General features: G+C 41.9%; 47 protein-coding genes and 16 pseudogenes (1 of these 63 only partly in view). 45 read left to right on the top strand and 18 right to left on the bottom strand.

Going from position 1 to position 57,671, the window contains the following annotated elements; genetic code table 11:
- Window positions 1–186: 186 nt before the first annotated feature.
- Window positions 187–609: an MmcQ/YjbR family DNA-binding protein gene (locus HFU86_RS19655; RefSeq protein WP_132497281.1), complete on the bottom strand. Its 423-nt coding sequence runs from the start codon at window positions 607–609 to the stop codon at window positions 187–189.
- A 343-nt stretch (window positions 610–952) separates the two neighbouring features.
- Between HFU86_RS19655 and HFU86_RS19650 the strand changes: the two genes are divergently transcribed.
- Together HFU86_RS19650 and HFU86_RS19645 are read left to right on the top strand one after the other, a co-directional pair.
- Complete coding sequence (locus tag HFU86_RS19650; protein WP_336431785.1) at window positions 953–1,210, top strand: toxin; 258 nt, start codon at window positions 953–955, stop codon at window positions 1,208–1,210.
- Window positions 1,203–1,514 (top strand): helix-turn-helix domain-containing protein, encoded by a 312-nt coding sequence (locus tag HFU86_RS19645; protein ID WP_132497282.1) that lies wholly within the window; start codon window positions 1,203–1,205, stop codon window positions 1,512–1,514. Before HFU86_RS19650 ends, HFU86_RS19645 begins: the two co-directional genes overlap by 8 nt.
- Before the next feature lie 547 nt (window positions 1,515–2,061).
- Here HFU86_RS19645 and HFU86_RS20270 read toward each other — a convergent pair.
- Window positions 2,062–2,262 carry a hypothetical protein gene (locus tag HFU86_RS20270; protein WP_132497283.1) on the bottom strand — a complete coding sequence of 67 codons (201 nt, stop codon included), beginning with the start codon at window positions 2,260–2,262 and terminating at the stop codon, window positions 2,062–2,064.
- Between the two features lie 14 nt (window positions 2,263–2,276).
- Here HFU86_RS20270 and HFU86_RS19635 point away from each other — a divergent pair, with 14 nt between their 5' ends.
- A complete protein-coding gene (locus HFU86_RS19635) occupies window positions 2,277–2,594 on the top strand; it encodes a type IV toxin-antitoxin system AbiEi family antitoxin domain-containing protein (RefSeq protein ID WP_255426032.1) in 318 nt (105 codons plus the stop codon).
- A pseudogene (locus HFU86_RS19630) lies at window positions 2,587–2,691 on the top strand (nucleotidyl transferase AbiEii/AbiGii toxin family protein); the annotation flags it as partial. The gene HFU86_RS19635 and the pseudogene HFU86_RS19630, both read left to right, overlap by 8 nt.
- Window positions 2,692–2,919: 228 nt before the next feature.
- On the opposite strand, the gene relB reads toward HFU86_RS19630, so the two are convergent.
- Window positions 2,920–3,111, bottom strand: coding sequence for a type II toxin-antitoxin system RelB family antitoxin (gene relB / locus HFU86_RS20265; protein ID WP_132497284.1), 192 nt, complete (start codon window positions 3,109–3,111; stop codon window positions 2,920–2,922).
- A gap of 793 nt (window positions 3,112–3,904) precedes the next feature.
- On the opposite strand from relB, the gene HFU86_RS19620 reads away from it, so the two are divergent.
- From HFU86_RS19620 to HFU86_RS19595, 6 genes are all read left to right on the top strand, one after another.
- On the top strand, window positions 3,905–4,627 hold the full coding sequence (locus HFU86_RS19620; RefSeq protein WP_165906969.1) for a tyrosine-type recombinase/integrase: 723 nt from the start codon (window positions 3,905–3,907) through the stop codon (window positions 4,625–4,627).
- A 757-nt stretch (window positions 4,628–5,384) separates the two neighbouring features.
- Window positions 5,385–6,602 carry an AAA family ATPase gene (locus tag HFU86_RS19615; protein ID WP_132497286.1) on the top strand — a complete coding sequence of 406 codons (1,218 nt, stop codon included), beginning with the start codon at window positions 5,385–5,387 and terminating at the stop codon, window positions 6,600–6,602.
- Entirely contained in the window at window positions 6,592–7,569 is a 978-nt protein-coding gene (locus HFU86_RS19610; RefSeq protein WP_132497287.1) for a ParB family protein, read from the top strand. Before HFU86_RS19615 ends, HFU86_RS19610 begins: the two co-directional genes overlap by 11 nt.
- A gap of 254 nt (window positions 7,570–7,823) precedes the next feature.
- Window positions 7,824–8,762 carry a RepA family replication protein gene (locus HFU86_RS19605; protein WP_132497288.1) on the top strand — a complete coding sequence of 313 codons (939 nt, stop codon included), beginning with the start codon at window positions 7,824–7,826 and terminating at the stop codon, window positions 8,760–8,762.
- Window positions 8,763–9,503: 741 nt separating this feature from the next.
- A complete protein-coding gene (locus tag HFU86_RS19600; RefSeq protein ID WP_255426030.1) occupies window positions 9,504–10,034 on the top strand; it encodes a ProQ/FINO family protein in 531 nt (176 codons plus the stop codon).
- Window positions 10,031–10,648, top strand: a complete 618-nt coding sequence (locus tag HFU86_RS19595) for a DUF2913 family protein (protein WP_132497290.1) — start codon at window positions 10,031–10,033, stop codon at window positions 10,646–10,648. The genes HFU86_RS19600 and HFU86_RS19595 overlap by 4 nt, the downstream gene beginning before the upstream one ends.
- A gap of 220 nt (window positions 10,649–10,868) precedes the next feature.
- Here HFU86_RS19595 and HFU86_RS19590 read toward each other — a convergent pair whose 3' ends face one another.
- Entirely contained in the window at window positions 10,869–11,066 is a 198-nt protein-coding gene (locus HFU86_RS19590; RefSeq protein WP_132497291.1) for a hypothetical protein, read from the bottom strand.
- Window positions 11,067–11,220: 154 nt separating this feature from the next.
- A complete protein-coding gene (locus HFU86_RS19585) occupies window positions 11,221–11,379 on the bottom strand; it encodes a hypothetical protein (RefSeq protein ID WP_165906970.1) in 159 nt (52 codons plus the stop codon).
- 498 nt (window positions 11,380–11,877) lie between these two features.
- Between HFU86_RS19585 and cybC the strand changes: the two genes are divergently transcribed.
- From cybC to HFU86_RS19565, 3 genes and pseudogenes are all read left to right on the top strand, one after another.
- Entirely contained in the window at window positions 11,878–12,279 is a 402-nt protein-coding gene (cybC, locus tag HFU86_RS19580) for a cytochrome b562 (protein WP_336431784.1), read from the top strand.
- Between the two features lie 716 nt (window positions 12,280–12,995).
- Window positions 12,996–14,032, top strand: a pseudogene (locus HFU86_RS19575) (inverse autotransporter beta domain-containing protein).
- Window positions 13,968–16,205, top strand: a complete 2,238-nt coding sequence (locus tag HFU86_RS19565) for an Ig-like domain-containing protein (protein ID WP_187129942.1) — start codon at window positions 13,968–13,970, stop codon at window positions 16,203–16,205. The pseudogene HFU86_RS19575 and the gene HFU86_RS19565 overlap by 65 nt, the downstream one beginning before the upstream one ends.
- 61 nt (window positions 16,206–16,266) lie before the next feature.
- Here the strand turns inward: HFU86_RS19565 and HFU86_RS19560 are convergent.
- Window positions 16,267–16,959: pseudogene (locus tag HFU86_RS19560) on the bottom strand (IS6 family transposase).
- A gap of 65 nt (window positions 16,960–17,024) precedes the next feature.
- On the opposite strand from HFU86_RS19560, the pseudogene HFU86_RS19555 reads away from it, so the two are divergent.
- The 5 genes and pseudogenes from HFU86_RS19555 to HFU86_RS19535 all read left to right on the top strand — a co-directional run.
- Window positions 17,025–17,219: pseudogene (locus tag HFU86_RS19555) on the top strand (IS91 family transposase); the annotation flags it as partial.
- A 210-nt stretch (window positions 17,220–17,429) separates the two neighbouring features.
- Window positions 17,430–18,443, top strand: a complete 1,014-nt coding sequence (locus HFU86_RS19550) for an IS110 family transposase (protein WP_132497296.1) — start codon at window positions 17,430–17,432, stop codon at window positions 18,441–18,443.
- Between the two features lie 550 nt (window positions 18,444–18,993).
- Window positions 18,994–19,590 (top strand): hypothetical protein, encoded by a 597-nt coding sequence (locus HFU86_RS19545; RefSeq protein ID WP_132497297.1) that lies wholly within the window; start codon window positions 18,994–18,996, stop codon window positions 19,588–19,590.
- Entirely contained in the window at window positions 19,568–20,656 is a 1,089-nt protein-coding gene (locus HFU86_RS19540) for a glycosyltransferase (protein WP_132497298.1), read from the top strand. Before HFU86_RS19545 ends, HFU86_RS19540 begins: the two co-directional genes overlap by 23 nt.
- The gene (locus HFU86_RS19535; protein ID WP_132497299.1) at window positions 20,643–21,818 is read left to right on the top strand and encodes a radical SAM protein; all 1,176 of its coding nucleotides are present in this window, start codon (window positions 20,643–20,645) and stop codon (window positions 21,816–21,818) included. The genes HFU86_RS19540 and HFU86_RS19535 overlap by 14 nt, the downstream gene beginning before the upstream one ends.
- Before the next feature lie 95 nt (window positions 21,819–21,913).
- Here HFU86_RS19535 and HFU86_RS19530 read toward each other — a convergent pair.
- Window positions 21,914–22,140: pseudogene (locus HFU86_RS19530) on the bottom strand (DDE-type integrase/transposase/recombinase); the annotation flags it as partial.
- Between the two features lie 5 nt (window positions 22,141–22,145).
- Between HFU86_RS19530 and HFU86_RS20360 the strand changes: the two are divergent.
- Both HFU86_RS20360 and HFU86_RS19525 read left to right on the top strand, forming a co-directional pair.
- Window positions 22,146–22,241: pseudogene (locus HFU86_RS20360) on the top strand (recombinase family protein); the annotation flags it as partial.
- A gap of 78 nt (window positions 22,242–22,319) precedes the next feature.
- Window positions 22,320–23,504, top strand: a complete 1,185-nt coding sequence (locus HFU86_RS19525; RefSeq protein ID WP_187129941.1) for an IS91 family transposase — start codon at window positions 22,320–22,322, stop codon at window positions 23,502–23,504.
- Between the two features lie 156 nt (window positions 23,505–23,660).
- Here the strand turns inward: HFU86_RS19525 and parM are convergent.
- Window positions 23,661–23,933, bottom strand: a pseudogene (parM, locus tag HFU86_RS19520) (plasmid segregation protein ParM domain-containing protein); the annotation flags it as partial.
- A gap of 256 nt (window positions 23,934–24,189) precedes the next feature.
- On the opposite strand from parM, the gene HFU86_RS19515 reads away from it, so the two are divergent.
- The 3 genes from HFU86_RS19515 to HFU86_RS19505 all read left to right on the top strand — a co-directional run bounded on the left by HFU86_RS19515 (window position 24,190) and on the right by HFU86_RS19505 (window position 25,874).
- Complete coding sequence (locus tag HFU86_RS19515; protein WP_132497353.1) at window positions 24,190–24,846, top strand: AAA family ATPase; 657 nt, start codon at window positions 24,190–24,192, stop codon at window positions 24,844–24,846.
- A gap of 49 nt (window positions 24,847–24,895) precedes the next feature.
- Complete coding sequence (locus HFU86_RS19510) at window positions 24,896–25,186, top strand: CopG family transcriptional regulator (RefSeq protein WP_207910795.1); 291 nt, start codon at window positions 24,896–24,898, stop codon at window positions 25,184–25,186.
- Window positions 25,187–25,382: 196 nt separating this feature from the next.
- Window positions 25,383–25,874, top strand: a complete 492-nt coding sequence (locus tag HFU86_RS19505) for a hypothetical protein (RefSeq protein ID WP_187129940.1) — start codon at window positions 25,383–25,385, stop codon at window positions 25,872–25,874.
- Window positions 25,875–26,554: 680 nt separating this feature from the next.
- On the opposite strand, the gene HFU86_RS19500 is transcribed toward HFU86_RS19505, so the two are convergent.
- Entirely contained in the window at window positions 26,555–26,836 is a 282-nt protein-coding gene (locus tag HFU86_RS19500; RefSeq protein WP_132497352.1) for a type II toxin-antitoxin system RelE family toxin, read from the bottom strand.
- Window positions 26,826–27,077, bottom strand: a complete 252-nt coding sequence (locus HFU86_RS19495) for a type II toxin-antitoxin system Phd/YefM family antitoxin (RefSeq protein ID WP_132497351.1) — start codon at window positions 27,075–27,077, stop codon at window positions 26,826–26,828. Before HFU86_RS19495 ends, HFU86_RS19500 begins: the two co-directional genes overlap by 11 nt.
- A 294-nt stretch (window positions 27,078–27,371) precedes the next feature.
- On the opposite strand from HFU86_RS19495, the gene HFU86_RS19490 reads away from it, so the two are divergent.
- The gene (locus tag HFU86_RS19490) at window positions 27,372–28,001 is read left to right on the top strand and encodes a recombinase family protein (protein WP_165906981.1); all 630 of its coding nucleotides are present in this window, start codon (window positions 27,372–27,374) and stop codon (window positions 27,999–28,001) included.
- A gap of 210 nt (window positions 28,002–28,211) precedes the next feature.
- Complete coding sequence (locus tag HFU86_RS19485) at window positions 28,212–29,414, top strand: IS256 family transposase (RefSeq protein WP_187129896.1); 1,203 nt, start codon at window positions 28,212–28,214, stop codon at window positions 29,412–29,414.
- Window positions 29,415–29,477: 63 nt separating this feature from the next.
- Here HFU86_RS19485 and HFU86_RS19480 read toward each other — a convergent pair.
- Both HFU86_RS19480 and HFU86_RS19475 read right to left on the bottom strand, forming a co-directional pair.
- Window positions 29,478–31,030, bottom strand: a pseudogene (locus HFU86_RS19480) (Tn3 family transposase); the annotation flags it as partial.
- Between the two features lie 175 nt (window positions 31,031–31,205).
- A pseudogene (locus HFU86_RS19475) lies at window positions 31,206–32,406 on the bottom strand (IS91 family transposase).
- A gap of 87 nt (window positions 32,407–32,493) precedes the next feature.
- Here HFU86_RS19475 and HFU86_RS19470 point away from each other — a divergent pair.
- The 11 genes and pseudogenes from HFU86_RS19470 to HFU86_RS19420 all read left to right on the top strand — a co-directional run.
- Window positions 32,494–32,930: pseudogene (locus HFU86_RS19470) on the top strand (Tn3 family transposase); the annotation flags it as partial.
- An 803-nt stretch (window positions 32,931–33,733) separates the two neighbouring features.
- Window positions 33,734–34,027, top strand: coding sequence for a helix-turn-helix domain-containing protein (locus HFU86_RS19465; RefSeq protein WP_132497325.1), 294 nt, complete (start codon window positions 33,734–33,736; stop codon window positions 34,025–34,027).
- A 212-nt stretch (window positions 34,028–34,239) separates the two neighbouring features.
- Entirely contained in the window at window positions 34,240–34,986 is a 747-nt protein-coding gene (locus tag HFU86_RS19460) for a hypothetical protein (RefSeq protein WP_132497324.1), read from the top strand.
- A gap of 17 nt (window positions 34,987–35,003) precedes the next feature.
- Window positions 35,004–35,504 (top strand): CS1 type fimbrial major subunit, encoded by a 501-nt coding sequence (locus HFU86_RS19455; protein ID WP_132497323.1) that lies wholly within the window; start codon window positions 35,004–35,006, stop codon window positions 35,502–35,504.
- Window positions 35,505–35,603: 99 nt separating this feature from the next.
- A complete protein-coding gene (locus HFU86_RS19450) occupies window positions 35,604–38,099 on the top strand; it encodes a CS1-pili formation C-terminal domain-containing protein (protein WP_243699027.1) in 2,496 nt (831 codons plus the stop codon).
- A gap of 108 nt (window positions 38,100–38,207) precedes the next feature.
- The gene (locus HFU86_RS19445) at window positions 38,208–39,353 is read left to right on the top strand and encodes a reverse transcriptase domain-containing protein (RefSeq protein WP_243699026.1); all 1,146 of its coding nucleotides are present in this window, start codon (window positions 38,208–38,210) and stop codon (window positions 39,351–39,353) included.
- 142 nt (window positions 39,354–39,495) lie between these two features.
- Window positions 39,496–40,521: a hypothetical protein gene (locus tag HFU86_RS20260; RefSeq protein ID WP_187129939.1), complete on the top strand. Its 1,026-nt coding sequence runs from the start codon at window positions 39,496–39,498 to the stop codon at window positions 40,519–40,521.
- A gap of 142 nt (window positions 40,522–40,663) precedes the next feature.
- Window positions 40,664–41,100: pseudogene (locus tag HFU86_RS20355) on the top strand (helix-turn-helix domain-containing protein); the annotation flags it as partial.
- Window positions 41,101–41,252: 152 nt separating this feature from the next.
- Window positions 41,253–41,456, top strand: a pseudogene (locus tag HFU86_RS19430) (recombinase family protein); the annotation flags it as partial.
- Window positions 41,457–41,459: 3 nt separating this feature from the next.
- Window positions 41,460–41,741, top strand: a pseudogene (locus HFU86_RS19425) (Tn3 family transposase); the annotation flags it as partial.
- Window positions 41,742–41,914: 173 nt separating this feature from the next.
- Window positions 41,915–42,862, top strand: a complete 948-nt coding sequence (locus tag HFU86_RS19420; RefSeq protein ID WP_132497321.1) for an Rpn family recombination-promoting nuclease/putative transposase — start codon at window positions 41,915–41,917, stop codon at window positions 42,860–42,862.
- Between the two features lie 2 nt (window positions 42,863–42,864).
- Here HFU86_RS19420 and HFU86_RS19415 read toward each other — a convergent pair whose 3' ends face one another.
- The gene (locus tag HFU86_RS19415) at window positions 42,865–43,047 is read right to left on the bottom strand and encodes a helix-turn-helix domain-containing protein (protein ID WP_132497320.1); all 183 of its coding nucleotides are present in this window, start codon (window positions 43,045–43,047) and stop codon (window positions 42,865–42,867) included.
- 128 nt (window positions 43,048–43,175) lie between these two features.
- On the opposite strand from HFU86_RS19415, the gene HFU86_RS19410 reads away from it, so the two are divergent.
- Both HFU86_RS19410 and HFU86_RS19405 read left to right on the top strand, forming a co-directional pair.
- A complete protein-coding gene (locus HFU86_RS19410) occupies window positions 43,176–44,714 on the top strand; it encodes a hypothetical protein (RefSeq protein WP_187129938.1) in 1,539 nt (512 codons plus the stop codon).
- 58 nt (window positions 44,715–44,772) lie between these two features.
- Window positions 44,773–45,981, top strand: coding sequence for an IS256 family transposase (locus tag HFU86_RS19405; protein WP_187129937.1), 1,209 nt, complete (start codon window positions 44,773–44,775; stop codon window positions 45,979–45,981).
- Window positions 45,982–46,406: 425 nt separating this feature from the next.
- On the opposite strand, the gene HFU86_RS19400 is transcribed toward HFU86_RS19405, so the two are convergent.
- Window positions 46,407–46,688 carry a hypothetical protein gene (locus tag HFU86_RS19400; RefSeq protein WP_187129936.1) on the bottom strand — a complete coding sequence of 94 codons (282 nt, stop codon included), beginning with the start codon at window positions 46,686–46,688 and terminating at the stop codon, window positions 46,407–46,409.
- 154 nt (window positions 46,689–46,842) lie between these two features.
- Between HFU86_RS19400 and HFU86_RS19395 the strand changes: the two genes are divergently transcribed.
- The 7 genes and pseudogenes from HFU86_RS19395 (at window position 46,843) to HFU86_RS19365 (ending at window position 54,958) form a co-directional block, all read left to right on the top strand.
- Window positions 46,843–47,580: an IS6 family transposase gene (locus HFU86_RS19395; RefSeq protein ID WP_187129935.1), complete on the top strand. Its 738-nt coding sequence runs from the start codon at window positions 46,843–46,845 to the stop codon at window positions 47,578–47,580.
- Window positions 47,581–47,712: 132 nt separating this feature from the next.
- Window positions 47,713–48,667, top strand: a pseudogene (locus tag HFU86_RS20350) (IS91 family transposase); the annotation flags it as partial.
- 584 nt (window positions 48,668–49,251) lie between these two features.
- Window positions 49,252–49,545, top strand: a complete 294-nt coding sequence (locus tag HFU86_RS19385) for a helix-turn-helix domain-containing protein (protein WP_187129934.1) — start codon at window positions 49,252–49,254, stop codon at window positions 49,543–49,545.
- A gap of 378 nt (window positions 49,546–49,923) precedes the next feature.
- Window positions 49,924–50,619 (top strand): fimbrial biogenesis chaperone, encoded by a 696-nt coding sequence (locus HFU86_RS19380; protein ID WP_187129933.1) that lies wholly within the window; start codon window positions 49,924–49,926, stop codon window positions 50,617–50,619.
- Window positions 50,620–50,648: 29 nt separating this feature from the next.
- On the top strand, window positions 50,649–53,222 hold the full coding sequence (locus tag HFU86_RS19375; RefSeq protein WP_187129932.1) for a fimbria/pilus outer membrane usher protein: 2,574 nt from the start codon (window positions 50,649–50,651) through the stop codon (window positions 53,220–53,222).
- A gap of 181 nt (window positions 53,223–53,403) precedes the next feature.
- On the top strand, window positions 53,404–53,892 hold the full coding sequence (locus tag HFU86_RS19370) for a hypothetical protein (RefSeq protein ID WP_187129931.1): 489 nt from the start codon (window positions 53,404–53,406) through the stop codon (window positions 53,890–53,892).
- A 331-nt stretch (window positions 53,893–54,223) separates the two neighbouring features.
- On the top strand, window positions 54,224–54,958 hold the full coding sequence (locus HFU86_RS19365) for a hypothetical protein (protein WP_187129930.1): 735 nt from the start codon (window positions 54,224–54,226) through the stop codon (window positions 54,956–54,958).
- Between the two features lie 103 nt (window positions 54,959–55,061).
- Here the strand turns inward: HFU86_RS19365 and HFU86_RS19360 are convergent.
- The 4 genes and pseudogenes from HFU86_RS19360 to HFU86_RS19340 form a co-directional block, all read right to left on the bottom strand.
- A pseudogene (locus tag HFU86_RS19360) lies at window positions 55,062–55,798 on the bottom strand (IS6 family transposase).
- A 507-nt stretch (window positions 55,799–56,305) separates the two neighbouring features.
- Window positions 56,306–56,620, bottom strand: a pseudogene (locus HFU86_RS19350) (ISKra4 family transposase); the annotation flags it as partial.
- Between the two features lie 50 nt (window positions 56,621–56,670).
- On the bottom strand, window positions 56,671–57,264 hold the full coding sequence (locus HFU86_RS19345) for a recombinase family protein (RefSeq protein ID WP_233618463.1): 594 nt from the start codon (window positions 57,262–57,264) through the stop codon (window positions 56,671–56,673).
- 80 nt (window positions 57,265–57,344) lie between these two features.
- On the bottom strand, window positions 57,345–57,671 hold the 3' portion of the coding sequence (locus HFU86_RS19340; protein WP_187129929.1) for a plasmid pRiA4b ORF-3 family protein. It continues 255 nt past the right edge of the window; the window shows 327 of its 582 coding nt (coding positions 256–582); the start codon falls outside the window, past its right edge; the stop codon is at window positions 57,345–57,347.

Genomic DNA, 57,671 nt, shown 5'->3' with positions numbered 1-57,671 from the left:
TGTAATTTTCATTATAAAAATCATGTCATATTATTGTTTGGTTATTGTTTAGATGTTGTTTAGTTACCTCATGTTATTAATTTAATCTCTACTTTGTAAGAGAAGATAAAGTGGCATTTTGATGTTAGGAAAGCAGATGAATGCACCTATATTTTACGTGATGTATTAGAAGTGATTAGCTCTAATCTATTGATAGGAATGGAGCATACCTGTCTTTGAGCTGTTTGTTATGTGAGTGTAATTGATGTGACAAAGAATGCCTAGTTCAACCTGTTTCCTTTTGCTTAAACTACTTACAATAATCTTATATGATTCAGACAGATAATAACGGACCTCCTCGTCAAGGTGACCTTTGGTGTCTATTTGCTGAATCCATTTCATCCCTCGATTTGCAAAGTCTGGAGCTGGTTTATAGCCCGAACAACTACTCAGAAAATCAAAGTTTAAGTCTGAAACTTTAAAAGTGAATGCTGTTTCTTCCTCTGGGCTCCAACCACCAATAGCAAACACTGTGTTACCAATTTTCCACACATCGGAGTTTCCCCATTGGACAACATGACTTGTGGCAGGAAAAGAACCGCAAAACATATTGAATTCATCGTAATTCATATGGTTATCCTTAAAGTAGTGCCAAATTTCATTCGCTACTCTATTCAAAAGTCTTCTATTATGATTTCAATGATAATGTATAGTTTAAATGGCTAATATAATGCAAATGATACGTAAACCGAATGCGTAGATATACTTACCCTTACCATATAGTTATACCCTAAAGGTATAGCCAAATTAGTATGAAGTTCAACACAAATATTGACCCCCCCATTTTGGGCATACAATGATCGTAACTGCGAATCTAGGTACAAGTATGAAAGCGTTGTTTGTATAGTTACCCGCTTTTGAGCGATATAGAGAAAGTTATCTAACAGATGATGAGTTTCGAAGCTTTCAACTTATGCTATTAAAAAATCCATTATGTGGTGATGTTATTCAACACACTGGTGGTTTATGGAAAGTTCGATTTTCTGACTCTAAAAGAAATAAAGGAAAACGTGGTGGCACTCGGATAATTTATTATTGGTATTTAGAAAAATCGCAATTTTTGTTATTTACTATTTACGGCAAAAACGTTGCAGATGATCTAACAACAAGCCAGCGTGAGCAATTAAGTAAGATGTTAGATATGATTAAAAAAAGGAGTAATGATGATTAAACGTGATATTTTTTCTGAGCTCCAAGAAGGAATGGAAGCGTGGAGTGAGTTTAATGAAGGAAAGAAAACGTTAAAGACTCATCGTATCAACGTGAAACCTTTGTCTATGACACCTACCGAAGTAAAAGCGATACGCGAGAAATTAAAATTATCTCAAGCAGTCTTCGCTCAGTATTTACATACAGGGGTTACGACATTGCAGAATTGGGAGCAAGGGCTTGCAAAACCTAATAAACAAGCAGTCTTGTTGCTCAAAATGGTAGAAAAAAGGCCTGATACTTTAAATGAATTAGCTGGATTCTAATGATTAAAAGGAAGAAGGATTGTGGCAATCGCTTTTCCTTTTTTGTTATATTCAGTTCGACACAGAGGAAAAAATTGTTTTTGAGAGTCAAGCAATGATTAAATACAGATTAAAAGTATTTCTTTTTACTCGTTGGACAACTCGATTATCTGATATTCTTTGAATTTGCGGCACTAATTATTCAGTGGTTAACTATTGACCAATACACTATTTTCTTTCCATATCATTCACTTGTTCTAACTATCCACCTCCGATTAGGAAGTTATCCACTGATTTTGTGGATACGCCTTTTTTGGGTTTCGGGGTAACGGCTTAATTCTGGCATTGAGCCAGGATTAAGCCGGACGCCGGATTGACTCCATTTACACACAGTTGGCGCAGGTTCCCCCCGTACACTCCCGTTCTCGCGCCTTTTTAGGGCGCGTTCACAGGTTCGCCAAATGTGGAAAATAGGGACAACCGGCTTTTAAGTTCAATGGCTGCACCTTTTTACGTTGACGCGTGATGCAAAGGGCTGGGGGCAGCTCCCTGCGGGATCGCCCCTGGTTCACTGCTTAGCTTCGCTAAGCGTTAATGGCGACTTGCCGTTCGATTCTCTCGCTGCAAGTCGGGTGCTGCCATTTTCATCCCCTGTGTCGTTAATCGTTCGTTGTGCCCCACTGCTTGGCCTAAAACATAGTCTCGTCTCGTCATACAGCAAGCGTAAAGTGCACTCCACCAAAATTCTTGCCGCTGCGCTTTCCAACAATTTTGTCTCCGCCCTTGCTTCCTTCCTCGTCTCGGCTCTGTACGGCCTTTGCAGCGGAGGAACTCAACGAAAGAAATCAAGGACTCGTAAACCTTAGCCCTAAAAAAGTACAATCCTTACTTGAGCGAAGTCATTCCATTCAAACCAACCGAATATTATTGTTTCTTAGTCATTACTGTGGGCATCAGTGGGTACAACACCTTAATGAAACAAATATCGAATTAGGTTCAGGAAAGCGCCAGGTTGTAGAGAAAGGTCGGTTTGATGAGCATTATCAAATCACCGTACCTGAATCACTGAATACAAAACAGGAAGAACAAAAAAATGGATAGAGACAGTCCTTACTATAAGCAAGTTTTACTGCTTATAAAAATGCTACCCGTCATAGCAACAGAGCCAACATTTCGGTCATCTTCAATGGTCGCGATTAAACGATAATCGTCTATGCGATAACGGATAAAATCAGCTTATCCCCTTTCAAAATTTTACCAATTAATCGAGGTTTAATACTATTATCTATATTTTTTCAATATAACTTTGTATGATTTTCTGATGGCATCGATCTATTTTCTTTAGTTCTTTCTGAAATCGTTTTGTATACTGGACTCGATAATGAGGCATAATTACCTCAAAGTGAATCAAAGATAGCTTTATGGCTCAACGTCTATCATTTAGATATTCCTCGTAAGCTTCTTCTGCTAGCTTTAAATTAATTTTATCTTCAATTTTTTCAATAATCGCACTTTTGCAAAGTTCACTAAAGGTCAAACCTTTGGCATTGGCATACGATTCAAACAAAGAGAGTTCTTCATTATTTAGCCTGATTGCTTTTGTTAAGTTTTTTCTCATTATTTCCCCCTTAAATCGTTATACATTGTATAACCTTCATCGTTATTTTTTCAATTTATATTAATTGACATCCTCCCCGACCCGAAGGATGGCGATCCCTACTACGTTCAGGTCGGAACTGTCGACTTCCCCCAAAATAAGACAGCTATTTCTCAGCAGGACTGGTAAATGAAAATATTGCCGCTGTCTATCTCGTTTTTAACTCATTGATTGCTATTTTTACTTTGGTACTCCCTCCTCGCGAGTGATATCAATTTTTATTTTATGTTTTCTTCAGTTATGTACAGCTGTTCACAATTTGACATCTTTTTTTTAAAAATGGTCCAATATGAATAAAACCTAGTATAAGGCATTTTAAGGAGTTTTTGTCATGACTTATCCAATTACATTAGAAATGCTTAGAAATCCTCTCTTAATTAATCCTGCGCAGCCTGTTTTTTAATCAACTATTCTTTTTTTAATTATTGCGCTTTACCGTCATTCTCCGCAAAACCCATTTTTGAGGGTGATTTTCATTATATTGTGGTATTTTGCAATTCCCTATCTATATTTAGTTTTATTTACAAAATGTTGATAGTTTTGATGAGCGCTAAATTGCGCTTTTTAGTATTTTTTACCATAATAACTAAACTCCCGATCACCGAAACGTAGAAGCATTTCACCGGTTGAGGTAAGAATATGGGCAGAGAGACATGAACCCAACAAGAGTAATATACAAATATAACTATCAATAAAAGTGATTATAAATTACATGATTATCACTTTATGAATGATGTTTATGGCGGATCTTAAAATGAATTTTTTTCCTACCCTCAATGAAACCGGTAAGACTGTTGTTCGTCGTCAATCTCAAGCGCTGTTACAAAATGGTCATTTAGAGCGTGCTCGTCAGTTACGTAATTTGGCTATTGCCGCGGAATTAGATTGCCCAAAATATTTGCTGGCACCCGAAGTGAACCAACTTTTAGAGTTTATTCCCGATCTGCATCAACATACGCTCATTGATACTTTATGGAATACCGGCGCCCGAATTCATGAAGCACTTACATTGACGAAAGGCGATTTTTATCTTGATGAAGAGACTCCATTTGTGGTGTTACGGACCCTCAAACAACGAGATACTCAAAATAACGTAAGTCAAATGAAAGTGAAAACACGACCTAAACGTGTTGTGGCACTTTTTGATCCACAGTATGTACAATTGATGAAAAGTTACTTTGCAACCATGCGATTGAAAAATCAGAGTCAAATTTGGCCCATTCAAAGTGATAATACAGTTCGTAATTGGTTGCGCTCTGCCATTGAACAGGCAGAAAGAAATGGGATCACATATGTCGTTGATCCCATCACTTGTAAAACTTTTCGACACAGTTTTGCGATGCACCTGATTTTTAATGGAGTTCCTCTTAAGGTTATTCAGGCTTATTTAGGGCATAAAAAATCAAGTTCTACTGATGTTTATACAAAAATATTTACTCTGGATGCCATGTTGCATTTTGATATTTCATTTCGTTAGTGATGAACTGATCTACGTGCGTATTTTACTTCTAATAGCTCGGGTATTTCTGAATAAACATTATGATATTGAAAAATATTTTGCGTACAAAAAGGGGGTCATTGAGGAAAAAGAACATACATCTCTGTTGTAGAGAAATATCTTTATACGCCTTAGGTGGATATTAACGGGGAGGTATAAGAATAACTAAAGAGCACGGAGTGCTATCTGGAAAACAGCTATATTTCTCTTCTCAAATTTAGATGGATAAATTACAGCAATTTCCGTGAGTTCATTTGAAAAATGTTTCGATTATCTAGCAATTCATGAGAAAGGTGTTTTTTAACAAACTAAATAATTTTATTCAAGATATCGATATGTTGATATTTCTATATGAAAATAAAATATTACACGTATGCCTATTTAAGATGGTGATTTCACTATGAAATAAATCAGATCTTAAAATAAAATATCATATATATCATAATGTTATGCTATTTTTTTGTTTGGATAATATTAATTTAAATTTGTTTTTATTATTCAAAATAATATAATTTTATTTGATATGTGTTTTATTTTTTATTTAAAAATTAAAATTTAATATTGGTGATTTCATCGTGAAATTGCAATTGAAAAAATGATAAATATCTTTATTTATCAGCAATATATGATTTATTTTTTCTGGGGGGTAAAAAAAAAACCTCAAGGTGTTTACATCTTTGTCTATATGTAAGATTATTAGCTTTAGAACATAAAGCTACATGTGGGGAAAGATGACGTGGTTAATCCTAATAATCAATTTGATAAAATTGCCGATCGCGCTGTTCGATTGCTACAGTCATTAACGAACCAAATCCAAACGCAGAAAGAAGAGTTGAATGAAACTGCTTACTACCAGGTTTATTCTAAAGCCGCCGTTTCTAAGTTGCCAAAACTCACCCGCGCAAGTGTTGATTACGCAGTGAATGAAATGGAAAGCCAAGGCTATCAATTTGAAAAACGACAAGCCGGTTCTTCACAGAAATATGCGATGACAATACAAAATATTGTAGATATTTATCATCATCGAGGTGTACCTAAATATAGAGATCGTTATTCTGAAGCATTTACTTTTTTTATTGGTAACTTGAAAGGGGGGGTTTCCAAAACAGTGAGTACTGTATCGCTGGCGCATGCATTACGCACTCATCCTCACTTAATTGCCGAAGATCTCCGCATTTTAGTAATAGATCTCGATCCCCAGTCCTCCGCAACTATGTTTTTAGACCATAAACAATCAATTGGTTCTATTGAGACAACTGCGGCACAAGCAATGCTTCAGAATGTGACACGAGAAGAATTGCTTAATGAGTTTGTATTATCGTCTGTCGTTCAAGGTGTCGATGTAATTCCTGCTTCTATTGAAGATGCTTTTATTGCATCTCAATGGGAAATTTTATGTGCAGAACATCTATCTGGGCAAAATATTTTTACGGTGCTAAGAGAAAATATTATCCAGAAGGTTAAAAAAGACTACGACTTTATTTTTGTCGATAGTGGACCTCATTTGGATGCATTTCTCTCCAATGCAATAGCCGCAGCGGATATATTAATGACGCCAGTACCGCCTGCTCAAGTGGATTTCCATTCAACATTGAAGTACTTAACTCGCTTACCTGAACTGATTGGTTTAATTGAGTCAACAGGCGAAAAAGTTAACTTGATCAGTAATATTGGATTCATGTCTAAGCTAGTGAATAAGACGGACCACAAATTATGTCATAGTTTGGCAAAAGAAATTTTTGGTGGGGATATGCTCGATGTAGCATTACCACGTCTTGATGGTTTCGAACGATGCGGCGAGTCTTTTGATACGGTAATTTCTGCCAATCCTGCTACATATATCGGTAGTGTAGAAGCATTAAAAAATGCTAAAAATGCGGCAGAAGATTTTGCTAAAGCCGTGTTTGACCGTGTGGAGTTTATTCGCATGAATCGAGGTTATTATGCAAGTTAAGAGAAAAACGATTGGGCGAACATTGAGCGCTGCTCCTCTGCCTCAAATTTCAAATGAGCAAGAAAAGCATTCACAACGCTTTGTGTTGAAATCAGGTAAATCAGCTCTCTTTTATTTAGAACATATTCCAGCCGAAGAACTTGCGGATAAGACTTTTGTACGGTTTTCGGTCAATGGCCGTGACCAAAATGCATTAACACCAGAATCATTAGTCGACATTACACGTACAATTAAATTACAACAATTTTTCCCTGCTATCGGTTTTCGACAAAATGGAAAAATTGAAATTTTAGATGGCTCTCGTCGTCGAGCTGCTGCGCTGTTATGCAACGTTGGACTAACTATCCTTGTCACGGATCTGGAAATTAGCAGTGATGATGCAAGGCAACTTGCGAGTGATATCCAAACAGCGAAAGAGCATAATTTAAGAGAAATTGGTCTGCGTCTACTTCAGCTGCGTGATAAAGGAATGTCGCAAAAAGAAATTGCGTTATACGAAAACTTATCTGCGGCGAAAGTGACTCGAGCTATCCAAGCTGCTTCGGTGCCTGAATATTTAGTCTCATTGTTTCCTGTCCAAGCGGAATTATCATATTCTGATTACAAGTTTTTATTGAAAATAGAATCACTGATTATTACTAAAGATTTGCAGCGAGAAAAAATAGTTCAAGATACTAATGAACGAATTGATGCATTAATTGATAAACGCCAGATTACATCAGATGAGTTAAAAAAAGTGATCTTGGATGTACTTAAAGATATTACTGAAAACTTTGCCTCAAATAAAAAACAGAATGGAACTATCATTAGTCCACTATGGGCTTTTGATGACAAGAATACCTATGCAAGGAAACGCATTAAAGATCGTGGATTTAGCTATGAATTTAATCGCGTCCCAAAACAGTTACAAGATGAGCTAGATAAAGTAATCACTTCGCTGATGAATGATTTTTTTGGAAAAGAATAGGAATAGCTATTTAGAAAAATTCAAATGACAAAATAGTAGCTCGCTGAAATGAAGCTTCAGATGTGGCGTTTGATGCATGACGTACCTCTGAAAAACAAAACCCCCGAAATCCTCTACATTCTTGGCGGGACGTAAAGATTATCAGGGGTATTCATATGAATTCTGTTAGGAAGAATGTTGAGTTCCTAACTGGGAGTATAGAATTATGCGTAAAAAAATTCAACTCCTTCTGTGCAACATAAGGACGGGGGGAAATGGATAGTTCTATAGAACTGACAATAACACCTTGTTCTATTGGTAAAATCCATCGACATTATGTGCCAAAATATTTAGGCCAATTGCCGAAATTGGTGCCTGTGCGCCGATTCGCCGCGGCATTAAAACGTCATGATTGGAACCTAAACCCCCATATTTACCAACTGCGCTATAGCCGAAAGCAGCGTATTTCTGTGCGTTCAGAGCGCAGAGAGACGTTTGATGCGTTAGCGATGGCGATGATTGCGTACGCGGATTACAATCCTGAAAGCGATGCCCTCTTTGAAGTGATGTGCTCGGTGGAAAAACTGGCCGAGCTTTGTGGTCAGTTGTATCGTTATGACAGTGGACGTAAGAGTTACGACCCGATTTTGCACGCGCTACGCGACTGGGAACAGGCCAACCTGATTATCATTGACCGTGATTTTGATATTGAGGCTAAACAATACAAAGCGATGCGCATCTGGATCCGCCCGGAGTTTTTTCATGGGCTAGGCTTTTCGAAGCAGGAGTTACGAGACGTTGTGACGCGGTTTAGTCGTTGGATGGAAAAGCGGGGCTTGAAAGAAAGCTATCAAAAGCGCTACGCGCAACATGTCATGCGACTGGCGAAAGCAAATGTGGCGTCATTGGACGATAAACATAAACTGCGTAACCTACTGAACAAGCTCAAAACGTTAGTCATTGGTGAAGATGAATCCCTCAAACAAGAGAAAAAACATTTAGCTAACGCGTTGAAAGAAAAGAAAGCCTTAGCCCAAAGTACGCGGGCGCCGGAAAGTCCTGAACATGCCGCATGGCGCCGCTTTGAAGCCTGGAAGGTAACACAGCCTTTAGCCATAGTCATGACCTTTGAGCGTGAGATGAAAGCCTTGTACCCGAGTGTTCAAGGGCAGGCGCTTTATCTGCATTACCTGAAACACTTACCCGACGCCTAATTCCCTTGGTTAAATTTACCGCCTTGACTGGCGGTGGTTTCGTTCGCCCTAAATCTGGATAGTGTATTTTTTGAACAGTAAAATCGTTATCTCAATCTCTCCATTCATCTCGATGATGACTGCGGGAACATTTTCGCTGGATATTTATCCCATTAACTTCGAATGCGTTTATTCTCTGCAATTAACTTCGAATAGTATTCGTGTTTTATAGTTAAATTCGTTTTTAGGTTCTGAACTAAACGTCCTTTTAAATAAAAGGAGTTGCGGCTCTGCTTTTTCAAGCCGCACACTCTAAAGAGATAAACCCAATAAAGCCTTCGCTTACAAGCCATAAATAGCTGTCGCTCAGATTATGGTGTCAACATTGTGCCATTTCCCCCGTAAAGCTGGCCTCTGGCCACCTTAACGCGCAGCTACAGCCGTTCATCGAGGCTTCGCCTCTCGCCCGTCTCACTGCGTTTTTCAAAGGGGCAAACACACTCAATAGCCGTTTTCATTTCGTTAGGCTTAACCAGGGAGGGGGGGTGATTGGGGTATTAAAGGCATCCTAACCGCTGACGCGGGTCCCGACGGCCCTTAGAATCATTCGCTCTCTGTCACACGGTTTGCCGTCTACAGCCCTTCGGGCGAGTGATTTCGGTGAAATTTCATGATAATCTACCTATAATGCATTGAGAATGAGTATGATTTTGGTGTGAGGTTGAAATGGAACGCAAAACACTGACGTTAAAACGTCCGGCAATGGACAACATCGCGGAAAATACCGAACCGGTGATTCAGCGTCATCGTAAAAAAGTGGTGGTCAATATACAGCGTAAGCCCAATAAACCGGCCAAAACAACGCCAACTCAACCTTCTAAAAAGGTGACCCCCCTGCCGGCGAAAAAACAAAAACAGGTTGTCATCCCGTTAGAGAAAAAAGTCATCCCGCCGACACCCCCTAAACAACATATTCCGTTAGAAGACGCTATTGCCACGTTATCGGAATATTGGCCTCAGCTTTTTCCTAATGGACAACTTCGACCGATGGCCGTTGGCACGCGTGAAGCCTTGTTTTCGGATAAAAAAAACCGTGAATTGCCAATTTCGTATAAAACGATGAAACGCAGTCTTGCGGCCATTAGCCACAGTGTAAAGTATCGCACCACGATTATGCCTGGTGCTGTACGATATGATAAAGACGGTCAACCGAACGGGGCTGTCACGGAATCGGATGTCGCCGATACGTTGAAACGCATTCAAAAACTGGCTAAACAATCGCGAACAGCATGACAAATACCTCACAAAAAATCGTTTCTGTTGAAGAAAAAAATTATTGGTTGGGTAAATTCGCGTTCGCGGCTTTAGTGGCGCTCAAACTGGCGCAATGGGATGGAAAAGCCGCCCTAAACGCCCAATCGGAAAATCTTTTTCTGCTTCGTTGGTTGCAAACCGCCCTCAAACAAAAACGCTTTCATCGCTGTGTAGTCCATGATTTTGAGTGGCTGATTAACCTGGGGCAACAACGTCTCATGACCTCAAAACTGAAATCCCGTTTAGAGTACCTGTGGCGCTCTTGCTGTTGTGATATTGCCAGCCAAAGTGATTTATTTCGCTTAACTTATGCGACCGAGCTGCTCAAAGATTTAGGGTGGGATAGCGTGGTACTTAGCGAAGATCGCTGGCATAAATTTATCGCGACAAAACCAGTGGTGACGGCAATCCCCACCTTCTATGTGACGCAATCGGCCTTAACGGAAGGGTTTAGTGATGAGGGCAAGCAGATAGCTAGCGTTAATTCCTGGGTGCTTGGGAAACAGGAACAATTTAGTGAAGTCATGAAACAACACCATCTTATCGGTCAATTTGATGACTCGTTACCGCAATACACTTTATCAGGGGTGTGAGCCCATATCATCGAAACTTCCAAAATTTTATCGTAGCCCTTTAATATCAAGGGTTACAGATGATATGCAATTTAAGAGGGTTGACGCTCAACGGGACGGTTTCATTCGTTAAGGATTTTTCGTCCGATTGAGCATCAGAAACTTTATATAAGAGTGAGCCAAAAACTCTGTCCTACCATTTTATTTGCAACAGTGCCTGTGAATGCCCTCTTTCGTTCTATTACTCAATATAAATGAACCATTTTTCGCCAATTAATATACATTCCTTTTTTGCCGATTTGGGACCGACATTCGGTTTTGTTTTTTCACAGTTAAGCCTTCCGGCTTCGCCACTTCCTTGTAAAGGTCCCATGAGTGCACCGGCGGATGATACTAGAGGAAAAAGCCCTGCTATAAGGACGAAGAGATATTTTTTCATGTTTTCACCTCAAATTGTAAATTCAACAAAGAAGACGGGATAGCCGACTATTTTATTCAAGTAAAAAGAGTGCAAAAATGTGAATTAAATGTAAAGTAATATGTCATTAATTTGTTATGTTGTTTGGAGTTAGTTGCACTGCACATAAGCACGCCTACGGTGTGAGCATCGCGGCAAAGCTGCTCGATTTGAGGTTTCGCGCCCATTTCATCGAAAAGTCCAAGATTAGTTGAGCCATTTTCTCCCAGAGTTGATCACTGATCTGCCATTTGTTGCCCGCCATGGTGCGCCCTGAGAGATTATCATTATCCATTATCTGACAACGCCTTTTGAGATAGGTTCTAAGCCTAAGTACTGTTAAACCAGAAATAAATCATGGTTCAATCTTTATTATATAGGAGCCAATTTTCGATATATAAAGAAGCTTGCCGCGTTAAAAGAGGAGCTATTGCTTTTAAGGGAGAATACAAATGTTTAATTTGTAAGTTTAATACTGATTTAAGATTGATTTAAGATTGATTTAAGTTAATTATACTATAGTTGAAAGAAGATTTTAGCTTTTCTTCTATTTTTCCTTGATGTAAACGATGAGTTGCCTTCTCTTAATGAGAGAAGGCATTTTTTTATAGAAAATAATAAACACCTCAATAAAATTTGGGGGCTTATTCACGAAGCATCAAGATACCATCGCAGCAATTAACCCTGCGGTTGAAGCATGTAATATTCCAGCTGTTCGCACCATAACGGGTAGCAAAATTATCTTCAGCAAAATTTTGCAACAGTACCTTTTATTTCAATTTATTTAATTATATTGAGGTCAGCTTATGCAAAAAAATCATTGCCCTTTCTGTTTGTCCTGGGATTAACGCTCTGCACGCCGTCGGTGATGGCGGAGACATTATCGCATGACATGAAAACACTCAACGGTACCTTACGCACTTTTGAGCAATCGAATGACCCAACCCAGCTCAAGGATGCACTGAACATCATGCGTGCTGCGGCTCAAAAAGCACAGGGGAAAACCCCTCGAAAACTGCGTGATTCCCCTCAACAATCCCCAGAAATGCAGCAGTATCGCCATACTTATGACAAGTTAATTCAGCAAATTGACGAAGCGTTGGCGCTTGTCGAGCAAGGCCAAATTGATGATGCCAAAAAGGTGGTAAATGCTCTCAAAATAACGAGAGATATTGCTCACAAGACCTACCGCTAATTGTCGGTAAAATTAGGGATCCCGGCGTAGAATTCCATACAATAAAAGCATTATAAAAGTGACGGAATGTCACTTTTATAATGAAATAATTAGCATGACTGAATCTGAAATCCGATTTTGTCGGCGAGGAATGTATTGAAATTAAGAGCGTGCCACTGAACCGTGTTATCCGCCATGCTATCAAGAAGTACAAAGGGCTCCCGACAAACAACTCAGTGAGAAAAGGTATTGACACCGAACCGTGTACCAGATCGCTTATATTCTTTGGGTCATATTTAATATAAATTAGCGACTGTGTCCTTGTCCTCAACTTTATTCTGAATTAACGAATAATAACCTCCAAATAAATGAATTAATATATTATTCTCGTTTTAGTAATATTTAATATAAATTGGCAACTGTATAATGGTAAAAAGCACACAAAAAAACTATGGTTTATACGTCAGTATTTCCTTTATATATCTGTTTTTTTAGCTTAAATTTATCAAGGCACATTCTGCGTGCATTTTAAAAAGCCCCCTTTTAGACGGCACTGTTGAAGAGCGCATCGATAATGTAATTATGTTGCTATTATTAAATTAACGTGACGCTGAACACCCTCGGTTTATCGGGATCAAACATCGCTTAAACGGACTATCCTAATCCAGTCGCTAATTTTATACCAAACCGAGTTCTATTTTCATCGTCTATTTTTATCGTTTCCCCGGAGCCATTGCATGTTGTCCCTGCTAACACCGCCCAAGCATTACTCGAAAAACACTCAAATAACGGCATATATTTTGCTGTTTTTACAAATATCCCTCCCCCTATCCACCTCGTTTTCGGCGAGCGCCTATGGGAGCGAAAATACAGAAAACAGCATGCGTGCAAATGGTAGGATTAATACAACAAGTGGCCATAAGACTCCGATTCAAGATGACGTGTTATCATTACCACTGTCAGCCTCTTCCCCTTCATTTGCTGAACAAAAAAAGGCAGTCGCCGCTTTGCCGGCAGCTGAGTCACCCGATGAACCGCTTTGGCTACATGATGACAAGGGGAGTGTCACGCGGCATGAGGAGAGCTTGAGTGCACTACCTACATTGGGGGAGCAGGACAACACCACGGATAACCAGAGCTCGAAGTCGCAGGTATTCTCTCAAGGCGTATTGCCGACGATGGATGTCCTTGAGCATGATAAAGAGAATAATAAACGTTCTGCGGAGTGGGTCGCGATGGGAGCCTCTCAGACAGGGCAGTTATTATCCGCGGAAGATACTTCTGCCGCGGCTCTAGGGTATGCCCGTAGCCTCGGTGAAAACGTGCTTAATCAACAAGTGAATGACTGGCTCAATATGGTGAGCCATGCTCGCATTCAATTCAGTAGCGATAAAGCCAGTGATGTGGATGTGTTGGTACCATTAGTTGATACCCCAGAGAGTCTGCTGTTTTCTCAGATTGGACTGCGTGCCAATAAAGAGCGCACGACGACAAACCTTGGTTTAGGTTATCGCCAGCATCAGGACGGCTGGATGTGGGGGGGAACAGCTTCTATGATTATGATATCACGGGAGGCAACACCCGTGTGGGACTAGGGTCTGAGCTGGGATTGGATTATTTGAAATTTTCCGGAAATGGGTATTTTCGCTTAACCAACTGGCGTCAATCTCGACTTCAGACTGTGCGAGATTATAATGAACGTCCCGCGAATGGATTTGATATCCGAGCTGAAGCCTATTTACCCAATCACCCCCCAGTTAGGCTCATTTGCTAAATATGAGAAGTACTTCGGTGACGGCATCAGCTTAACTAATCGAACCTCACTCAGCACGCTGAAAAACACCCCCTCCACGTCAACTCTCGGGCTGAGTTACACCCCATTCCCCCTGCTTTCGGTCAAAGGGCAAACATCCCGCGGTGACTCCCACGACAGTCTTATGGGGCTCGAGCTGACCTACCGCTTTGGTGTGCCATTATCCCAGCAACTGGATACAAACAAGGTTAACCTGATGCGTACCCAGGCGGGGAATCGTTACGATTTCGTCGACCGGAATTACAACATTGTCATGCAGTACCGTAAGCAAGAATTGTTCACAATTTCATTACCCGAGAGTCTCTCAGCGGAGGCGGCCTCATCATTGCGGGTGACGGCAACGGTTCATAAAGCCAAATATGACCTTAAAAATATCAAGTGGTCAGCGCCAGAGTTGACGGCGCGCGGCGGGAGCATTCAGGTTACGTCCCCTGTCACTATCAATCTGACATTGCCGACACCTGTTTTCTCTGAAAAGACGAACGAACCCCAGCGATATAAATTAACCGCGGTCGGGACTGACCGAGAAGGGAATCAGTCCAATACCGCGGTGATGTGGGTGAATGTTAAACCGTCCCAGGAAACCATCACGTCATTAACTTTATCGCCTGACAGCATTATTACCGCCAACAATATTGATACTTACCATGCGACGGCCACGATTCAGAATGAAAAAGGGGAACCCTTATCCCACAAGGATGTGACTTTTACGGTTAATGGGTTTACTGACAATAAGGGCGTCATTTTATCCGCTGGGTCTGGAGATGCAGGCGAAAGCGTGACCGTGACGACAGCCGCAAATGGTCGTGCACAGATTACCATAAAGAGTAAAGTTGCGGGGCAGGGGGAACTGAGAGCCACCATGAAAAATGGGAGCTTAAGTAGCATACCTTTACACTTTGCTGTCGATACTCGTTCGGCGAAAATTGCGACGCTGGTCGTAACGAAGAATAACGCGGTGACCAACGGTACGGCACAAAATAGCGTGAAGGCACGGGTCACGGATGCGAACAACAACCCGTTGCCGAATGTGGCGGTGGTGTTCACACCGACTAACGGGGGGCTCCCATCCACGGGGACAGTGACCACGAATGCCCATGGTGAGGCGGATTTTGCCCTGAGCAACACCACGGCAGGCACCACAACGGTGACGGCGGAAGTCAATGGCACATCTCAAACGGTTGAGGTGACCTTTGTGGCGGAGGCGAGTTCGGCAACGTTACCCAATGAAAACCTGACCGTGGTCACGAATAACGCGGTGGCTAACGGCACGGCACAAAATAGCGTGAAGGCACGGGTCACGGATGCAAACAACAACCCGCTGCCGAATGTGGCGGTGGTGTTCACACCGACTAACGGCGGACTCCCATCCACTCAGACGGTGACCACGAATGCCCATGGTGAGGCTGACTTCGCCCTGAGCAACACCCGGGCAGGCACCACGATAGTGACCGCGGAAGTCAACGGCACCTCTCAAACGGTTGAGGTGACCTTTGTGGGCGAAGAAGAGGCCCCCGACTCCATCAATACACAGGTTAATGCTTATACCTTTACACAGACTAGCGTAGAGGGTACATTCCCGACCACCGGCTTTACTGGGGCAACGTTTACTATCGTACCGAAAGACAGTAAGAGCACGACTGACTACATCTGGAGTGCCAACGCTAGCTGGGTCTCGGTGACGAATGGCGTGGTGAAGTTCACCGGAACAGGTACGGGAAGTAAGGTGACCATTACCGGTGCTCCATCCAGTGGTCAGGGGAAAACTATTAAGTACAGTTTCAAGCTTAAGAGCTGGTTCATAAATAATGGATCTCCCGCAATAAGCTGGTCCAATGCGAACACGTATTGCTTATCGCAGTCGGGTTATCGTATTCCAACTATCGAACAACTCACAAACAACTCGTCGTCTGGTTCCGGGCCAGGCAATCAAAGTCGAGCAGCAAATGCAGGGCTCTGGAGCGAATGGGGAAACTTGAACAATTATGACGGGGGATTCACGGTGCACAGCTATTGGTCGTCGGAGCAGAGGAGTGACGGTCAATACTACCGCGTCTACCTGAGCAATGGTCTCATCTACGGCGACTATGTCGACGGCGGAGAGATCAACGGGGTATGTCGTAAGGGTCTTTAGCTATATTAGTGGCACTGTTGCAAACAAAATGGAAGTGCTGAGTTTTTGGCTCACCCTTATATTACAAACCAAAAGCTCGGTTCACTAGACGGACTTCGCCTAAGGGATGACCATAATAAAATTGCTCAGCCTGGCCTTTTCGGAGTGCTCGCATCGCCTCAATGCCCTTAATGGTGGCATGTGCCGTTTTGAGGGATTTAAATCCTAATGTGGGATTGACGATCCGCTTCAATTTTCCGTGATCACTTTCAATGACATTATTGCGATATTTTATCTGTCGGTGTTCAACGCCAGCTGGGCACTTCCCCTCTTTTTTCAGTAACATGATAGCGTGGCCATAGGAGGCTGCTTTATCGGTATTAATGACTTTGAGTGCACTGCCTTTTTTCATCTGGTTGAAGAGCTTACTTAAAAAACGGTAAGCCGCTTTCGTATTCCGACGCGGTAAGAGATAAAAATCCAGTGTATTCCCTTTACTGTCAACGGCGCGGTACAAATACGCCCATTTTCCATTGATTTTTATGTAAGTTTCATCAAGATGCCAGGTTCGGGCGCCGATTGAATTATGCCAATACCAACGAAGTTTTTTGTCCAATTGTGGCGCATAATGTTAAACCCAACGATAGAGTGTTGTGTGATCGACATTCACGCCACGCTTGGTCAGCATTTCCTAAAGCTCACCGTACTTGCAGTACCAACGTACCGCCCAGAGGATGATAATTCCGGTGAAATGACGACCTTTAAATGCATTCATGAGGCAAGCTTCCGTAGAGGGCCGGTTAACTTAGCATAATGACTCATTCAAACTTTGCAACAGTGCCTCCTAATGTGCCTGAAAAACCGGGCTTTGCAGCGCTAATCAAAGGGTTTTTAAACACCGATCCGTACCAATGCATTTTATGTGGCAACCGACTGCGGTTTATGAGTGCGGAAAAAGGCCTACACGCGGTGACTTTACTGTCAGAAAGGCGGGATAAAATGGACAAAAAACGATGGTTGCAAACCGCTGCCTAGGATCAGTGTGACTATTATTTCAGTTTTTGGTTAAAAATGATGCGATTACACGTTGGCATGGTTAGGTTTAAATACGATAGAGACCCTTTAGCAAACTCTGATACCGAAACATAGCGTTATTAACTCGTTAAACTGTCAATCGAATTAATGATATGACCACTCCCTCTTTCAACGTTCTATACTTAGAAAAACATCATCAGGGGAACTATCATGGAAAACATTACGCTTATTGGTCTCGATCTGGGTAAAAACTCTTTTCACATCCATGGCCAAAATAGCCATGGGAAAGCCATTTATCGTAAAAAATTTACGCGAGCTAAGTTGTTTCAGTTTCTGGCTAATTGTCCAGCAACAACCATCGTGATGGAAGCCTGTGGTGGTGCTCATTTCATGGTGCGGAAGCTCACTGAGCTAGGCCACTGTGCTAAATTAATCTCGCTTCAATTTGTTCGCCCATTTGTCAAATCGAACAAAAATGATTTTATTGATGCAGAAGCCATTTGCGAAGCTGCATCGAGGCCATCAATGCGATTTGTTAAACCCAGAACAGAATCTCAACAAGCCATGCATGCTTTGCACCGAGTGAGAGAGTCTTTAGTCAGAGATAGGGTCAAAACGACAAACCAGATGCACGCGTTTTTATTGGAGTTTGGCGTCAGTGCCCCAAAAGGCGCAGCGTTAATCAAGGGTTTAACCGAAATTTTAGAGACAAACGAATTTCCGCCTTACCTTGAAAGTTTGCTTCAAAAGCTCCGCGAGCACTATGATTATCTTCTTGAACAAATTAAAGATTTAGAGACTCAATTAAAGGCATCGTTGAACGAAGATTGCACTGGTCAACGCTTACTGTCTATTCCTTGTGTCGGCCCGTTGACGGCAAGCCTACTTTCCACTCATTTAGGTGATGGAAAACAATATGGGGACAGTAGAGAGTTTGCTGCATCAACAGGTTTGGTTCCTCGACAATATAGTACCGGAGGGCGAAACACGCTTTTAGGGATCAGTAAACGAGGCAATAAAAAACTCCGTGCATTATTAGTCCAATGTGCCCGAGTCTATCTGCGAACACTGGCTTATCGATCGGGTAAACTTGCAGATTGGGTCAAGCAATTACTACAGAGAAAAAACAATTTCGTGGTTACCTGCGCGTTGGCCAATAAGCTAGCCAGAATAGTCTGGGCACTTACAACGCGTCAGCAGTCCTTCGATTCAGAATCATCATGACGAAATAATAAAATATTAAACAATGGCTTATCCGATTTTGCGAAGACTGATTATGGATGATATTAACGGCTAACCGACCTAATGAAAAACCTGTGGTTAGGAATGGCAGTTAAATTGCCGCTCAATTTATAAGGTTCATCAGGCGCGGAACTCATCGAGGCGCGGGCATAAAAGCCCCTTAAGACGCCGGATAGATTTATGCAAGCTAACAATATTATTTAAATCAGTATTGCAAAAACGGGAGTGGTCATAGATTCCTAACCATCAAGGATAACTTTTTCCGACTGTTGGCATCGTTAAAGGGCCACTGCCTCCATTTATCTTAACCATGATAACGCATAATTGGTTAATTTTTCTTGTTAATGCATTTAAATTAATGAATAATCTAATAAAGCACGTCTTAAATAAAATTAATGCCTTTAAGTTTTGTTTAAATATAACAAAGTGAATTGAAATACAGAAAAAATCATAAACTTAAAGCATATCACTCTAAAGACTGCCATGTTAAAAATCTACTCAAATACTCTAGCAACTTAATGACAGGAACCGTATGGATAAGAGATCACAATATAAAATTCTAATGGATAAAGTACTAAAAGGAACCCACCACCTGCACGCGCGCGGAATTACATCAGAAAAACTGAACTTTAATATATATCAGCGTGAATTTATTGTTACCTCTATGACAAAAGATGCCTGTGAAGAAGTGATACGTACACTTGATTTTCATGAACGCTGTCAACAAGCAGGAATTGACGATGGACGGAGATATTGGTGCTTTAAACACAACGGAAAAATCATCGGATTAACAGGATATCACTATCGGATATGGGATCATCCAGATATTGTATGGGCAGCATGGTTTGTGGCAGATCCCAAAGTATCAGCCTTGTCCAAGCTCGGAATGATTTATAACAATATGTATATCTGCCTGACTCAAACGCGATTCCGAGATATGTATATTGAGTTACTTGGTGATGGCACTAATTCGAACATCTATAACATTTTTAAAGCGTTAGGATTGGAGGAAATCGCAACTTTTCGCCATTTCCACGGACAGAACAAGGATATGGTTGTTATGCGTATTAATTTAGCAGAACTACGTACTTTTAGTAAGGAAGAATATGATCTTGATACTATATGTTGAGGCTGGTACGGGCTCGTTTACACTAGCAAAAAATGTGCAATATGAATTGAATAAGTGTAATGTCAGAAGCCAACTATGTTCATTACATGAACTATTACCACCATTGCTTAATCGCCTTCTTTTCGGTCATTATAAAAATTGGTGCGTCAACAATAAACAATATTTTAGCTCTATTTATCAAACTCAATGGTTTTATCCCACCTTATATAAATTATTACCATTAATGATGCACAGGAAAAGAAGCAGATTAAATAAAGAAATTCTCTCATTATTCCATAATGTAGATGCAGTAATTGCTTGCAGCTTTTTTTGTGGTTGGTTTGCTTGTTATTGGCAGAAAAAAAGCTGCAGGCAATTCCCACTTTTTGGGGTTCTTGGGGATTACACGGTTTCTCCAGGATGGAAATTGCCAGTCGACAAATTATTTATCCCCTTTGATTTTCCTAGTCCCGTTTTTGATTATATTCGCCGATACGGTGGAAACATCACAGTGTCTGGTATCCCCGTTGACACGAATAAAATCAACAGAAGTAGAGTCAAAGGTAATGTACTACTATGTGGGGGAGGCTGGGGACTAAAAATTACTGAGGAAACTATAGCTACCCTATTAGAGCAAGAATCCCTTAAACGTTTAATTGTATTGTGTGGACAGAATGTGAACCTCTATAACGAGCTTTGCTCACAATTACATGAAAGTATCAGCTGCGGTAAGTTAGAAGTTCATGGCTTTATAAACGATATGGATACCATTTACAACCAAGTAGATATTGTTGTCACTAAAGCGGGAGGGATGACGCTAACTGAGGCTGCTCTCAATGAGAAGCCCATCATTATTTCTGGTTATTTACCCGGTCATGAACAGGAAAACATGAGAGTATTTGTTCAACAAGGTGCGGCTCTTTTCGCTGAAGATACACAGGCTCTTTGCCAAGCTATTAATACGCTTACACAAGATGATAACATCAAGAATTTATTAATAAAAAAAGCCTCATTCCTCGTCAATAGACAGGCAAGTAACCTACTATGCAACATAATAATAAAGGATATTCAAAATGTGGACGCGTAAATCAACTCATACTGACTACACTGATATACCTGTAGAATATCAGAACTTTATCAAAAAAAACCCTGTTTATACCCAACACCATGAAGAAAGTACCCTTAGAATCCAACAGGCTATCCTTAATTATCAGAAAACAGGTAAGATCAAAGAGAAAAATATCTGTAAGATCGTGCTTAAAATGACAAACACCTGTAACTTACGTTGTACTCACTGCTTTCAGTGGCGAGAAAATGGTGGCTTTCATCATGAACAGGATCCTACGGCAATTCCCTTCGATAAATGCAAATACTTATTTGATTTTGTCGCCAGGAATAAACCAGACATTATCCTGACTGGTGGTGAAGCAACCCTACACCGCGACTTTGATAAATTCGTAGAAACTTTTGCACAGATGGGCTGTTTTATACATATTTGCACCAATGGTCTGAGTATCCGTAAATATTACGATCTTTTCAAACGATGGCATAATCAATTGGCTTTCCTTATATCACTTGATGGAACTGGTGATATTCATGATAATATTCGAGGCAAAGGAACTTGGCGTAAGACGCTAGCAGCTATTGAACTATTAGCAGAGGGTAAACGCCACGGTATGAACTGGCTAATTGGCGTTGAAAATACCCTTATGGCAACTAATCTGGATAATGCACTTGAGCTAAAAGAGGTATGTGAAGATATCGGTGTTGACTGGATGATATATAACCATTTATGGGTTGTAGATCTTATGTCCCGCCACGAATACATCAAATTTTGCCAACAATGGAATATAACCCCGTCTTCTTTTACTGGATTTGACGCCGGTCCGTTTTCTGATGACTATATAAAGAAAGTTAACCAGACCATTCTTGCATTAAAACTCAGTAATAAACAAATCCCAGTCCTATTTGGTCCTGAATATTCACCACAAGAAGTGTTCCAATGGTACAAAACTAAAACCCCTGCGATGCCCTCTTACCTCAAAATGGGTTGCAAGCTGGATATCGATATTGGTGGTGAATTGGTAATGACCAAGCAATTTCCTGACTTAGGGTTTGGGAGCATACTAGAGAAACCAATTGAGAAAATATTAGCATCGGATAAATATCAAGAGGTAGCCCGTCAGTTAAGAAACACTTCATTGCGGATACTCAATGCCTGCCCTGATACGCATAACTTACGAGTATAATTAACATAATAATAGGGGTTCCACACCGGAATCCCTGATTTTTTGGCACTGTTGCAAATAAAATGGAGGGACTGAGTTTTTGGCTCACCCTTATATTACAAACCAAAAGCTCGGTTCACTAGACGCACTTCGCCTAAGGGATGACCATAATAAAATTGCTCGCTTGGCCTTTTCGGAGTGCTCGCATCGCTTCAATGCCCTTAATGGTGGCATGTGCCGTTTTGAGGGATTTAAATCCTAAGGTGGGATTGATGATCCGCTTCAATTTTCCATGATCACTTTCAATGACATTATTGCGATATTTTATCTGCCGGTGTTCAACGCCAGCTACTGACCGGTCACGGAGCGACTATCGATACCACGACAGCTGCTGGCAAGCTTGTTTTTGGGATCTTTGCCGCACTGGCTGAGTTTGAACATAAGCACGCCGTTGGCGTGAGCATCGCGGCAAAGCCGCTCTATTTCTAGGCAACTCCCGTCTCGTCTTTTATACTCTGCTCTATGTATATTCCCAGACCCGCTAAACTGCTATTTCAATACGATGACGGATGGGATCGCTTCATCGATAACAACCCCGTCGATGAATGGCAACTCCTCTGTGTCGAAAAGATGCTCGCTATGGGCGTTCGACGTTATTGCTGCTCTTCTCCTGATTGCTCCCATTCACGCTTCTTTTGCCAAACCTGTAAATCTAAAGCCTGCAGTGCCTGTGGTCTCAAAGGTACCAAACAATGGATCGCCCAACAGCGCCATATTTTGCCGGATTGCGAATGGCAACATATCACCCTCACTATGCCCCACCTGCTTTGGTCTTTCTTCAACAATAATTGGCCCTTGCTCAACCAACTCTTTCGCTGCGCCACTCGTGCTATGCTCAAACACGCCAAGCGCCTAGGGCTCGAAATTGGCATTTTTTGTGCGCTACATACTTATGGTCGCCAACTTAATCAACATCCGCATATTCATTTGTCAGTGACCCGAGGCGGTCTCACCAAATACGACACCTGGAAGCCCATTTTCTTTAAAAAGAAAGACGTCGAAAAAGTCTGGCGTAGTGCCGTCATTCGCCTCCTGCGTGACAGCTATTTCCAGTTACTACCGAATAAATTGCCTGGCTTCGGGCATATTCGCGATTATCCGACCTGGTGTCGTTACCTCAATGCCCAGTTCCAACGCTATTGGAAGCTGCATTTTGCTAAAAAGACCCGAGGCGCGTGGCACAACGTCAAATATCTTGGACGTTACTTAAAACGACCTCCTATCTCGGCTTCTCAATTGAAACATTACAGTGGGGGTACCGTGGTTCATCATTATTATGACCACCACAGCCAACAATATCGACGACAGACCCTATCCCAAGAAGAAATGATACGACGTTATGTCAGTCATATCCCAGCGCGGCATTTTAAGATGATCCGTTATTACGGTTTTTTAGCCAATCGAAAACGTGGACGCTTGTTACCTAAAGTGTATGACGCGTTGGACATGATACATCCTAACGTGCCTGAAAAACCGGGCTTTGCAGCGCTTATCAAAGGGTTTTTAAACACCGATCCGTACCAATGCATTTTATGTGGGAACCGACTGCGGTTTATGAGTGCAGAAAAAGGCCTACACGCGGTGACTTTACTGTCAGAAAGGCGGGATAAAATGGCGAAAAAGCGATGGTTACAAACGGCAATCTAGGGTCAGTGTACCTGTTATAAGGCTTTTAGATGATAATTTAAGCGAATGACTGCTCTCATGGTTAATCAACGAAAAAACAGTCAGAATTTAATAGAAATATAGCGCTCAAAACTCGCGATTAATGCGTCACTGCATTGATTGAGATTCCTAACCATCAAGCTCACTACTTAACAATGCATGGTGGATAGCAAGGACATTCGCATCTGTATACTGATACTCAATATGAGTCGTTCTAATGGCCTGCTCACTGACCTCGTCATAAGTGAACTTTTGACCATCCAATTCATAGTTAAACGTCCCCTTTCCACCTAATCCTTCAATTTTCCAACCTTTTTTAAATGAGTTCGTTGATAACTTAGTTTGAAGTGCCTGCTTATCAAACCATGCTAGCTTCACATTTGTAGAACCATCGTCGCAATATAATTTCATACACCCTCACGTATAACTCAGATTGAGTATTTAGTTTGTGTTTTTTCTTTATCAAAGTGAGTAGTTTTTATCTGAAACTCATTTTGAGTATTTATCAACTTTAGCACTCAAAAAAATCAAATCAACATTAAAATGAAATTAACAAGCATTGTATTTGGTATTGATTTAATATTAAAATAACATGAAATTAATTATTTGACTTTATTTTCAATACTTCTATTATTAAATATGAGATCAATATTAAAGTGGATGCATTATGATATTAACAATTGCGAATACAAAGGGCGGGGTAGGTAAATCAACACTGGCTGTCAATATTGCCATAGCCAGAGCTAGGCAAGGTAAAAAGGTCTGGCTTGTTGATGGAGATAAACAAGGTTCATCCCAAACAGCGATTTTGGTTAGATCTGAAGATGGGATAGAGCCTGGTATAGCTTGTTCACATTACCCTGAAGGTCCAGTACTAAGAAGCCAAGTTCAGCTACAAAAAGATAATTATGATGATGTCATCATTGAGTGTGGAGGGCGAGACTCAACAGCAATGAGAGCCGCATTAACAATTACAGACATTTTAATTGTTCCTTCAGCACCAGGTAGTTTTGAAGCATGGGCTATGGATGCAAATGTGGCCTTAATAAGAGAAGCAAGAAGTATCAGGGATAATTTGATTTGCTACTCATTACTAAACAAAGGCGATACGCACGCTCGTTCGACAGATAATATTGAAATGATAGAAATGATGAAAGACTACCAAGATGACATTCCTGTTCTTGATACTGTAATTTATCAAAGAAAAGCATTTGCGAATGCAGCAGGAAGCGGTAGAACGGTTGACGAATTAAAATTAAAGGGCAGAGATAAGATAGCGGTAACAGAGCTAGACAATCTTATGTCAATATTATACAAACATTAAAAAACACCCATGATAATATTATAATAATATTAAATTAATGAGGCAAGTTATGACATCTAAGTTTAGAAAAAAACCTACGAGCAATGTAGCAACAAGTTTAAATGATGAGGCAGCAACAAGTTTTATTAATGCTGCACCAGATGGAAAAGCAAAGGAAAAAAAGGGAGTTGTTAAAGGCAAAAAACATCAGATAACAATAACGATGGCCCCAGAACTCATAGAACAAATTGATGCTGTCGCCGCAGAAAATGGTCAGTCTAGAGCAGCATGGATCAATATGTCATGCATAAATGCCTTAAATTATGGCCTACAAATTCAAGGTAAAAAAACAGTAAATTAATATCAATATAATATTAATTTACTATCAAATTTAAATTGATTTTCTTTAAGAAGGCTGCATAACGTTGTCTATAGTATCATTTTGGAATTCAGTTAATATCAATAGAACAAGCATCCGCTTGATATTGATGTGTTTAATGAATTAGAAAGCATATCATCATTAGATTTTAATTTTGATTTCCCCTCTGATCCATATTTTGGGCCAATTACTACAGCAAAAATTATTCTTTGTTATGCAAATCCAAGTGACGATAGATACAGATTCGCGCTTTACAATAACCAATTCTGAGCATATCGAAACACTAAGAAGACAACTAGGAGGAAGACAGGATTATCCATATCAGTTAGATGGATGGACTAATTGGTTTAAATCACGGGCTAACACGTTATTTAATGGAAATCGTGTAGTAGCAAGTAAAAATATTTCAGTGTTAAATTTAATTCCTTATGTATCACAAGATATGACGAAGGTAGGAAAGATAGCTAATTGCTTACCTAGTGTCTGGCAATCTCAAAAATATCTAAGAGAAACACTTATTCCAAAAGCTGAAGAAGGGAAAATTTTATTAATAATGTGTCGCGCAGCTTCCCTATGGGGCTTACGGACATCAGTAGGTAGTAAAAATATACTGATCAACCCAACGCGATCAGGTTTTAGTTCTGATATAAAATTAGTGGCCGAAAGTTAGATTAAAAGAAACATATTTTAGAAAAACATTTGCTACCTGCGGTGGACGCTAAAGCTCTATAAACGTATCGCTTTATTCAGGCATACTTGCCCACTATAATCCTCAATGCACATTCCCTACCACGTAACACATCTTATCCAGATTAATGATAACTGGAACTAATCACTTGATAAATTTGTTTTTATGGATTTCAAACTCAAGGGAACAACACATAAAGTAATATTATTTTAATGTTATTTATAGTTAATTTAATATTAAGTTGATATTATTTAAATATTAAAAAGCAGTGGTAACTAAAGATATTATGGAAAATAAAAAAGTAAGATATGAGTAAGAGGTCTTATACTGAAACCTCAGGAATATACAGCATTATGGATTAGATTTTTTTGTATTGGATTTAGTATATTTCGTACCAAATGGTCATTGCTTTCCTGCTCAGTTAACGACAGTTTTACGAACAAAACGATCTAACTACCAAAATTAATGATTTTGAAAGTTTCGGCTGTTCCAATGTAGAACCTCATTAAACTTTCATCGAGCGAATAGCTCACACCTAACCTCTCATTAAAGTATAACTATATTGTAGGTATGACCTAATGCTCTAGTCTCGTATCATTTAAATTATGCTTGTCATTTAAATGATACCTTATCTATAAGATCACAAGATGAGAGTTTTTATATTAACGCTCATTCGACGAAAAGTAGACAGCATTACCCTCTCTTTTACCAACAGCAATGACCAACAAAATAACTTTCTCATCTATCACTTCATAAACTAAGCGGTAACCTAATGATCGTAGCTTTATTTTATAACGATTATGTTTACCACTCAGTTGAGCTGATGACACAAAAGGATTTTCAAGACGTTCTGCTAATTTCTTTTTAAATTGATTTCTAATGGGGGGAGCCAGTTTTTGCCACTCTTTTAACGCCCGTTTATCAAACTCAAGCTTATAAGTCATCGATACTCACGCTCACTGCATCAAGTGATTCTAATCGTTCATCTGCAATTTTATTGAGTTCAGCATCTTCAGCTAACTCCATAAACCATGCGAATAGTTCAGGGGGTACACAATAAAATGCAGGTTCATTTCTATTGAGAATAGCAACCGGGTTCCCTTCACCTCCGGCAATAGTACCCATTGGATTTTTCTTCAAGTCGGTAATGCTCGCTGCAGTATCACTCAAAATTTGATAAGTCATTTTTTATATCCTAAGTAATAATTCCAGTCTCATCATAACACCTTTAAAAGTACTTTTAAAAGCATCTTTATTTTAAGGTGGAAACTTTAATCTAAAATGCAGCTTGTCTGCATAGCGAATCGAAGTTTTAACCGCGGTAGCGAATAAGACATAAGACCAAGAATTTTTCTTTTATCAAAAAGAAATAGTTCAATAAAGGTATACCTTAACTTCACTAAGTAAACTCTAGTGTAGTAAGTATGAAAAACAGATGTATAATGCACTGATATAACAACACCAATGTATAGTGCACCGATGAATACAAATACACGAATTTATGGGTATCTTCGCGCATCAACGCATGAGCAAGATGCGTCTAGAGCAAAAAAAGAACTATTGAGGTTTGTGGAGGGAATGGGGCTGCAAATTGCCTGCTGGTTTGAGGAGAATGAGTCGGGCGCTCAACTTCACCGACCAGAACTCTTCCGCTTGCTCAATGTGGTCATGCCAGGTGATATTATATTAGTTGAACAAGTGGATAGAATTAGCCGCTTGAATACGGATGACTGGGAAAAATTAAAATATATCATTGGACATAAAGGGCTAAAGATTGTGTCTTTAGATCTTCCAACCAGTTATCAATTTATGAGTAGCACTGATGCGTTTACAGAACGAATGCTCACGGCTCTTAACGGTATGATGTTAGACATGCTGGCTGCGGTTGCGAGAAAGGATTATGAAGATAGACGTCGTCGCCAAGCCCAAGGAGTACAAAAAACCAAACAAGAAGGAAAATATAAAGGTCGCCCGAACAATAAAATATTACACAAAAAAATTGAAGGGTTGCTGATGGAGGGGAAAAGCTATAGTCAGATAGAAAACCTGATAGGTTGTTCAAGACATACGATTTCAAAGGTATCAAAATCGATTAAAGCAGCGAAATAAATGACCTATCCATAGTTATGATATCAATGTGTTATGAGCAAAATTTGGACTTTTCGATGATTTGGGGATCTGATGTTAACTCCTATTCGTTCTAGGGGTTTGGGGAGCAATGGAACAGTAAACGCCGTTAATAGGCTATTTTAAATGGCTATTAGGGAGTGTTAGAAATTCTGTGTCATTCCGGTAAACTACCTCAAAAAGGAATGACTGATGACACAACCTTTCGATTTTGATAAAGCCCTAAAAGCACTTCAAGAGGGGCAGGCTTTAACTGGTAAAGACGGTATCCTGACCCCATTGATTAAACAGCTAACTGAAGCCGCATTATCCGCTGAATTAGATTCTCATTTGCTCAATGACATTGAAGCTAATCGTCGAAATGGAGCTACCAAAAAGACGATTAAAACCCCAACAGGTAACTTTGAGCTAGCAACTCCACGCGATCGCAATGGCTCTTTCGAACCGCAATTGGTGAAAAAACACCAAACAACGCTATCTAATGAGATTGAACACAAGATCACACGTCTTTTTGCCCTTGGTATGAGCTACACGGATATTAGCCGAGAAATTGAAGATTTGTATGCATTCAGCGTATCAGCTGCCACGATTAGCGCGGTGACTGATAAAGTTATCCCTGAACTTAAGCAGTGGCAACAGAGACCACTAGAGGCGCTTTATCCCTTTATCTGGCTGGATGCCATTCACTACAAAGTGAAAGAAGACGGGCGCTATGTGAGCAAAGCAGTTTACACTGTTCTCGCCCTCAATTTAGAGGGCAAAAAAGACGTACTTGGTCTGTATCTCTCTGAAAGTGAAGGTGCTAATTTTGGGCTTAGTGTGCTGACTGACCTGCAAAATCGGGGGCTAAAAGATATTCTGATTGCCTGCGTTGATGGGCTGACAGGCTTCCCTGATGCAATTAACAGTATCTATCCTCAAACGGAAGTTCAGTTGTGCGTCATTCACCAAATCCGCAACTCAATCAAATATGTAGCCTCAAAACACAATAAAGCGTTTATGGCAGACCTTAAGCCTGTTTATCGAGCCGTCTCAAAGGAAGCGGCAGAAACCGCATTGGATGAGTTGGATACTAAATGGGGGCAGCAATATCCTGTCGTTATCCAAAGCTGGCGCCGGAAATGGGACAATTTATCCGCTTACTTCCGTTACCCCGAGAGCATCCGCAAGGTTATTTACACAACAAATGCTATCGAATCTGTACACCGTCAGTTCCGTAAGCTGACGAAAACCAAAGGGGCATTCCCCAACGAAAATAGTCTATTAAAATTGCTGTATCTTGGATTACTTAATGCACAGGAGAAGTGGACGATGCCAATCCAAAATTGGAATCTAGCTCTATCCCAGTTATCGATATATTTTGAAGGGCGTCTCGATAATGTGATAACGTTGTAATTATTAAATTAACGTGACACAGAATTCTGAACGCCCTCGGCTATTATTTTATTTATCAATAAATTATATATCCTTATTGAAAGCTCTCAGTTCCCCCTTGCTGACAGATTCTGGTACCGTAAAGGAATAGCGACCCTGCATATTGATATGACCACACTGTAGTGGGGAAAGTTTTTCAACATCTTCATCCTGAACCGGATAGCCTTCACGCTTGAGCTGTTGGATTGCGGCATCCATATAAATCGTGTTCCATAACACAATGATATTGAGCACTAGGCCTAATGCTCTTAGCTGATCTTCCTGTCCCTCACGGTAAGCCTGTCTCAGTTCTCCTCGTTTACCATGAAAAACATTCCTAGCCACCGCATGTCGTCCCTCTCCACGGTTTAGTTGTTGCAATGTTCTTCGCCGTTTGTTTTCATCATCGAGGTAAGTCAGCATATGGATGGTTTTATCCGCGCGGCCAATTTCGGCTATAGCCTGCGCCAGACTGGTTGGCCTATCACCCGTTTGTAATGTTTTCATTATGGACATAACGTTCAGTCACCCAAGCTTGAGGGAGGCTATCAGGCGCAGGATATCATCCCAGTGAGGCTCTGTTTTTTTCCCAAAATTAAGGCGATGTGAAGATATTGCATTAAACGGGCCATAATTCGCTTTAGGATCTGTCCGCCAAAATCTAGCGCCTCTCGTATCTGCAATCCTTGGGCTAAAACGGTATCCCAATAGGCGAAAAAGCCCAAAGATAACATCACTATATGCGCCAGTATCGGTCATTATTCGGTATGGCATCTGATCTGTTTGTTGCTCAAGAACGACGGCTAGAATGACTAAACTGTCTCTGAGAGTCCCAGGAACAACGATATCGTTTATCCCGGAATACTGATCTGAAATCAGGTTATACCATGTGACTCCACGCCCTTCTTTGAAGTATTTAGGATTGGGGCCTGCATGTACTGTACGAACAGGAACAACAAATCTCATACCATCAGCTGAGGCTACCTCGCCACCACCCCAGACATTTGCCAAAGGGATCCCTTTTTGTTCTGCTACCAGAACAGCATTGGCTGCCTGGATGGTTTCATCCCTGATATAATTACTGTCTGTCCAGGTCAGGCGATCACGCTTTAGTGCTGCGACATCGTTACGTATATAGGGCTCAGGCCCGGTATTACAGGCTTCGGCCATTAATAGGGCACAGATAGATCTGATACACGAGAGCTTTGTTCTGATGAATGAGTAAAGGCTCCGGTAAAATGTGTCTGAGCATCGATTTCCAATATCAGTTCAGGCAAATCAACACGCGGCAGCATATCAGCCACCTTTTGTCTCAGAGCAACCAGTGATGGGGTTTCTTCAATGGCATCCAAAGGACTCAGGATCAGCTCAGTTTTATCGCCGTTTTCTACAAACCTCACTACCGGGTTTTCCGGTAATCGGTTCAACACATCACGATAAGTTGATTCCAGTTCTGCTGTAATAGCGGACAGAGTAGCCCCTGGAGTTGATGATAACCCCAGAGAACGACAGATTATAGGACGCAGTGCTTCCCACTCCTTACCTTCAATAAGCCCTGTCCGTGGATCTGCATAACGCCAACTGGGCGAGACATAAATAGTAAGCTGAAGCTCCTTGATGGTTAGGAAATTCGATTAACAGTTTAATGAGTTAATAACGATATGTTTCGGTATCAAAGTCTGCTAAAGAGTCTCTATCGTATTTAAACTTAACGATGCTAACGCGTAATCGCACTATTTTTAACCAAAAACTGAAATAATAGGCACACAGCTCTTAGGCCGCGGTTTGTAACCATCGATTTTTAGCCATTTTATCCCGCCTTTCTGACAGTAAAGTCACCGCGTGTAGACCTTTTTCCGCACTCATAAATCGCAGTCGGTTGCCACATAAAATGCATTGGTACGGATCGGTGTTTAAAAAACCTTTGATTAGTGTTGCAAAGCCCGGTTTTTCAGGCACGTTAGGATGTATCATGTCCAACGCGTAATACACTTTAGGTAACAAGCATCCACGTTTTCGATTGGCTAAAAAACCGTAATAACGGATCATCTTAAAATGCCGCGCTGGGATATGACTGACATAACGTCGTATCATTTCTTCTTGGGATAAGGTTTGTCGTCGGTATTGTTGGCTATGGTGGTCATAATAATGATGAACCACGGTGCCCTCACTGTAATGTTTCAATTGAGAAGCCGAGATAGGAGGTCGTTTTAAGTAACGCCCAAGATATTTGACGTTGTGCCACGCGCCTCGGGTCTTTTTAGCAAAATGCAGTTTCCAATAGCGCTGGAACTGGGCATTGAGGTAACGACACCAGGTCGGATAATCACGAATATGCCCAAAGCCGGGTAATGTGTTGGGCAGTAATTGAAAATAGCTGTCTCGAAGGAGTCGAACGACGGCACTGCGCCAGACCTTTTCGACGTCTTTCTTTTTAAAGAAAATGGGCTTCCAGGTGTCGTATTTGGTGAGACCGCCTCGGGTCACTGACAAATGAATATGCGGATGTTGATTGAGTTGGCGACCGTAGGTGTGGAGGGCGCAAAAGATACCGATTTCGAGCCCAAGGCGTCTGGCGTGTTTGAGCATAGCACGCGTTGCACAGCGAAAGAGTCGGTTGAGCAAGGGTCAGTTATTGTTGAAGAAAGGTCAAAGCAGGTGAGGCATGGTGAGAGTGATATGTTGCCATTCGCAATCCGGCAAGATATGACGCTGTTGGGCGATCCATTGTTCGGTACCTTTGGAGACCACAGGCACTGCAGGCTTTAGATTTACAGGTTTGGCAAAAGAAGCGTGAATGGGTGCATTCAGGAGAAGAACAGCAATAACGGCGAACGCCCATAGCGCAGGTGCTACAAGCGAGCATCTTTTCGACACAGAGGAGTTGCCATTCATCGACGTGATTATTTTCGATGAAGCGATCCCATCCGTCATCGTATTGAAATAGCAGTTTAGCGGGGCTGGGAATATACATAGCGCAGAGTATAAAAGACGAGACGGGAGTTGCCTAGAAATAGAGCGGCTTTGCCGCGATGCTCACGCCAACGGCGTGCTTATGTTCAACCTGAAAGAGATAGAAATGCATTGGCGTGATGTGCTGCGTCTGGCCACCTCAATAAAGCAGGGAACAGTGACAGCATCCCTAATGCTGAAAAAGTTTGCTAGCTATCCCAAACAGAACGGGCTGGCTAAAGCACTGAGAGAAATTGACCGCATTGAGCGAACCCTGTTTATGCTCGATTGGTTCCGCGATCCTGCACTGCGGCCATATCCCTGTGGAATACGGTGTATATGGAAAGGGCTGTCTATGCCCTAAAACGTAAGGGGATGAAGATCAACGAGCAACTGTTGTCACACTTGTCGCCGTTAGGATGGGCACACATAAATCTGACTGGTGATTATATCTGGAAAAGCAATAGGATACCGGCTTCCTGTAAATTTCGGAGGTTGAGACCTGCGAAAGTCGAAAGGTCAAAAAATAGCTTTAACGTACAATAATTTTCGATATCCAAACTGACCCCTATATGAACGCCCTTTCCTGTACTAGCTCAGATAACGGAAAAATCTGGGGTTCCGGCGTAGAACCCCATGAGGGATGATTAATTAATTTTTTTTGATAAAAAACAGGCGGGAATATTTCCTCACCCTATCGCTGCTTTTTTCTCAGAATAAAACACTAACATTCAGGTTATTTATCTTTTATTTAGTGAATTTATTGGTGTTTACCTCGCTTTAATTTGTTATTTTTATCGTGTCGATAGATTATTTTGATTTTTAATTTAGTTTACAAATCAATTATCAATTATTATTAATCAATTAAGGTTATTCCGAATTAATGTGACGGGGAGAGTAAGGTTGTTACTTTCCTTTTACGTGTAATTTGATGAGGTGTGAATAAAAAACAAATATTTTATGTTTTTTTTCTTCAATAATAAGTGTGCCTTTGTTTTTTTATGCTAATTATTTTTATTTTTACGGAATTAAGAACTATTTACCAGTGAAATAATTCGTTTTTTATTGTCGTATTGCGGTGTTTGTTTCGTTAATTCTTGTTATTGTTGGTTTTGTTAATGTATTGGATTGACATAAAGACACGAAAAAATAACATTTTTATACTAATTACACTTATTCTGGATAACCGTTTTAACGGGTTATTTACCGAGTAAAAAAACTTGCCGAGACTTAGAAAAGAAAAAAGACGTTGAGTTAGTCATTGACAGACAAATAACGAGGTCTTAAGAGATGATTAACATCGATGGCAAGGGCTTTAATAGGGTATTTATCAATAGGATAACGCTAAGATGACAATTGAACAAAACACAATGATATCAGCGGACAAGAGGATGAGTGAGCAAGAAATACGTCGCCGATTTGGGTGTTACCTCCGTTACGTTCGGGAACAAAAACGCTTAACAGGCACTGAACTTGGCACGCGATTAAATTTGAGCCAGCAACAAGTGTCTCGGTATGAGCAAGGATTAACCACTGTGAATTTGCTGATGATGCGCAAAATGGTTCACGCTTTAGACCTCCAGTGGGATGAACTTATCCACCAAGTCATTTATGCCGAATCCCCCTCGTGGTTATCTTGGTAAGAAACGTCGAGACAAAATACGGGGACTTTAACGGGGCTAAAACCAGGCGAGTGATCTTTAACTGCCTCCATCACTGGCGTCAATATATGTATCAGCATGCGTAGATGCGCATAAGCATAAACAGTACGGTGGGTTTCGTAAGTTGATATGGTGAGAAGCCCATTTGTCAATCAATAATACTTTATTTTTAGTCTCTGCACTAAGAGGAACACATGTTAAGAATTTTTTTTTCCGCAATCATTGCATTGTCGGTGATGCCTGCCTGTGCGGGACCCGATATCAATGTGGGGGAATTACACGAATATATCCAGCCCACACAAAATACCTTGGCGAAAAGAATTAATAATTCTGGGGATGCCACCGCTTTTGTTCGTGTATCGGTGGAGGAAATGGTCTTTTCCGGGAAGACGTATTCTGAAAAAAAACAGGATTTCGATGCATTGATTAACGGTATTGGGACGGGATTGATCTCCAGTCCAGCTCGGTTAATTATCCCCGTAAAAAGCATGCAGGTCAATCGGTTAGTCGTTATTGGGGACCGTAGTCAAGAACGCTATTATCGTGTTCGTTATATTCCGGTTATCCCGGATGATTCTCAGGAGTTTGGCCTGAATAAAGAGGAATCGGAGAAATATAATAATGACATTAATGCGGGGCTCACGGTACTCACCGGATTTGGCACGGTAGTGACCGTGCTTCCTTCAGCTGCCCATTTTGATACAAAAATAAGCAACACGAACGGGCGTTTGCACATTCGTAATCAAGGTAATGCCAGTATTGTCATCCGTTCATTGACGGAATGTGATAAGGATTTAGTAAACTGCAGTAGCGTAACTCACCATCAGTTACGTCCGGGGATGGACCTGGAAAGGCCCGTTAGTTCGGGCAAAGTATGGCAGTACACTTTACGCGAGGGTACGAAAGAAACACACCTGACATCAGGTAATACTAACTTATAGTTCTTAGGAGAATTAACATGACAGTAAAAATGATTAGCGTCGCCGCTATGATGATGGTCTCGTCTTTTGCATCTCAAGCCGCACAGGTTCAGTTCACCGTCGAAGCCAATGTTCCCGATGATAGTTTCTACGTGCGTGGCACAGGGTGGGAATCAGCCACTCAGCGAATGTCATGGAACGAAGCGGCATTGTCTTTAACGCCAATCGAGCGTGATTTGAAAATGAAAAACTCAAGTGGGTCGATTAAAGCCTATTTACAAGAGGCCGCAATGTTGTCTTCCGGGACTAACGCAGATCCCATCCCGTTAACGATCAAAGTATTTAATCAAACGTTGCCTGTTGGCGCAGCGGGAGCGGTTGAAGTGCTTTCAGCGGCGGATGGGAGAACCGAAAAAAACCGAGTAATGAGCGTCTCTCAGACAGCCGCATATACAGCCGCTAACCGTCCGGTGGGGGGGCAATATCGCGGCGCTATCACCATGATGTTTGATAGCGTACCGGCTACTACCGCTCAGTGATTCTTAACAATAAAAATTAAGTCTCATCGGGCTCGGATGAAATCAATGATTAAGATAGCAAAACACCTGTTTTGCTATCTATTTTAGACGGAGGGAATTGTGAATAATTTGGGTTCATTGGCTCTCCCATTGGCTCTATTCTATTTAATTGATAGCGTACATGCGCAAGCCATGGATCAAGTGACATCACTTGCTCATCAGATCCAAATGATGCCATCCGATTTTAGAGCACATTTTTTTAATTCACCCATTTCCGCGCGCGTGATTCTGGATGATAAGTATTTGGGCGATGCTACGCTCGTATTAAGTGAAGATGATCGGGTACAACTGTTGCAGTTTACGGATATAAGTGACAGTGAATGGACAGAGGCCGAGCGTCAAAGTTGGTTAACGCTTTTATCTCAGCCCGTGCCATTGGGCCAATGCGAACGTGAATGCCCTGCTGATTTAGCCGCTGTCGATTATAATCTTGCGAATGCCCAACTCACGCTGATTACGAGACGAGGTTCTACCGGGGTGAGTGAGTCATTATGGCATCAGTTACCTGAAAAAGGCAGTTCGGGCGTACTGTTATCCAATCAACTCAACATTTCCGGGGGGCAGCAGCAATCTGCTGCAATCAATTTGCTCGGTGGATTGGTGGGGGCCATCAAGAACTGGAGTGCCATTGGGCAATATTCATTAGAGCGCCGTGTGGCTGACGATGAAAAAACACAGTTCATCATGAATGCACTTTACTTGATGTGTGAAAGTCAGAACGTGTTTTATCGGGGTGGGATATTTACCCCGGATAGCCAGGGGGTTTTACGCCAGCCGTATACCCGAAACAGTGGTGTCCCTAGGCTCGGTGGGCTAATGATGGGGACAAGTGATACGTTAATGAAAGACGGAAATGCGCCAGCCCTTTACCCCATTTGGGTGACGGCGAACCGAGAGGGCGTTGCTGAAATTTACCGTAATGGGGTCTTAATTCATTCTCAACCCGTGAAGCCAGGCTTACAGGCATTAGACACAGGCCCGTTACCGGGGGGGATTTATGATGTTGAAGTGGTTATCAAAGAAGATGGGAAGGAGACGAGCCGGAGTAATGAGACGGTTAACAAACCATCCGGCTGGAATAATCCCAATCAACTCGTGCGTTACAATGTCTTTATTGGTCAGCAGTTAGCGTTAATGAACTCTCACAATGATGAACAAGAAAAACGGATAGCGCTGGGTAGCAGTCTGAACTACTTAATCCACCCTAAATTAATGATAGGGGCGGCCATTCAGCATATAGGGAAAGAAACACAACTGGGGGTTTCATTCGACTGGCAACCCAACCCGCAGGTAAAGCTCTATAGCAACCCATGGTACAGCAATGTTACGGGGTATGGTTTAGATTCTCAGGCGATGTGGTCACATGAACAAGGGTCGCTTTCATTCAACCATAGCCGAAGCTGGTATCGACCGAAAGATAGAGAGGGGCTGAACAGATATGACTCACGCCCACAGACAGAGCACAGCTCGTCTCTATCGGGCAATTATCGCTTGAACCACAGCAACAGTGTGAATGTCCGTTTGACTCATCGCAGCACGGAGACGGGTATTGGCATTGATGCGGGATACAGTACTCGCGTCATGTTGGGGGGAGCCCCCGTGAATTTACAGTTGGCGGGATTTGATCGACCTTATCATCAGAATGTGCGTAATCGAGGAGTGGCATTGACCGCGAACTTTGCACTTGGTAGCGAGGGGCGTAGTGCCAGTGCAAGCATAGGGAGCCGTATGGATGCTCAAGGCGGACGTGACCTGTATGCCTCCGCGACCTTAAATCAGGATTGGGAAAACCGGACGATGAAACACAGCAGTATGACGGTCACTGGTGATCGTCACGGTGTAGGATTAAGCACTTACAATCAGTTTAATGCGCCGCTGCTGAGTGGGAGTTTTTGGGGGCAACGCGCCAGTATGGGGCATCAATTGAGTGGTGGATTGAGCGTGGGCAGTACGTTAGCGTTGGGACAAGGAAAAGCCGCTCTGACCAGTAATGAGCTGGATCATCAAGGCGGGGGGATGATAGTGGATGTCGAGTCCGATGATCCTGCGGTCGATTTGGTGGCTTACCATCAGTCGGGGACAATCCCATTAAAAGCCGGCCGTAATTTTATTCCGGTTTCAGCCTGGAAGCCAGGGACGCTTCAAATTGATTTTAATGGGGAAGAGGCGCCATCATTGAACGTTTTTCCTCAGTATCTTGATTATCATCATGTTAGTGGTGGCGTCAGTAGTCATGAATTACGTGTCATGAAGATAGTGACCGTCATGGGCCGCTTGGTGGATAAGCAAGGTAACCCTCTGGCCGGCGCGAAGGTCATTAATCACGCCGGACGAACGATCACGGCATCGGATGGCATGTTTACGCTAGATCTTCATGAAACGAACCCGGTGGTCAATATTGAACACGCATCGGGCGTGCAGTGTGAAATCCATATGCGTCCCGATATACAAAAACGTGATGAGATCATTTTTGCGGGTAACGTAACCTGTGAAGGCACCCAGTTGGCAGACAAGCACGATGATACGGGGATCCCGCTTGCGTTTGTTGGCACATAAGTAAGAGCCCCTCCGGTGTTAGCACCGGACATTGTGTCATGAATATCACTTGATTTCGGATGTGAGTTAGGGGGTTGGGGTATCAAGATAACCCGGGAGTGATAACGATTGAGATTATCTCAAACCGACCCAGATTGGGCGATCGCGTATCAGTGGCTTTGTCGACAGCGGAGACACGCGCCGGCAAATGCGGATATCTGGGATTTACGTTGGCGGGGTGAACGAGAACGCGAACGTCTTTATCAATGTGTGATTGCTGGGGAATACCGTCTTTCTCCCATGTTAGTGGTGGGCCTGGAAAGGCAACGGAATGCGATGTGGTCAGCGCGGGATGCGTTAGTGCTTAAATGGGTGAGCTTGCGTATTCAATCTGAACTGCCTCTGCACGATAGGTGCTTTCATGTCCGAGGTAAAGGAGTTAGAACGAGCTTGTCTCAAGTTGCGATGGCGTTACAGACCGAGCAGTTCCAGTTTGTTCATCGAACGGATATTCGTGGCTACTACGGGCATATTCGTAAAGTGCAGGTTATGCAGCTGATAAGACGTTATGTGATGGAACCCGTCTGCGTTAATTTGATACACCAATACGTTGATTATTGTGTTGAAGAGGGGGGAGAAATTGTGACGCCGAGGCAGGGCATTGCGCGCGGTTGTGCGTTGAGCCCCCTCATTGGTGCCAGTTTATTATACTCTGTTGATAATTATTATGGCTCATTAAATTCGAAGGATGTATTTTATGCGCGTTATATGGATGACTTTCTGTTACTTACACGTACCCGGTGGCAACTGCGAAGGGGTATTGGTCAATTGGCGGATTTTTTCAACCTTAGTGGGTTTGAGCGACACCCGGATAAAACGCAAACAGGACGAATTGAAAAAGGGTTTGATTGGTTGGGGATATGGTTTGGGGCTGAGGGGCCCACCGTTTCGTCGAGAGCATTAAATAACCATCGAGAGCGTAGGGTGCGGCTTTTTGAGCAAGCGCGAAATAGTGGTCTGTCGAAAAGAGAGGCTGAGTATCGCGTGCAGGCGTATGCGGCGAGATGGAAGCGATGGGCTGATGGAATGCTGTTGTCAGCCCGTATTGATAGGGGGGATACCAAAGCAATGGGAAGCGACACCATTGTCGTGAACTCATCCTCACCAAATTTTGACCAAAAGATAAAAAACTATGCGAAGAATGTTAATCTCCACAATCCTCTTATTATTCGGAACTCACTACTCTCTGGCCGACTCGCACCACGATGTAGATAGCCCTCTGACCCTCCGTATTGGATCAAACGGAACGACGGTTAACTTAAAATCTTATAAACAAACATGCCTGTCTGGTCCCGGCCTATGTGTCGAACCAAGGGTCTGGATCACCGATACGGACGGTCGAATCGGGGATTATACTATGGAAATAGATGGCAGATGGAAACCTGTGAACACGTCTCCTCCGGATATTCCCATCTCTCATGCCATAAGTCGATTTCTAGGCGGGGGGCTTGAATACCGTGTCAAAGGGATGTCCTTAACGGGGATCATCAAAGCTCCTGTCGCCCTCTCTTTATCTTTTAAGGGATTAACCGGTGATTGTACTAGACCGGCTGGTTCTATAGAATGGGGGCCATGGAAGAAAGACGGACCCGGCTGGCCTTCAAAAGATTTTCATATCGGCTTTATGGTAAAGGATAAAATAAATTCGTGTGTTTTCTCTGCGCCCTCTTTTGTACGGGCTACGGGATATGATGCACCCTATTACACGAATTTTGGGGTACGCAGCCTACTACTTGAATTTCGTTATAAAAAACCAAACAAATTTGATCTTCGCGAATTACCTCGTACCACGGGAACTGGCCGTGGCACAATTAAAATTGACTTGGGACCAGTCGCTAAAGGCGGAATTATCGGAATTCGCAACAAAGACAATCAGCAATTGGTCATATCAACTGAGTCCTCTTACATAAACTTCCCAATATCTGAGGTCCGGGACGATGTCTTAATCACGACTAAACCCGGGAAGATCACGCTGACAACGAATAATTGGGGGCCTAACCCCAAGGCAGTTGCACCGACTCATCTGTGGAGCACTGGGAATCATGTTCTTCGCTACTGGTCTGCATACCCTGTATCAATTAAATTTAATACGTCAAACAATGAATTAGGGGCATGCTCTTTCCGTGAAGATAGTTGGACCTTCCGTGAAAGTGAAGCATATTGGCTAACCTTAACTTATACAATCAACGGAACCAAATACAATATACCCTGTGCCCTAAGTAGACATCCCACCAAAAGCGTTATTCCTCTCGCCCCCGATGGTTGGGTGGAGGGGCGGATCTCGGTAAGTGCCTCCCATGCATGCCTCGGACGCGGATGCCGCCCGGTAGGGTTCAGTCGGATATCTAATCAACTAACATTAATCCTCGAGCCGGAAATGTAAACGAGGGGGAGATCGGGGGGATAATCATCCGTAAGGGCCAATCAAGGATGAACCTGTTAGGCTACAATAACGCCACATTATATATGAAAGTCTGGACTTCGGTTGACAATTAGTTTTTTCTAATTGTAGCCGGAGGTCAGATATGATGAACATTAAAGCTAAACGAGATATTGCACATAAAACAAAAATCTTAAATCATGCCCGCGAGAGTAAAAATATTGCTAAAACGTGTCGTCATTTTGGGATCAGTAGAGAAACGTTTTATACTTGGAAAAGAGCTTATGAACGAGATGGCGAGACAATAATAAACCCTACCCTGAAAATCCAACCAGAAGAGTTGCAAAACATTTCGTAGAGCTGGTTATTTATCTGCGTACGACTTACCATTTTGGTCCCCAACGTATCGCTTGGTATCTTTTACGGTTTCATAACATCAAAATATCACGCTCTGGCTGCTACTATGTATTGTTAAGAAACAAATTAAACCAACTTCCTCAAAATCAGAGAAGTCGTTCTAAACCGCTATTTAAACGTTATCAGAAACAAGTTCCAGGGCACCATGTTCAGGTTGATGTGAAGTTGGGGTTTGGGGAGCAATGGAACAGTAAACGCCGTTAAGTGGTCATTTTAAATAGCCAAAAACAGACCAGCCAATTTACATCGCAAATTGCCATTTTTAGCCACCTCATTTAATATAGCCAAATTAACTATACTTATTTGGGCTATATTAAATGAAAATTGCTCGCATCTATGAACGCGTCAGTAGGTGTGAACAGGATTTAACCCGTCAAGCTAATCTTGAGAAGATGGCTATAGACAGTGGTTTTTATATCGCGGGTATTTATCGTGAAAAAACATCTGGAGCTAGGATTGACAGACCAGAACTCCTACGGATGATTGCCGATCTTCAGTCTGGTGATGTCGTGATAGCCGAAAATCATGGTAAACGAGGAGAACTGAGACAGGCTTACCGTGAGGGACAGGAAGATCAGCTAGGAGCATTAGGCCTAGTGCTCAATATCATTGTGTTATGGAACACAATTTATATGGATGCCGCAATCCAACAGCTCAAGCGTGAAGGCTATCCGGTTCAGGATGAAGATGTTGAAAAACTTTCCCCGCTACAGTGTGGTCATATCAATATGCAGGGCCGCTATTCCTTTACGGTACCAGAGTCTGTCAGCAAGGGGGAACTGAGAGCTTTCAATGAGGATATATAATTTATTGATAAATAAAATAATAGCCATTTAAAATAGCCTATTAACGGCGTTTACTGTTCCATTGCTCCCCAAACCCCAAATTTCCGAAAAGATAAAAAAACATTTGAAAACGGACAGAAAATCGATTCTGCGTTATGATGCACATTCTTTCGTGAGGAGTGAGTGACCAAATAATGAAACCTAAGCACACGCCGACGGCACATGATGCGGCTTTTAAAGGGTTTATGACGCAGATTGACAGCGCAAAGGACTTTTTTGACATTCACCTGCCTGAGCACATCAAAGCGTTGTGTGATTTCAGCACATTGGCTCTGACAAATTCCTCGTTTATCGATAAACAGCTGCGATCTCGATTATCCGATGTGCTCTATTCGGTGCAAACCACCGAAGGTGAAGGGTATATCTATCTTCTCGTCGAGCACCAGTCCACGCCCGATAAACTCATGGCCTGGAGACTCATGCACTATGCTTTCTTGGCCATGAATCAGCACCTTCAGCAAGGGCATAAAACGTTACCGCTAGTGGTGCCAGTGTTGTTTTATCATGGTGGTCGTTCACCCTACCCCTATTCCCAATTGTGGACCGATTGTTTTCCATTACCGGATATGGCTAATGAATTATATACCCAGCCGTTCCCGTTGGTTGATGTAACGGTGATTGATGATAATGAGTTGGTGAATCATCGCAAAGTGGCCGTGATGGAGCTGGCGATGAAGCACAAATATTTGCGGGATGAATTTGACACGATTATCCCCTTATTGGCACAAGCGCTCAATCAACAGTATAATAGTGATAACGACATCATCACTATCCTCAATTACCTGTTCATTGCACTGGACTCCCCCAACTTTGAACATATTGTCCAGCAATTGAGTGAACAGGCAGATAAACATCAGGAGGTCATCGTGAATATTGCACAGCGCTTACAAGATAAAGGCCGTCAAGAAGGCCTGCAGCAAGGCATTGAGCTTGGTATCGAGAAAGGACGTGAAGAAGAACGACTGCTTGCACATCAGCGTCAACTGGATATGGCGCGTAACTTGCTCAAGAACGGTGTTAGCCTTGATCTTATCATGGAGAGTACCGGTTTAAGCCGCGAAGAGCTCATTTCCTTGCAGTAGCCTCACCCTATTCCTTTATCATTTTTTGTGCTTAACGCAAACGTCGCTAACTCAATGAGTTTAGCGACGTTTTGCGCTTTTTCATAACGTTTATAGCTTCGCACGCTCACCCCCAGTTCTTCAGCCGCGCGTTCCTGATCCCAATTCATTCCTCGTCGCCACAATTTCAATTCAAATCCAGTCATGTATGTTATTTTCAGTGTTAAAAGTGTCATTATGTCATTTTTAACACTGTTTTTATTGTGCGTAAAGACGATAAATTAAAAGCAACATGAGCGTGTGGGCGAAAACACATATTAGACTTAACGTAAACATGGAAAGTCGAAAAACAGACAGGAAATTAATTCTGCGTTATGATGAACATTCTTCAGCTAATTTAGATACTAACAAAAATACAAATATATGGGGCCTTAGAAAGGACACAAAAATGAAGTTTGGCATCAAAAGCCTACAAGAAGTATCAAGTGACATTGCCATTACTATAGAGAGGAAAGGGGGACTTTATGACCATTCCGGCGTAGTTGATCCTTTCTATAAGCATCTGTATGAAAATAAGCTTGCTCTCTTCGATCACCTCACAAGGTTAGCAACCCAGCGCCATTACGACGATTCGAACAGAACGCTGAAATTTGGGATAATCAATTGTGCAGATATTGGCGGATTTGCCTGCGTGGGTGATGAACAAATAGACTTCATCGGCATTCATTTTGGTACAATTTCACTTGTATCAGCAATTTTTACTCGCATGCTGTGCAACCCAAACATTTTTCCTCACATAGGCAATCCCAGCCTAGAAACAAACACAGGGCAATCATTCTACATACCTGTAAAGGAAGATCTAACAAACTTCCCCGCTAGTCGTCCAAATTGCCCTATTAGAGGGGCATTCTCAAAGCTGCTTGTATTAACCGGTTTGAGCTTCATTTTTGGACATGAGATAGCTCACATATCCAACGGTCACTTTGGCATTATAAATAAGACCAAACATAAAGATCTGCAAAAGCGTCGCACTGAACTTTCCCCCCTTGAGAATCAAGCTATAGAATTGGACGCTGACCGCGGTGCCGCTGAATGGACACTGTTGTACACTGAAATTGTCAGAGGTGCGCGTCCGTTATTTCAAGTTGAGTGTGATGACTCTCTGGGCATAGCTTGGCGGGAATTCTATGTTATTGAAATTGAAACAGTAAAATATTGCTTTTTTGCCTGCTACATCACCCTGAGAATGACCAGCCCTGATCACTGGAGCTTGGATACCCAGCAGGCACGTTACCCGCCTTTGCCTCCATTTAGGATGGGGGCGCTTATTCAGATTTATATCTTTGCCCTAATGGAGTTTCTTGAAATGTCATTTGAAGATGCACAGCATCGAGTATGGGACTGGTGCATAGAAACTGAACAAGCTTTTACTGACCTTATGGGGGAGTCAGGTAAGGGGAAATTGCAATTGAATGGGATAGTTAGCTTCTTCAGAAATGTTGATGACTACAACGAAAGGGTCGATCAGGCTTACAAATCGCTTGCCGACGAGCTTAGCGAACACGCTATGAGTGAAACTAGTAAAACGGCACTAAAGCGGCACAAAACGTGTGGCTACGTAGTCATGAAAGGGTGGCAACAAGGCGTTGAATTCATAGGTATCCTTGAAGCAAATCTTTCAAAAACTAATCTAAAAGGACTTGATCTACAGTGCTTCGCACAGGGGTATTGTGGTATTTCTATAACCCCCTTCCTATTGTGGTTCGTGCCAGAATTCGATGGCGATATGCTCGAAGTGGCCTTGACGTCTGACGGTATAAATATGGTCGTAAGTTTTGAGGGACTGGAGTCGTATGAGAGAGCCTGTACATAAGATTGTGTAATTGCCTGATTTTGATATGTTCAATTCAACATCAAAAAAAGGTTAATTTATGGACGAGAAACAGTTACAGGCTCTGGCTAACGAACTAGCCACAAATCTAAAAACTCCTGAAGATCTCAGCCAGTTCGATCGGCTGCTGAAAAAAGTCAGTGTGGAAGCCGCTCTCAATGCCGAAATGACTCATCACCTTGGCTACGACAAGAATCAGTCCCGGGTCAGCTCTAATGCCCGCAATGGCTACTCGACAAAAACAGTAGCCAGCGGCGGAGGACCTCTGGAGCTACGGACTCCACGAGATCGTGACGGAACCTTCGAACCACAACTGGTGAAGAAACATCAGACTCGCATTACCGGGATGGATAACCAAATCCTGTCGCTGTATGCCAAAGGGATGACCACCCGCGAGATCGCTGCAGCGTTCAAGGAACTCTACGATGCCGATGTCTCTCCGGCGCTGGTCTCGAAGGTGACTGATGCTGTCATGGAGCAGGTTATGGAGTGGCAAAACCGTCCTCTTGATGCCATTTACCCCATTGTTTATCTTGACTGTATTGTCTTGAAAGTTCGCCAGGATAACCGTGTCATTAATAAATCCGTGTTCCTGGCCCTGGGGATTAATATCGAAGGACATAAAGAACTGCTAGGCATGTGGCTTGCTGAAAATGAAGGGGCTAAGTTCTGGTTAAACGTCCTGACAGAGCTGAAAAATCGCGGCTTGAATGATATCCTTATCGCCTGCGTCGACGGTCTGAAAGGCTTCCCAGATGCCATCAACGCGGTCTATCCGGAAACGCGGATCCAACTGTGCATAGTGCACATGGTACGTAACAGTCTACGCTTCGTCTCCTGGAAGGACTATAAAGCCGTCACCAGAGACCTGAAATCCATCTATCAGCCTCCAACGGAAGAAGCCGCACTACAGGCGCTGGAGGCGTTCAGCGGGACGTGGGACAGCCGGTATCCGCAGATTAGCCGCAGCTGGCAGGTCAACTGGAGCAACCTTGCCACGTTCTTCGCTTACCCGACGGATATCCGCAAAGTAATCTACACAACCAACGCCATAGAGTCGCTGAACAGCGTGATCCGCCATGCAATCAAGAAGCGCAAGGTGTTCCCGACAGACGACTCAGTGAGAAAAGTGGTATGGCTAGCGATACAGGCAGCTTCACAAAAATGGACGATGCCGCTGAGGGACTGGCGTATGGCGATGAGTCGCTTTATTATCGAGTTCGGTGACCGCCTGGACGGTCACTTCTGAGAAAAGGCATTTACACAGAATCGTGTACAGGGTCGCGCATAGCATCAACTAGCTTATGCTTGCGATTCCTGTGGTTCGGTTTAATTTTTATTATAAATTATAATGGTTAGTTAATTAACTGTTATTTGGATAAGTAATCTTCTAATGCTTCTCTGTCTATTGCGCAGACACTTTTAGGTTCTCTCCCTTCCCTCTTATTCTTTAGTGCCATATCTTCTAGCTGTACAAGCATTGACTCGTTCAGTGAGATGGTTGTTCTGCTTTGTTTCTCAGGTTATTGTGAGGCATTCTCTGTTGAACCATAAGGTTTGTCAGCCAAACGCTTAGCTAATAACTCAGCTTGCTCTGCTGTTACCTCTGCCCTGCTTTTTTAGTGTCAAATACACCGCTGATTATTTGAAGACTACTAAATGTCTTCGGAATCACTAATTATTAAACATGCCATACCATGGATTACTTTTTGCGGTATATTCTTTTAAATCTTCGATAAATTCTTTCATTTCATTCAGCATTGTTGGTGTTACTATCCCTGAGCTATCATTTTCTAATGCATTAATTATTTTAGGTATCAATGCTTCTTCTTCACCTTTACAATCGGGGAGTACTGACAAAATAGACTCAAGAGCCTGTTTTTGTTCAATAGTGAATGGCTTCATGTTAATTTGAGTTAAAAAATCCAAAGCATACATAACGCTTTTATTTCTCATTTTACACCTCAATAATTCCTATTGTTTTTACGCACTTAATGAATAATGCATATAAATATGCTCAAATGTTCCTAAAGTAATCAATCTGGGCTTGTTGCAAAAATCACTTAAGTGAGAAACACTCACACTGTCGATGCCCTCTTTAGGGGAAGCCATGCCAGCGAATGAGTTCAAATGGAAACATGTTGCCCCTACGCTCATCCTTTGGTGCTTACGTTGGTATGGCTCAACACCACTCAGTTACGCCAATGTCAGTGATATGCTGGCTGAACGAGGGATTTCTGTTCATCGCTCGACCATTTATCGTTGGTTTATTGAATATGCGCCCATTCTCCGTAAAAAACTCAAAAAATATCAATTTATTCGGGCTGTTTCCTCTTGGCAGCTCGATGAAACTTACGTCAAAGTGAACGGAAAATGGTTTTACCTTTACCGTGCAATAGATAAATACGGAGACACTCTGGATGTTTATTTTTCACCCAAACGTAATCGGTATGCCGCCTATGAATTTCTCAAACGCGTATTAAAACCTTACACCGCTGAGCAACAACCCAAAACGTTAAATACCGATAAGCATGCGGCTTATGGTTACGCCATAGCCCGCTTAATAAAAGAAGGCAAGCTCCGCGAGGATGTACAGCAACGGCAAGTCAAAACTCTCAATAATCGAATTGAGTCCGATCATGCGCCGATTAAAAAATTGATTGTTACAACGGGTGCTTTTAAATGTGCTAAGCGCGCTTGGCGAACAATTCAAGGGTTCGAGACCTTGCGTAAACTGAATAAAGGCCAATTTGATGAATGGCTACGTCGATATGAACCTGAGTTTCGGGTACGTGAGCGCTCTGCCTTTATGAATCGCTTATTCAATGTGGAGACGGTGTTAGCCTGAAATTCCACTCCAAGTTGGACGTAAAACAATCTTATTTATTTTTTGGAACATAAGCACGCCGTTGGCGTGAGCATCGCGGCAAAGCCGCTCTATTTCTAGGCAACTCCCGTCTCGTCTTTTATACTCTGCGCTATGTATATTCCCAGCCCCGCTAAACTGCTATTTCAATACGATGACGGATGGGATCGCTTCATCGAAAATAATCACGTCGATGAATGGCAACTCCTCTGTGTCGAAAAGATGCTCGCTTGTAGCACCTGCGCTATGGGCGTTCGCCGTTATTGCTGTTCTTCTCCTGAATGCACCCATTCACGCTTCTTTTGCCAAACCTGTAAATCTAAAGCCTGCAGTGCCTGTGGTCTCCAAAGGTACCGAACAATGGATCGCCCAACAGCGTCATATCTTGCCGGATTGCGAATGGCAACATATCACTCTCACCATGCCTCACCTGCTTTGACCTTTCTTCAACAATAACTGACCCTTGCTCAACCGACTCTTTCGCTGTGCAACGCGTGCTATGCTCAAACACGCCAGACGCCTTGGGCTCGAAATCGGTATCTTTTGCGCCCTCCACACCTACGGTCGCCAACTCAATCAACATCCGCATATTCATTTGTCAGTGACCCGAGGCGGTCTCACCAAATACGACACCTGGAAGCCCATTTTCTTTAAAAAGAAAGACGTCGAAAAGGTCTGGCGCAGTGCCGTCGTTCGACTCCTTCGAGACAGCTATTTTCAATTACTGCCCAACACATTACCCGGCTTTGGGCATATTCGTGATTATCCGACCTGGTGTCGTTACCTCAATGCCCAGTTCCAGCGCTATTGGAAACTGCATTTTGCTAAAAAGACCCGAGGCGCGTGGCACAACGTCAAATATCTTGGGCGTTACTTAAAACGACCTCCTATCTCGGCTTCTCAATTGAAACATTACAGTGAGGGCACCGTGGTTCATCATTATTATGACCACCATAGCCAACAATACCGACGACAAACCTTATCCCAAGAAGAGATGATACGACGTTATGTCAGTCATATCCCAGCGCGGCATTTTAAGATGATCCGTTATTACGGTTGCTTAGCTAATTTGTTGGTGTTTTGCATTGTTTAATTATGTTATTTCGATCTTGTCGATCGATTATTTTAATCATTAATTAAATTTACAAATCAATTATCAATCATTATTAATTAATACAAGTTATTTCGAATTAATGTAACGGGTATAGTAAGGTTGTTTCTTCTATTTTGGGGGTAATTTGATGAGGCGTGAATAAAAAACGATTTTTTTTGTATTTTTTTATTTAGCAAATAAGTGTAAATTGTTTTTTATGCTAATTATTTTTGTTTTAATGGAGTTAAATTCTATATAATAATAAAATGATTCGTATTTTATTGCTATATTGTGGTCTTATCTTCGTTAATACTTGTTATTATTGTGTTTGTTAATGTATTAAATTGACATAAAGACACGAAAAAATAACATTTCTATACTAATTGCACCTCCTTGTGGTAACGGATTTATCAATTTGTTTACCATGAGATATCGAGACTCAAAAGAGCAAAAAGACGTTACGTAAGTCGATAGACTGACAGAGAAAGCGGATTTCGCCGAGGGTAACATCGATGGAAAGAATTTTAATAAAATTTCTATCAAAGAGGATAAGACCAACGATGACAAGTGAATTAAACGCAATGATACCCGAGTCCAAGGTCAATGTGATGGGGGAGAAAGAAATCCGCCGCCGATTTGGGTGCTACCTTCGTTACGCTCGAGAGCAAAAACGCTTAACGGGCAGTGAGTTGGGCAGACGATTAAACGTGAGCCAACAACAAATCTCTCGGTATGAACGGGGAATAACCACCGTGAATTTGCTGATGATGAGCAAAATTGTTCATGTTTTAGACCTCCGTTGGGATGAGCTTATTCACCAAATTATCCATGCAGAATCACCACCTTGGTTGTAAATAGGAACGTTGATGTTTTATGTAAGGTGATAAATTTTGAGAATATTGAAGCTGCTCTCGGAGAATATTACGACTTACCTTATTAAACACAATCTAAAGGTGTGGGTGATGCCGTGACTTATAAAAATCGTTAGACCTATATGTCATGCATTAGTAAACGTTTCAAAGGTTAAAATATCGAGCATTTTCTTTCTACTCTGGCTGTGATGTCTGCAATAACTGAACTTTCAATACATATTTGGGGGAGTCCCTGAGAAGTGATTGGTGGCAAGGCGCATGAGTTAGAAACACCTTTGCATCTTTATAACATCATCACTTTGCGATCACTGAACTCCCCCACGTAATTCTTTTAATTATATTATTTGAAGATGTTTTTTTATGATATTAAAGACTAAAAAATGGCTAGATACACTATGTGTGATATTGAGCTGCTTTCTACTTTTTACAACCACCTCTTATGCGGAGGGGATTTCGTTATCAGGGTCACGTGTTATTTACCCCCTGAATGAAAAGCAAATCAGTTTTTCTGTTCACAATACTAATGATGATACGACGTATCTCATTCAATCCTGGGTTGAAACCGAGGATGAAAAAAAAACTACGGACTTTGTTGTCACGCCTCCGATTTATCAAAGTGCCCCGAATAGTGAAAATATATTGCGCATCATCGCGTCAGCGACAGTGTATCCCCAAGACAGGGAAACGTTGTATTACTTCAAGGTGAAAGCCATACCAGGTTTAACTAATAGCGATGATCAAAGTCGTATCGTTATTGCAACAGAAACACAATTGAAATTTTTTGCCCGCCCAGCTGGCTTGTCGCCGAAGCGAGAAAAGGCACTAACCTTATTGCACTTTACGCAACAGGGCTCGACCATCGTTGCTCACAACCCGACCCCATATTATTTCACGCTCACGAACCTTAAATTGAAGGATTCAATGGCAAATGAAGTGATGCTTGCTCCGCTTGGGCAAACATCAATCCCTCTAACAGGGCGCAAAGGTGACACCATTAGTTATAGCAGCATCAATGATTATGGTGGCATGGATAAAGCGAGTAGCGAAATTAAGTAAACAAGGTATATGACCCGATGAAAAAGATAATGAGCCCAAATGATATAATCTCTTTTTTGAGTTTCTCCCTATTATTAGGGGGACTCGGGGTACCTAAGCTGAGTTTATCCGAATCGTTATGGTTTCCACCTGAGTTGATTACCGGCCAGACAATAGCGGATATTGCGTTGTTAAAGGATAGTCAGCAATTACCAGGGATTTACCGTGTGACGTTGTTGGTGAATGGTGAGCAAGTGGGCATTCGTGACGTTGAATTTGTGACAATAGACAATTTATCATCTGCAAATCCTCTTCACGATGAGACGGGATTGAGACCTTGTCTATCTCGAACTGATTTTGTTGAACTGGGTGTGAAACTGGCGTTATTTGAAGCGAATCAGTTGAGTGATAAAGCCGCGGCTTGTGTTGATATTCAATCACTCATTCCAAAGGCCAGTGTGATGTTCGATTTTGCCAATATGCAATTGAATATCAGTATCCCACAGGTTTGGATGGAGAGCAGGCCCAAAGGATGGGTGTCCCCTGAGCGTTGGGATGATGGTATTACCGCTGGGCTCTTAAATTACACCTTTAGTGGCGTCAATCAATCAGGAAAGTCTGGGCAGAGTCAAAATTATTATTTGCGTTTAAACAGTGGCCTTAACTGGGGGGCATGGCGCTTACGCAATGAGCGCACCTTGCGAGAATATCGAGGCGATACTTACTCGCAGCGTGAATGGAATTATGGACGAACATGGGTAACCCGAGCAATTAAGCCTTGGCTCAGTGAATTGCTGATTGGGGATGGCAGCACCTCTGGCACCTTGTTCGAGGCAACCTCATTTCGAGGCGTACAACTGCACACAGATGAGAACATGTTACCGCATTCTCTACGTGGATATGCGCCGGTGATACGTGGCATTGCATTCAGTAATGCACAAGTGGTCGTGTATCAAAATGGGCATATTGTTTACAACATCAACGTGGCACCAGGCCCTTTTGAAATCAATGATATTATCCCTATTTATACTAGTGGTGAATTAAAAGTATCGGTCACGGAAGCCGATGGCAGCGAACGTATCTTTACCATACCTTATGCCTCATTACCTTCCTTATTGCGCCAAGGGGCAGTTCAATACGAATTAACCGTAGGGCAGTTAATCGGGAATGGAATAGATTCTGAACCAAGATATATTCAAGGGATGCTTGCCAGGGGGTTACCCAATGATGTGACTGTCTACGTTGGACTTCAGTATGCCGAACTTTATCAGGCTATAGCCTTAGGGAGCAGTATCAGCCTGGGGTATTTGGGGGCATTATCTGCCGATGTCACCGTGGCTAACAGTCAATTGGCTGATGGCCAATCGCGAAGAGGGCAGTCACTACGATTTTTATACAGTCGCGCGTTTGACGCACTCGGAACGACAGTGCAACTTGCGGGCTATCGTTATTCAACAGAAGGGTTTTACACGTTATCAGAAAACTACCGTTCGCGAATGTCAGGTTGGTTAAATGAACAACAACGAGATACTTCGGGACAGCTGAAGTCTCGTTCACATGATGACTGGTTTGATTTAACACAGAAGCGTCGAGAAAAAATGGAAGTTAACTTAACTCAACGTATCGGTGATAACAGCTCTTTATTTGTTACGGGAACACGAGAAACATTTTGGGGGAGGAGGGGCAACTCACTTTCTTTACAAACTGGGGTCAGTAGTTTTATTAGCGATGTTTCGTATAGCTTTAGTTACAACGAAACACGGAACTCATCATTAAAAAATACAGACCGAAGTATCTACTTTGGGATATCGATGCCATTAACCCGTCGAGACAGCGGCTCCCCAGTGTATTTATCGTCGAGCATGAACCGCGGGAGTGAGGGCGAATTAACCCAACAAGTGGGATTAAGTGGCACCTTACTGGCACAAAATAACATGAACTGGAGTGTTAATCAGGGGTTCTCTCAGCGAAATGGAAACTCAAGTAATGTCCACGTAGGGTATAACGGCAGATATGGCAATGTTTCTGCAGGGTACAGTCGAGGACGCGATTATCGCCAAGTGAGTTATGACCTCAGAGGGGGCGTCATTCTCCACAGCGGAGGAATGACTATTGGACAACCTCTTGGGCAAACGGCGGTATTGGTGAGCGCTGAGGGGGAAAGCGGTATCCCGTTAAGTAGTAATTCCGGCATTAAAACCGATTGGCAAGGGTATGCAATTTACCCGTGGGTCAGCGAATATCAAACCAATCGTGTTGCAGTAGATGTCGGGCAATTAAATGAGCAGTTAGACATCGGCTCACCCGTGACTCATGTCATGCCGAGCAAAGGTGCTGTTGTGCGTGCTGATTTTCAGATTAAACGCGGTGCCAGAGTGTTAATGAAATTGATCTATAACGAAAAACCACTGCCTATGGGGGCTGTGATTAATGTCAGCAGTAACGGGGTAAACAGCGTTGGAATTGTGGGGGATGATGGGCAGGTTTATCTCTCCGGGCTTTCGTCGAAGGGCTCCATTATGGGGAAGTGGGGAAATCAGCCAGACCAACAATGTCAGGCAGACTGGGTATTGGAAGAAACTAAAGAGCCTTCATTACAAACTATCAGCATATCGTGTGAATAAAAAGTGTCCCCGTGGTAAAAAGATCTTACACGAAGAGAGGTACGAAGTAGGTGAGATTTAAGGTATCTACCTGTTTTGCAGTTTTAATTATTGTGGCCTTGTTCTTACTCGCAGGGTTAATTTTTTTCACATAACAGAGAGAAGTCATATCATGAAATATAATAGAAATTTTCACATTAGTATGTTAGTTGGTACGGCTATTTTGGGAGCGTCATGTATAAGCTATGCCGCGACCGAGGCAACGGTGGCTATCTCAGCGATAGTTACTAAAGAATGTACTTTAGCACTGGATAAGACATCGATTGCGTTAGGGAGTACATCGGCGATGAAGTCAGAAGGACTGACTGCGAATACCGTAAAAGTGACAACCAATTGCGGGGGAGGGAGTGGTAAGTTGACATTAACCAGTCCAGGGGCTGATGGTAAGAATATCATTCTGACACATACAGGCAAGAGTCCATCCGCAGGTAACACCCCCTCGAAATTGAAGGTGGCATTGCGTGTTGCAGGGAAAGATGCGGTATTTGCAAGTGGAGCATATGAACATAATGTTGTGCAAAATACAAGCACGACAGACTTCGTATTCTCAGGGGTAGCAGGACAAAAATCAGACACATTGGATGCCGGAGAGTATAAAGGCAGCGTTACCGTGAAGGTTGCTCCGATTTAGGGCATTCGAACACAGAGCAGGAATATGATGCTTTAACCATAATGGTTAGATAGTTATCTGAGCCTTGTCCTTAGTGGGATGAGGCTTAAAAATGGCTTTTCAGTAGCGGGAAAATGAGTCCGTTACTGCCTCTGAAAGTTACATTGGCGATTATCAGAAAATTGTATTAAAAAATGAGGTTCGCTCTGTGTTGCCTTGAGTCGGTGCAAAATTACAAGCGTATCTAAAAGTACTTTATTATTTTGATAATTAATGAATCGATTATATTTTATATATTTTTAATAAGAATATATAAAACTACCATGATAGTAAATTATGTTAAGGTGATTATATGGTGAAGCAAAAAAAAGTAATTATATTACTTTTCGTTGTTGATAGTGCATATAGCGCAGAATATCCCGTTAGGGAGGAGGATAAAGAGTACAGGTATCCTGTTACTCTAAACTGGTCTTTGGATCGTGGACGGTCGGTATCGATAGATAGATTTGCTGTTTTCCTAAATGAGAATACTAAAGAGATATCATCTTGTAAGTTGATTGTAGAACAGGCTATCTATGTTTGGGGGCCAAGTGGAAGTGATTACCGCCCAACCTCGACCTTAGAAACTAAATATAGTACTAGCTTTTTAGTAAATAATAATAAGTGGACAAATGTCGCTTCTTTACATGCTAGAGGCTACGTTAAATGTTCAAAAGCCCCCTTAGAAAATCCTATGTTGGGGATGCGTTATAACGGTGAATATACAGGATTAGTTTATACTGATAGCTATAAAAGAGCAGATGAATGGTCTTTGCCTAGATTTGCATATATTGATGTGAACCAATTTAATGATATTAAGTTAAAAGGACGAGAATGCATTGAAGGCCCTATATTTAATAATTCTCTATATTCTGTTAAAGCAAGCGTTACACATCCACCAAGTAATAATAATGGGATAATACGAACCAGTATCGTTGGTGGTGCTTTGGATGGTAAGAGATTATTGGATAATACCAAAATAAGAATATGTGGTATCTCGGCTGGGAAAGCTAATGAAACTATTGGTATAAAATTGCTTTTACCTTAAGTTTTATATAGAAGGAATATAAAATTAAGGGTTCATGGTTAGGAATCTGGGCTTGTTGCAAAAAATAAATAAGATTGTTTTACGTCCAACTTGGAGTGGAATTTCAGGCTAACACCGTCTCCACATTGAATAAGCGATTCATAAAGGCAGAGCGCTCACGTACCCGAAACTCAGGTTCATATCGACGTAGCCATTCATCAAATTGGCCTTTATTCAGTTTACGCAAGGTCTCGAACCCTTGAATTGTTCGCCAAGCGCGCTTAGCACATTTAAAAGCACCCGTTGTAACAATCAATTTTTTAATCGGCGCATGATCGGACTCAATTCGATTATTGAGAGTTTTGACTTGCCGTTGCTGTACATCCTCGCGGAGCTTGCCTTCTTTTATTAAGCGGGCTATGGCGTAACCATAAGCCGCATGCTTATCGGTATTTAACGTTTTGGGTTGTTGCTCAGCGGTGTAAGGTTTTAATACGCGTTTGAGAAATTCATAGGCGGCATACCGATTACGTTTGGGTGAAAAATAAACATCCAGAGTGTCTCCGTATTTATCTATTGCACGGTAAAGGTAAAACCATTTTCCGTTCACTTTGACGTAAGTTTCATCGAGCTGCCAAGAGGAAACAGCCCGAATAAATTGATATTTTTTGAGTTTTTACGGAGAATGGGCGCATATTCAATAAACCAACGATAAATGGTCGAGCGATGAACAGAAATCCCTCGTTCAGCCAGCATATCACTGACATTGGCGTAACTGAGTGGTGTTGAGCCATACCAACGTAAGCACCAAAGGATGAGCGTAGGGGCAACATGTTTCCATTTGAACTCATTCGCTGGCATGGCTTCCCCTAAAGAGGGCATCGACAGTGTGAGTGTTTCTCACTTAAGTGATTTTTGCAACAAGCCCATCTACATTGACACCGCGCTCAGCCAACATTTCCTGAAGTTCTCGATAACTGATTTCGTATTTTCAGTACCAACGCATAGCCCAAAGGATGATAATACCGGTGAAATTGACGACCTCTAAATGCATTCATGAGGTAAGCTTCCGTAGAGGGCTGGTTAACTTAGCATAATGGCTCATTCAAACTTTGCAATAGGGCCCAATTTATTCGTTTGAGGGCTAACAAACTTAAATAGTTTTAAAACATAAATAAATAATCAATAAATATTAATTTACATTTAATCAACTTTGGGTATATCAATAAATAAGCAATTTAAAAATGGGGGGATTAATGGGGGATTTTATTGTTTTCAACAAAGATTTTGATGGCTGCTTTATTAGAAATATAATGGTTTTAACATACTGAGGTTGATACTAGGAGAGCATAAAAATGTGTGGGGTATTTACGCAGCCATTGTATCTAACTTAGTGCTACTTAGTTTAGGATACCAACGGTAAAAGATGCCCTCTAATTCATCATTTAAAACGGCCACTCGGGTTTGTAAAAGATAATGTGCGCCTTCTTGGCTCCACTGCATTTGCTGTTTTTTTGCCATTCGTTTTGCAATAACTTCATTTACTGTTGATTCCACAAATGCCGTTGAAATGGGTTCACCATAGCGATACCGTTTCCCATAATTTGGGATCATAGCTTGGTTATTATCAATATAAGTTATCATTTCCCCTAAATACCGTACCATTTTTTTACTGTTTTTATAACCTTTACTGTCACTACGATCTTCATCATACGACCTCCAAAGTTAATGGATTATTTTTTCCTTAACTTATAGTAAGTTGAAACACCTATTCCAACGTTATCGCAGGCTAATTTAAGACGAATGCCTTTCGCTTTTAATTCATCAACCATGACAACCTTACGCTTATCTGCAGGAGGGCGCCCCGTTTGTTCCCCTCGATGTTTTTTAGCCGCAATTCCTTCCGCTTGGCGTTCCCTAATTAGCGCTCGTTCAAATTGACTAAATGCGGACATCATATGCAATTGAAGCTCTTGTAATGGATTGTTTTCATTCGCTGAAAAGCAAATATTTTCTTTGAGAAAAATTAGTGAAACTCCTCGCTGTTTCAGATCTAACGTTAAATAACACATATCCATCATATTACGGCATAAACGATCAATAGAATGAACAATTAACATATCTCCAGATACGAGTAACGCTAATAATTGTTGTAAATTGGGTCGATGCGTATCTTTGCCGCTGGCAATATCAGTAAAAACGGTTTTGACTTTATAACCTGAATTTTGAATCGCAATTTCTTGTCGTGCGGAATTCTGCTCAGCAGAACTGATACGAATGTAAGCATAAATCATAGAATAATCCATAAAGGTTATAGAGGTTTTCATAATACTCTCTAAACCCCAATTTATACCACCTTTAGAGACAATTTAAGGACAGAGATCTCTATTTACGTAAAAGTATACCTTTAGAGAGTCCAGTCTAAGCCTTGTGAATAGTTCGGTGTGTCAAAATCATAGCGCTTTAATAACTGATTGAGACTTCGGCGGTTAAACTTAACTCGGTTGTATTCATCAATAAATTCTTGAATGTCTGCCCAAGTCGTGCTGTCATTACTTTCTGCAATGGCTTCTAAAAGTTTAATCGTAGCTTCCATTTCATCATATGTGGTAGCATCTGGCATTCCTTCACCACTAAGACAAAATGGCATGGTTTTATTTACGTTTGATTCAACCGCTTCAATGCGGATATCTAATAACCAATGACGGTAAAAATTATATTCATAAGTAAATTT

Source organism: Providencia sp. JUb39, from assembly GCF_012272845.1.
GTDB lineage: Bacteria > Pseudomonadota > Gammaproteobacteria > Enterobacterales > Enterobacteriaceae > Providencia > Providencia lanzhouensis.
The sequence above is the reverse complement of the archived record's forward strand: the minus strand, read 5'-3'. Positions and strand labels throughout refer to the sequence as shown.

Bases quoted from the DNA above. Each gene is read 5' to 3' on its own strand.
- HFU86_RS19655 (WP_132497281.1), bottom strand. From the start codon at position 609: ATGAATTACGATGAATTCAATATGTTTTGCGGTTCTTTTCCTGCCACA.
- HFU86_RS19650 (WP_336431785.1), top strand. From the start codon at position 953: ATGCTATTAAAAAATCCATTATGTGGTGATGTTATTCAACACACTGGT.
- HFU86_RS19645 (WP_132497282.1), top strand. From the start codon at position 1,203: ATGATTAAACGTGATATTTTTTCTGAGCTCCAAGAAGGAATGGAAGCG.
- relB (WP_132497284.1), bottom strand. From the start codon at position 3,111: ATGAGAAAAAACTTAACAAAAGCAATCAGGCTAAATAATGAAGAACTC.
- HFU86_RS19620 (WP_165906969.1), top strand. From the start codon at position 3,905: ATGAATTTTTTTCCTACCCTCAATGAAACCGGTAAGACTGTTGTTCGT.
- HFU86_RS19610 (WP_132497287.1), top strand. From the start codon at position 6,592: ATGCAAGTTAAGAGAAAAACGATTGGGCGAACATTGAGCGCTGCTCCT.
- HFU86_RS19605 (WP_132497288.1), top strand. From the start codon at position 7,824: ATGGATAGTTCTATAGAACTGACAATAACACCTTGTTCTATTGGTAAA.
- HFU86_RS19600 (WP_255426030.1), top strand. From the start codon at position 9,504: ATGGACAACATCGCGGAAAATACCGAACCGGTGATTCAGCGTCATCGT.
- HFU86_RS19595 (WP_132497290.1), top strand. From the start codon at position 10,031: ATGACAAATACCTCACAAAAAATCGTTTCTGTTGAAGAAAAAAATTAT.
- HFU86_RS19590 (WP_132497291.1), bottom strand. From the start codon at position 11,066: ATGAAAAAATATCTCTTCGTCCTTATAGCAGGGCTTTTTCCTCTAGTA.
- HFU86_RS19585 (WP_165906970.1), bottom strand. From the start codon at position 11,379: ATGGATAATGATAATCTCTCAGGGCGCACCATGGCGGGCAACAAATGG.
- HFU86_RS19565 (WP_187129942.1), top strand. From the start codon at position 13,968: ATGGATTTGATATCCGAGCTGAAGCCTATTTACCCAATCACCCCCCAG.
- HFU86_RS19550 (WP_132497296.1), top strand. From the start codon at position 17,430: ATGGAAAACATTACGCTTATTGGTCTCGATCTGGGTAAAAACTCTTTT.
- HFU86_RS19545 (WP_132497297.1), top strand. From the start codon at position 18,994: ATGGATAAGAGATCACAATATAAAATTCTAATGGATAAAGTACTAAAA.
- HFU86_RS19540 (WP_132497298.1), top strand. From the start codon at position 19,568: ATGATCTTGATACTATATGTTGAGGCTGGTACGGGCTCGTTTACACTA.
- HFU86_RS19535 (WP_132497299.1), top strand. From the start codon at position 20,643: ATGTGGACGCGTAAATCAACTCATACTGACTACACTGATATACCTGTA.
- HFU86_RS19525 (WP_187129941.1), top strand. From the start codon at position 22,320: ATGTATATTCCCAGACCCGCTAAACTGCTATTTCAATACGATGACGGA.
- HFU86_RS19515 (WP_132497353.1), top strand. From the start codon at position 24,190: ATGATATTAACAATTGCGAATACAAAGGGCGGGGTAGGTAAATCAACA.
- HFU86_RS19510 (WP_207910795.1), top strand. From the start codon at position 24,896: ATGACATCTAAGTTTAGAAAAAAACCTACGAGCAATGTAGCAACAAGT.
- HFU86_RS19500 (WP_132497352.1), bottom strand. From the start codon at position 26,836: ATGACTTATAAGCTTGAGTTTGATAAACGGGCGTTAAAAGAGTGGCAA.
- HFU86_RS19495 (WP_132497351.1), bottom strand. From the start codon at position 27,077: ATGACTTATCAAATTTTGAGTGATACTGCAGCGAGCATTACCGACTTG.
- HFU86_RS19490 (WP_165906981.1), top strand. From the start codon at position 27,372: ATGAATACAAATACACGAATTTATGGGTATCTTCGCGCATCAACGCAT.
- HFU86_RS19485 (WP_187129896.1), top strand. From the start codon at position 28,212: ATGACACAACCTTTCGATTTTGATAAAGCCCTAAAAGCACTTCAAGAG.
- HFU86_RS19465 (WP_132497325.1), top strand. From the start codon at position 33,734: ATGACAATTGAACAAAACACAATGATATCAGCGGACAAGAGGATGAGT.
- HFU86_RS19460 (WP_132497324.1), top strand. From the start codon at position 34,240: ATGTTAAGAATTTTTTTTTCCGCAATCATTGCATTGTCGGTGATGCCT.
- HFU86_RS19455 (WP_132497323.1), top strand. From the start codon at position 35,004: ATGACAGTAAAAATGATTAGCGTCGCCGCTATGATGATGGTCTCGTCT.
- HFU86_RS20260 (WP_187129939.1), top strand. From the start codon at position 39,496: ATGGAAATAGATGGCAGATGGAAACCTGTGAACACGTCTCCTCCGGAT.
- HFU86_RS19420 (WP_132497321.1), top strand. From the start codon at position 41,915: ATGAAACCTAAGCACACGCCGACGGCACATGATGCGGCTTTTAAAGGG.
- HFU86_RS19415 (WP_132497320.1), bottom strand. From the start codon at position 43,047: ATGACTGGATTTGAATTGAAATTGTGGCGACGAGGAATGAATTGGGAT.
- HFU86_RS19410 (WP_187129938.1), top strand. From the start codon at position 43,176: ATGGAAAGTCGAAAAACAGACAGGAAATTAATTCTGCGTTATGATGAA.
- HFU86_RS19405 (WP_187129937.1), top strand. From the start codon at position 44,773: ATGGACGAGAAACAGTTACAGGCTCTGGCTAACGAACTAGCCACAAAT.
- HFU86_RS19400 (WP_187129936.1), bottom strand. From the start codon at position 46,688: ATGAGAAATAAAAGCGTTATGTATGCTTTGGATTTTTTAACTCAAATT.
- HFU86_RS19395 (WP_187129935.1), top strand. From the start codon at position 46,843: ATGCCAGCGAATGAGTTCAAATGGAAACATGTTGCCCCTACGCTCATC.
- HFU86_RS19385 (WP_187129934.1), top strand. From the start codon at position 49,252: ATGACAAGTGAATTAAACGCAATGATACCCGAGTCCAAGGTCAATGTG.
- HFU86_RS19380 (WP_187129933.1), top strand. From the start codon at position 49,924: ATGATATTAAAGACTAAAAAATGGCTAGATACACTATGTGTGATATTG.
- HFU86_RS19375 (WP_187129932.1), top strand. From the start codon at position 50,649: ATGAGCCCAAATGATATAATCTCTTTTTTGAGTTTCTCCCTATTATTA.
- HFU86_RS19370 (WP_187129931.1), top strand. From the start codon at position 53,404: ATGTTAGTTGGTACGGCTATTTTGGGAGCGTCATGTATAAGCTATGCC.
- HFU86_RS19365 (WP_187129930.1), top strand. From the start codon at position 54,224: ATGGTGAAGCAAAAAAAAGTAATTATATTACTTTTCGTTGTTGATAGT.
- HFU86_RS19345 (WP_233618463.1), bottom strand. From the start codon at position 57,264: ATGAAAACCTCTATAACCTTTATGGATTATTCTATGATTTATGCTTAC.